This is a genomic window from Pseudoxanthomonas sp. CF125, from assembly GCF_900104085.1.
Lineage (GTDB): Bacteria > Pseudomonadota > Gammaproteobacteria > Xanthomonadales > Xanthomonadaceae > Pseudoxanthomonas_A.
On record NZ_FNLD01000002.1, the window covers coordinates 1 to 56,599 of the forward strand.

Genomic DNA, 56,599 nt, shown 5'->3' on the forward strand with positions numbered 1-56,599 from the left:
CGGGGGATTTGCTCTTGATCTTGCTTTGGCGCCAAGAGCAAATCCCCCTCGATCCCCCTTTTTCAAAGGGGGAGGCAACGCAGGCGTTGCGTGCAGATCAGACTGGACGGATCGCAGCGAGCGTGGGATTAGAGATCAAGGCGAATACGCGCGCGGCAATGCTCCGGACGCGCGCAGGTAACGGTCGCGTAATTCGGTCTGGCGCGAACGCATGGGAATGGCGCGCCCGCCCAGCCACAACTGGCTGGCGACATTGGCCACGTCCAACGGATCGCCGGTCCACAGCACCAGATCGGCCAGCTTGCCCGGGGCGATCGTGCCCAGCTTGTCGTCCACGCCCAGCACCTGCGCCGGCACCCGGGTCAGGCCTGCCAGTCCCGCTTCCCATGGCAAACCGTTGGCCACCGCATTGCCCGCGTACTGGCGGATCTTGCGTGCGTTGTGCGAAGCGTCGCCGAACTGAGCGAAGCTCACTTGCACTCCGGCCGCCTGCAGACGCGCAGCGTTCTGCAGGGTCGCTCCGATCTGGTCGAAATCGCCCGGCAGGTCGGCGAGCGCATCGACGAATACCGGTACGCCCGTACGTGCGATTTCCGGTGCCAGCTTCCAGGCTTCGATGCCGCTGGCGATGGCGATGCGCACTTTCTCGCGTTGCGCCCAACGCAGCAATTGACGGATATCGGCGGCGCGATTGACGTTGACCACGATGCGCCCATTGCCGGCCAGGTAGCGCGCAAGCACCGCACGCCCGGTCGGCGTCAACAAGGCATGCGGCGAATCGGCGGGAATACGTCCACGCGCTTCTCCGACCATCTGGTCCAGCAGCATCCACTGCGCCGCGCGCGAGCTGCCGCTCTTGCCCAGCACGTCGCTGCCCAGTTTCACGAACAGCACGCGCGGCCCGATCGGATCGGCGCCGCCGTCCAGGCGCATCACCCCGCCTTGTCCGGCAATGAACGAGCCGCCCGTGTTGGCGCCCAACAAAGTGAAGCCCAGACCTTCAACGCGCGCGATGGGAATCAGCACCGACTCGGGGTTGTAGGCCAGGGTCACGTCGAACTCGGGCCGCATCGGCTGATCGGTGGCCAGGGTCACCGCGCTGTCCACGGTTTCTGCTTCGCCCGACACTTCTTCGATGCCGATTTCAGTGATGCCGCCGAAGAAAGCGGGCGTCAACGGCTTGCCATCGGCCTCGACCACGCTGACCGAAGCCGGCGCCTGCAGGTTGGGTCCGACTGCGCGAATCACGCCGCCCTGCACCAGCACGTCTGCGTTCTGCAGCGTGCCTTGCGCGCTGGCGGTGTGCACGGTGGCGTGGCGGATGAGGACATCCTGGGCGAAGGAATTACTTGCGCAAAACAGGGTAAGGAATGAAGCCGATAACAATCGAATCGTCATCCCAGCGAACGCTGGAAGACGCTTTTCAACAGCCGAATGGCTGGTCATCCATCTTGGTCTTGCCGTTGCTGTCGTCATTGCCACTGCGTTCGACTCTGCGCACAAAGTCAAAATGGATCCCAGCGTTCGCTGGGATGACGATGTGGAGGATTTATCCGCCAAAGCGATCATTTCGCATCTCCCATCGCCGCATCCCCGGATCGAGTCCAGGGCAGGCTCTGCCCAAGCATGAAATCCGATTTCGGCTGCCGCGCCGGATCGTTGCGGTCGTAGATGCGCGCGCCGTCTATGTAGACCTGCTCCGCATGCGCATACACGCTGAAGGGGTTCTGGTTCCACACCACCACGTCGGCCATCTTGCCGGGCTCCAAAGTGCCGGTCTTGTCCAGGATGCCCATGGACTTGGCCGGGTTCCGGGTGATCCAGCGGATCGCGCGCTCGGGTGGAATGTCGATGCCCACACGATGCGCGTTGGCCATCACCTTGGCCGCTTCCTGATTCAATCGCTGGATGCCTTCGTCCGAATCCGAATGCACGATGGCGCAACCGTTGGCCGGCCGGTCGACCAGGGCGATGTTCTCCTGGATGCCGTCGAAGGCCTCCATCTTGAAGCCCCACCAATCGGCCCACAGCGCGCCGCAGACGCCTTCGGCGGCCAGACGGTCGGCGATCTTGTAGGCCTCCACGCCGTGATGGAACGCGGCGACCTTGAAACCGAATTCCTTGGCCAGGTCCAGCATGGTGGCCATCTCGTCGGCGCGATAGCAGTGGATATGCACGCGGATATCGCCCTCGATGGCGCCGGCCAGCGTATCGAGTTTCAGGTCGCGCTTGCCGCCGCTGTCGCCGGCGCTGTCGGTGTCGCCCTTGTTGCCGCTGGCGCGCTGCCACCAGCGCTTCTTCTTGGGCGTCTCGTTCTTTTTCTGGTTTTTCTTCAGGTATTCGCTGGCGTCGATGAAGGCGGCGCGGTAACCGGCGATATTGCCCATGCGCGTAGACGGCCCGCCCTTCTGCCCATAGACGCGTTTGGGATTCTCGCCGCACGCCATTTTCAGGCCCCAGGGCGCGCCGGGGAATTTCATCGCCTGGTAGGTCGTGGCGGGCACGTTCTTCAAGGTCACGCCGCGCCCGCCGACCAGATTGGCCGAGCCGGGCAGGATCTGTAGCGAAGTGATGCCGCCGGCCAGCGCGGTCTGGAAACCGGGGTCTTGCGGCCAGATGGAGTGCTCGGCCCAGACGTTGGCGGTGACCGGCGCGGTGGCTTCGTTGCCGTCGCTGTGCGCGCTCATGCCTGGGCTGGGGTAAACGCCCAGGTGGGAATGCACATCGATGATGCCCGGGGTGACCCAGCGGCCGTTGCCGTCCACCCGCGTCGCATCCGCGGGCGCGGTCAGTCCGCGTCCCACCGACACCACTTTGCCGTCGGCCAGCAGCACGTCGGCATCGTCCAGGCGTTCGCCGGTGCCGGTCAGCACGGTGGCGTGCTGGATCAGCACCGGACCGGAGGCGATGCTGCGGTAGGTGCTGGGGTAGGGATCCTGGGTGAAGCGGGATTTGGCGGCGACGGTGGCGGCAGCGGCATTTCCGCACGCGGAAACAAGGCCGATCACGGCCAGTAGGGCGAAGCGCATGGTGGGTTCCCGGGGATTCTGATTGAAGGCCGGCGAATGCAAAGCCGGCAACCGGAACCTAACCGGCCAAGCCCATGCTTGCCAAGTGCTATGGCGCAGGCCCATGCCACAATTGGCGCGACCGAAGAGAAGAGAGCATGCGATGAAAGACAAGAACGAGATCGTCGACAACTGGCTGCCGCGCTATACCGGCGTGCCCCTGGACCAGTTCGGCGAACATATCCTGCTGACCAATTTCGGCGGCTATCTGCACGCGTTCTCGCAGCTGACCGGTGCTCCCGTGGTCGGCTTGGACCGGCCCATGGCCAGCGCCACTTTCGACGGCATCACCATGATCAACTTCGGCATGGGCAGCCCCAACGCGGCGACCATGATGGACCTGCTGTCGGCGATCATGCCCAAGGCGGTGCTGTTCCTGGGCAAGTGCGGTGGGTTGAAGCGCAAGAATCAGCTCGGCGATCTGGTGCTTCCGATCGCGGCGATCCGCGGCGAAGGCACCAGCAACGACTACCTGCTGCCGGAAGTTCCCGCGCTACCCGCCTTCGCCCTGCAGCGCGCGGTCTCCACCATGATCCGCGACCTGGGCCACGACTACTGGACCGGCACCGTCTACACCACCAACCGCCGGGTCTGGGAGCACGACGTGGAGTTCAAGGAATACCTGCGCAAGGTGCGCTGCATGGCCATCGACATGGAAACGGCCACCATCTTCGCCGCCGGATTCGCCAACCGCATTCCGTGCGGTGCGTTGCTGCTGGTGTCGGACCAGCCGATGATTCCCGAAGGCGTGAAGACCGAGGCCTCGGACGCGCGGGTCAGCGCGGATTTCGTCGATCGCCACATCAACATCGGCATCGAAGCGTTGAAGCTGATCCGCAGGCATGGCAAGTCGGTGCGGCATCTGCGCTTCGACGAATGAATCCTGTACAAGGAGCGTCGGCATGACTGAGGCAAGCGAGATCGTCGCGTTCTGGCGTGACGCAGGTTATGAGAAATGGTTCCAGCGCGACGACGCGTTCGACGCGGAGTTCAAGCGGCGCTTCCACGACGCGCATTTGGCTGCGGCGCGTGGCGAGCATGAGTCATGGCTTGAATCCGCCGAAGGCGCGCTGGCGTTGTTGATCCTGCTGGACCAGTTTCCGCGCAACTGCTTCCGTGGTTGCGCGCATTCCTATGCGACCGATGGACTGGCGCGAAGTTACGCGTGGCGCGCTATCGAGGCTGGCTTCGATTTGCAGGTGGATGCAGCGCTGCGGATGTTCTTCTACCTGCCGTTCGAGCATTCCGAAACGATGGCCGACCAGGATTACGCGATGGAGCTATTCGGCAAGCTTGGCGACGATGAGTTGATGAAATACGCGGTGCTGCACCGTGACCTGATCGCGCGTTTTGGGCGGTTTCCGCACCGGAACAAGGCGCTGGGGCGTGAGTCGACGGCGGAAGAAATCGAGTATCTGGCCAGCGGTGGGTTCAGCGGCTAGCTGCTTGTCCTTCTCCCCTCGGGAGAAGAGCCTGCCCCGTACTTGATACGGGGTGCCCGTAGGGCGGATGAGGGTACGGCGCGAGTGCAGAGATTTGGATACTACGTACCCTCACCCCAACCCCTCTCAGCCTTGCACACCCTTCGGGCGCCGATGGGAGAGGGGCTCAAGATTCAATCAGTATTTCGCCAGCCCCGAATCCATCTCGTCGGCCCAAGCGTTGGTGCCGCCGACCACGTTGTAGACGTTGGAGAAACCCAGCGCGCGGAATTCTTCCGCGGCCTGCTGGCTGCGGCCGCCGCTGCGGCACAGGAAGGCGATGGCGGTGTCTTTCGGCAGCGCTTCGAGTTCGGCGCGGCCATTGCCATCGAAGGTCTTGAACGGCAGCTTCACCGCGGCGATCGCGCGCTCTTCGGCGGGACGCACGTCGACCAGCAACACCTCGCTGGCAGCCACGCGCACATCGGCTTCGGCCGGCGAGAGGGTCTGCACCGGCTTGGGCGCGTTCGGATTATCGATGGCCAGGCCTTTGCCGCGGATATCGTCCACCCAGTCGATGGTGATGCCCTCGGCGCGGCGCGCGCTGGCCAGGTCGAACTGGATGCGCACGCCGTTGGATTCGGCGGCGATGGCGTTGGCGTCGAACTGCGCCAGCTGGAAGTTGGGCTGGAACTGCGCATTGATCGAAAGCGCCAGCGCGCCGCCGGGGCCGGCATCGGCCGCTGCGTTGGACAGCATTTCGGCTGCCGCCGGGGTGATGGTGATCGTCGGCGGCGTGCGGTCCGGCGCGGCCACGCCGAGCAGCGAGGCCAGCTCGCCCGAGTTGCTCATCTGTTCGATGATGTCGCTGCCGCCCACCAGCTCGCCGTCGATGTACAGCTGCGGGATGGTCGGCCAGTCGCCGTAGGCCTTGATGCCTTCGCGGATGTCCTGGTCGGCCAGCACGTTGACGTGCGCGTAGTCGACGCCCAGCGTGGACAGCGCGCCCACCGCCTTGGCGGAGAACCCGCACTGCGGCATGTTCGGCTGGCCCTTCATGAACAGCACGACGCGGTTGGATTGCAGCAGGGATTCGATACGTGAACGCAGGGCGGGGTCGAGGGACATCGGGGACATACCGGCTTTCGGGGACGCTGATTTTACGCTGCATGGCATGATTGCGGCATGACCGCGTCCGAAACACTGAATAGCGCATTGCACCGCGTCCCGCGCCAACCGCATGCCTGGATATGGCTGGCGCTCGCCTTGCACCTGGGCGTGGTCCTGGTCTGGTGGCGGTGGGGATGGGCGCTTGGCCTGGCCTGCCTGTTCGCGACCCACATGCTGTTCCTGTGGGGAACCATGCGTCCGCAATCGCGGCTTTTCGGTCCCGTGCTCAGCCGCCTGCCGACGGAGAAAAACGTGGTCTGGCTGACGGTGGACGACGGACCGTCGCACGAGACGCCAGCCTTGCTGGACCTGTTGGATGGCCATGGCGCCAAGGCCACCTTCTTCCTGGTGGCCGACCGCGCCGCGGCGCGGCCCGAACTGGTGCGCGAGATCCTGCGGCGCGGCCACGGCGTCGGCAACCACAGCCGCTCCCATCCGCAGGCCTGGTTCTGGGCGCTGGGGCCGCGCCGCATGGCCGCGGAGATAGACCAGGCGCAAGCGACCTTGCGCGACATCACCGGGCAGGCGCCACGCTGGTTCCGTGCGGTGGTCGGCATGGCCAATCCGTTCGTGTCGGCGTCGTTGAAGAAGAACGGACTGGCACGCGTTGCCTGGAGCGCGCGCGGATTCGACGGCGTGCGGGGCGAGCCGGACAGCGTGGTGGCGCGCATCGTTGGCGCCTTGGAGCCCGGTGCGATCGTACTGCTGCATGAAGGCGCATCGCATGGCAACAACCTGGCGATCATCGAAGGCGTGTTGAAGGCCATGGACGAGCAGGGTTACAGAGCGGTGTTGCCCGAGAATTTTTCGTAGGTCGGGGCTACGCCCCCGACGCACGTGGCGCCGACCTACGAGGGATTGCTGGCGTCGGGGACGTAGCCCCGACCTACGGCCACGATCAGCCAGTTATTGAAGGGCGTGTTGCCGTACAACGGAGAGAAGGTGGTCACCAATCCCGCCGCATCCAGCTGCGCGCGCAGCTTATCGGCATCCGGATAGCACTTCGGCCGGAACTGCATCCAGCCGATCAGGTTGGCCAGACGGTCGGTCAAGCGGCTGGTGCGGCCGCGGTGGCTGTCGTCGCCCAGTGCGGTGCGGATCACCAGGCGTGCGCCAGGGGTGAGCATGGCGATGGCGTCGGCGATCAGCGTGGTTTGTTCGTCGGCGCTGAGGTACTGCAGCACGTCCAGAATCGCGACGCTGCCAGAGTGCGCAGGCGGCCCCAGCGCAAGATCGACCACGTCGAAGGCCACCTCCTGCAATCCATTCCTCTGCGCGACCCTGGCCGCACGGGCGATCTTGGCCGCATCGTTGTCCACACCACGGTAGGCCATGGTCTGTTCGTCCAGGCGCAGCGCATGAGCCAATAGCCCCAGGCCGCAGCCTAGATCCAGCACCGGCGCATCGCTACCCCGCAACGCCTGCAGCACACCCGGGTACAGCGGGTCGCTGCTGAGCTTGGCGCGCGTGTAGTAGTAGTCCCAGCGATTTCCCAGCGGATGCCGTGGCAGGAAGGCGCGCGCGATTCGCGTGGCGGCGGCGCGATCGAAGGGCCGCGTGGAAGCGTTCAAGACGTGGCCAGCAATTGGCGGGCGGCGGGCAGGGCCAGGCGCGTCCATTGCGCGTACATCGCCGATGAGGGGTGAAGGCCGTCATCGGCCAGCATCGCCACTTCGGCGCCACGCTCGCGGCTTGCGCCGGTGATATCGACGAAGGCGATGCCGCGCTCCCCGCACACCTGGCGCGCCGCAAGGTTGAAAGCGTCTATCTCCGTGCCGATGCGTTCCGCGCCCCGCGCATCGCTGACTGCGAATGGAGTGATTCCCCAGTCCGGGATGGACAGCACCATGACCCGCTCGCGCCGCCACTGCGCAAAACCCGTGGCGCGCTCCAGCAGGTGGGAAAATTGCGTGCGGTACTCGGCCACTTCGCGGCCCCGGTACTGGTTGTTGACCCCGATCAGCAGGCTGACCAGATCGTATTCGGCCAATGGATGCACCGCATTGATCGCCGCATCCAGCTCATCGGTGGTCCAGCCGGTCTGCGCGATGATGCGCGGGTCGGCCATCGGCAGACCGTCGGCGCGCAGCGCGTCCGCCAGTTGCACGGGCCAGCGGCCGGATTCCGGCACGCCTTCGCCGATGGTGTAGGAATCGCCGAGCGCGAGGTAGCGCAGCTCGGTGGCGGTAGTGCCGGGCGCGGTACGGAACAGCTCAGTCATTCTTGTCGTCATCCCAGCGCAAGCTGGGATCCATTTTGACTTTGTTTTTGATCTTCGCCCGAACAGCCAAAGGCAAGATCAAGGTGGATGACCAGCCATTCGGCTGTTGAAAAGCGTCTTCCGGCTTGCGCTGGGATGACGACGGAAGAATCACGCCGCCGCAGGCCGCGACTTCGCCTTGCTTGCCGTAATCGGCACCACCTTGTTGACCGCCTCCGCACGCCGCGTCAGTACCCGGTCGATGCGCGCGAACACTTCGCGCATCGTTTCGGCTTCCGGCAACAGGGTCACGCGGAAATGGTTGCGGTAGGGCACGTTGAAGCTGGAGCCCGGCACCACCAGCACGCCTTCGGTTTCCATCAGCTCCAGGGCGAAATCATGGTCGTCGAAACCCTTGGCCGCGGCGCCGACCACCGCCGGAAACGCGTACAGCGCGCCGGCGGGCGCGACCAGTTCCAGATGCTCGCTGGCCGCGCAGGCTTCGATCACCGCGCGGCGCGTTTCGTACAGGCGTCCGCCCGGCGCGCACAGTGCGGAAATCGTATCGGGACCGCTGACCGCCGCTTCCACCGCGTATTGCCCCGGCACATTGGCGCACAGGCGCAGCGCGCCCAGCAGGTCCATGGCGTGATGGAAGTTGCCGACCGCTTCGCCGTCGCCCGACAGCACCGCCCAGCCCACGCGCCAGCCGCAGGCGCGGTGCACCTTGCTCAGACCGCTGAAGGTCAGGCAGGGCACGTCGCCGGCCAGCGGCGCGACCGCTTGGAACTTCGCCTCGTCGTACAGCACCTGGTCGTAGATCTCATCGACCAGCAGCAGCAGCTTGTGCTTGGCGGCGACGGCGACGATGCGCTCCAGCAGCTCGCGCGGATAAGTCGCGCCGGTGGGATTGTTGGGGTTGATCAGCACGATGGCGCGGGTGCGCGAAGACACCAGCGTCTCGATCTCCACCGGGTCGGGCAGAAAGTCGTTCTCCGGGTCGCAGCGGTAATACACCGGGCGGCCGTCGTTGAGAATGGTGGCGGCCGACCACAACGGATAGTCGGGCGAAGGCACCAGCACTTCATCGCCCGGGTTGAGCAGCGCGCGCAACGACAGGTCGATCAGTTCGCTGACGCCGTTGCCCATGAACACGCGGTCCGGATGCGCATTGGGCGTGCCACGGCGCAGATAGGCGGCGGCGACGGCTTCGCGCGCGGCCGGTAGGCCCTGCTGGTGGGTGTAGGGGTCGGTGTGGTCGATGTCGCCGGTGATCGCGTGCTGCAAATGCTCGGGCGCACGGAAACCGAAGGCGCCGGGATTGCCGATGTTCAACTTGATCAGCTTGCGGCCCTGGGCCTCCAGGTCGCGGGCTCGCCGGGCCAGTTCGCCGCGGATCTCGTAGCGGACTTCGGACAGTCGCTCGCGGGTGGCGAGAGGTTTGATCGGCGGAGTGGACATCGGGACGGTCTGGCGGCGGAAAGTACCAAATCTTAGCGGAATTGCCGCAAATCGCGGTGAACCAGGCCAAATGTGGGAGCGCCGTCCCGGCGCGAGCTCTTTCCTGAGGCCTGCAACGACCTTGGAGCGAAGAGCTCGCGCCGGGACGGCGCTCCCACGCGGTGCAGGCCTACAATGGCGCCCATGCCTGAAAACTCCCCGGATTTCGCCGCCCTGCGCCTGATCGGCTGGCCCTATGCCGGTCCGCCCGAGGATCCGGTCTGGGCCCGGGCCTTCGCGGCCCATCCGCGGGCCAAACCGGCGCGGGTCAGCGAGCAGCACCGGTCGGGGTATGTGGTGGCGGACGGGCCGGAAGCGGCGCTCAGGGCCGAATCGCTGCCCGAATGGCAGAAGCCACGGTTCCCTTCCCATGAGCGCGCCGCGGTCGGCGACTGGGTGCTGATGGAGGGCAAGAAGATCGTGGCCCTGCTGCCCCGGCATACCTCGATCAAGCGCGGCGCTGCCGGCGAGCATTACCACCAGCAGGTGATCGCGGCCAATGTGGACACCGTTTTCATCGTCTGCGGACTGGACGACGACTTCAATCCGCGCCGCATCGAGCGCTACCTGATGCTGGTCGGCGGAGGCGGGGCCGAGCCGGTGGTGGTGCTGACCAAGGCCGACCAGACCGACTATGCGCCGGACGCGGTCGAGACCCTGGCCGAATTGGCGGCGCAGGAAATCACCGTGTGCGCGGTCAACGCCAAGGACCCGGTCAGCGTGGCCTCGCTGCATGGGTGGCTGGGCGCGGGCAAGACGGCGGTGCTGGTGGGTTCGTCGGGTGCGGGCAAGTCGACGTTGACCAACACGTTGCTGGGCATCGACAGAATGAAAACGGCGGCGGTGCGCGAAAACGATTCGCGCGGCCGCCACACCACCACCCACCGCGCGCTGATTCCGTTGCCGTCCGGCGCCTGTCTGATCGACACGCCGGGCATGCGCGAGCTCAAGCCCACCGGCGAGGAAGAGCTGTCGGAAAGCGGTTTCGCCGATATCGAGGCGCTGGCCGAGCAGTGCAAGTTCCGCGATTGTTCGCACCAGACCGAGCCGGGATGCGCGGTGCGGGCGGCGATCGAGCGGGGCGATATCGATGAGGAACGTTTCATCAATTATCTGAAGCTGCGTGATGAGGTCGCTGCCGCGGCCGACAAGCTGGCGGCGCGGTTGGCGCAGAAGGCGGAGGCCAAGGTGCAGGGCAAGGCATTGCATAAGCGGTTGGTTGACAAGTACGGGAATCGCTAGAAGCATCGATAAGGCGCATCCTTCAGAGGTGCATATCTTTCAGAAAAGAGCCCTTCCCCCGTTCACGGGGGAAGGTGCCGAAGGCGGATGGGGGCGCTCTTGGCGGAGTACTTCAGAGCAGAAGCGTTTCGCGCTTTGCGCGAGTCACTTTTCTTTGAACGGCAAAGAAAAGTAACCAAAAGAAAGCCGCCCTAACGTTGCGCCCAGCGATGAAGCCGCTGGGTCCGCAAGCGGGGCAGGAATTTTTGGAAGCAGCATCCTGCTGCTCCAAAAACGGCGCACATCCGTGTGCGCCGCCCCTGCGGGGTTTGCCTGCCCCGCTTGCCGCGCCTCACGGGACCTTTTTTCTGGCAACAGCACTAGCAACAGCACTAGCAACAGCAAAATCAGAAGCAAGGCAGCTGACATGACCAACCTGACCTCCGACATCACCCACCACGCCGCGCTCGATGCGCGTATGGTCAAGGCGGTGCGTGGGATCAGGCTGTTGAGTCTGGCGAGTTGGCCGGCGGCGGCGCAGGCGCCGTTCCTGGAAGGCTATGCGCGCGGGCGGCCGGTGCTGCCGGAGATCGACTATCCGAAGCTGGATTTCGCCGAAGCGCGGCGCGAACTCGATCAGATCGCCCTTGCCGCCGATGCTTCGCATCCGCTGGGCGCCTATCTGCGCGAATCGGTGCGGAGCTGGGACATCGCTGCGCAGCTGCTGGAATCGCTGGGCGCGTCTGCGGTCACCGCGCATTCCATCGCGCTGTTCGGACAGCCCAACGAGACTTTGCCCGGCAACGGGCCCACCGCGCGCGAGGCGGCGCGGCATTTCATCGATATCGCCAACGACCTGGATCACGAATTGCTGGCGCCGGAAGAGCAGATTCCGGTATCCGCCACCGCATTGCAGTTGCAATTGCAGGGCGATCTGGACGATTTCTTCGGCAGTCGCGTGATCGCCGTGGAGCTGGATCCGGAGCTGATCGCCAAGGCCGCTGCCGGCGCCACCCGCATCCGTTTGCGCCAGGGCGCCGCGTTCAGCGACTACGATCGCCGCCAGTTGCTGCAGCACGAAGCCTTGGTGCATTCGCTGACGGCGTTGAACGGGCGCGAACAGGTTCATCTGCCCAGCCTGGCCCTGTCCTCGCCGCGCGTCACCGCCACCCAGGAAGGCCTGGCCACCTTCGCCGAACAGATCACCGGCAGCATCGATATCGAACGCATGAAGCGCATCAGCCTGCGCATCGAAGCGGTGGCGATGGCGCTGGACGGTGCCGATTTCATCGAGGTGTTCGGCTATTTCATCGATGCGGGCCAGAACCCCACCGAAAGCTTTTCCTCTGCGCAGCGCGTGTTCCGCGGCGTGCCCACCGGCGGCGGCGCGGCATTCACCAAGGACACGGTGTACCTGCGCGGCCTGGTAGGCGTGCACACTTTTTTCCGCCGTTCCTTGCAGCAGGACCGGCTGCGTTTGTGTCGCCGCCTGTTCGCCGGAAAAATGACCCTGGACGATGTGAAGTCCTTCGAACCGCTGTTTGAAAGCGGCGTGCTGGCCGCGCCGCGCTGGCTGCCGCACTGGGTCAGCCGCGCCAACGGCCTGGCGGGCGTACTGGCGTTTTCGCTGTTCGCCAACCGCATCCGCCTGGATCAGATATCGGAAACGGAGTAAGGGACTGAGAGACTGTTCACGAGCCCCTGAAATAGCCCCTAGGACAAAAAAAGCGCGCCTGGGTTGCAGGCCGTAGGAGGCGTAGGAGCGACGTAAGTCGCGAAGGGCTGCGATAAATGTTCGCGACTTACGTCGCTCCTACGCCTCCTATCTTCGATCAGAAATCGATTTGTACGCGGCCCACCAGGGCGCGGGTGCGGTCGAGAGTGAGGTCCCGCAGGCGGTCGCGGTTGCGGCTGTCTATCCAGTTCAGCATCAGCCGCAGATGCGGCCGCGGGTACCAGTTCACGCCGGCGGTCAGCGAACTCACCCGCACATCGCGCAGCAGCGGTTCGCCATCGGGCCGTTGGCGGCCGGAGATAGTGTCGTAGCGCAACGCCAGTTCCCAGGCGCCGGCGCGGCCCTGCGGATTGATGCGGCCGAAGCGGCCAGCCTTGGCGTCGTAGGGGCGTACTTCGCCGGTCAGCATCCAGGCCACCTGCGCGTAACCGGTGGAAAGCCGCGCCTCCTGTTCGCCATCGTCGAAACGTGCGCCGCCGGCTTCGCCCTGGAACGTCCAGGGGCCCTTAACCGCGGCCAGTTCCAGCGAATATTTGTCCACCCGCGTATCGCGGCCCTGGCTGAAATCGGCCAGCGTCACCCGGCTGTTGTCGGAAAAAATCCCGGCCGGCCGCGGACGGATGCGCAGCGCGGAGGCGCCGTCGGCGCCGGGATGGTCGTAGTCCTCATGCGCCAGCGACAGACCCAGGTGCAGCACTTTTCCTTCCTCCCGCCAAGGCGCGTAAGTGCCGCGTGCGGCGACGGCCAAGCCTTCGGTCTGCCAGACATCGATGCTTTCCAGGCTGTAGATGCTGCCGCCCACGGTGTAGCCGTCGCGCGCGGTCAGCCAGGCGGCGCCCAGCCGGTAGGTGGGGGCCAGGTTCTGGACCAGATAGCTGCGCTCGATGAAGGTCATGTGGTTGGAACTGATACGGTCGTCCAGGCTGAAGTACTGCTTGAACTGTCCGACGGTCAGGGTGCCGGGCGCGAATTTCTTGCTGACATATGCGTCCTTGGCCAGCACTTCGTCGCCGGAGAAGTCCGCTTCCAGTTTGTAGTTGAATCCGTAGAACTTGCCGGACAGATCCAGCCACAGCGCACGCAGATCCGAATCGTTGGCGTTGGGCGCGCCGCGCGTATCGTTGTCGAAGTCGGCGATGTCCCAGTGCAGGCGGCCGCCGAGCTTGCCGGTGACGTTGTCTTCGGTCTCCGCGTCGGCGGCGTGCGCGTTGGTGGCGCAGGCGAGCAGCAGCAAGGAGACCGGGAGCAGGTGAGTGCGTGGCGATGTCATCGGGAACGATCCGGGGGTGTTGGATGGTCCGCACGATGGCAGCGGCAGCGCCCTGCACCAATAACGCATTGGTATTAGCAGGCGGATTTTCCTTCTCCCGCCGGGAGAAGGTGCCCGAAGGGCGGATGAGGGAATGGATTGTCAGTTTGTAGTGAAAGCCGGATGGCGAGTCATTGCCATGCCCTCATCCGTCGCTGCGCGCCACCTTCTCCCGGTGGGAGAAGGGAAGAGCTCTGCTGCGCAGCGACATCGCAAGTCCGTTGTTCATGCGAGACTTGAAACATGACCGCCAACAAGATCCTGGTAGCCGACGACCACCCGCTGTTCCGCGCGGCGGTGCTGCACGCGCTGCAGGGATCAGTGGAAAATCTTTCGACGGTGGAAGCTTCCAGCGCCTCCACGCTGACCGCGCTGCTGGCCGAGCATCCCGACCTGCAGCTGGTGCTGCTGGACCTGACCATGCCCGGCGCGCGCGGATTCTCCTCGCTGGTCTATCTGCGCGGCGAGCGGCCGGAGCTTCCGGTAATCGTGATTTCATCCAACGACCATCCCCCGGTGATCCGCCGCGCGCAGCAGTTCGGCGCCGCCGGTTTCATTCCCAAATCCTCGCCGGTGGAAACCATCCGCACCGCGGTGCGCACGGTGCTCGAAGGCGGCACCTGGTTTCCGCCGATCACCGCGGAAAGATCGGAGTCCGATGCGCGCCTGGCGGCCAGACTGGCGCAGCTGACGCCGCAACAGTTCCGCGTGCTGCTGTGCATCGCCGATGGTTTGTTGAACAAGCAGATCGCCTACGATCTGGGTCTGGCGGAAAACACGGTGAAAGTGCACGTGACCGCGATCCTCAAGAAGCTGGAATGCAACAGCCGCACGCAGGCGGCGGTGCTGGTGAAGGCGCTGGAACAGGAAGGCGGGATCGATCCGTGATCTTCGCGTAGGTCGGTCCCCGTATCGAGTACGGGGCAGGCTCTACGTGGCCGACGCACGGGATATCTGGCAGACCGCGCCGTCGGGGGCGTAGCCCCGACCTACGTGGCCGACGCGTGGGAATCGTGCATGGCGTGGTGTCGGGGGCGTAGCCCCGACCTACTGGCGCAATAGCATCTGGGTGATCAGCGCACGCAGCGCCGCCGGGCGGACCGGTTTGGGCAGATAGCCCCAGTCGTGCTGTCGTGCGATGGCGCGCACCGTGTCGTCCTGTTCGGCGGTCACCAGGATCACGATGGGTTCGCTACCCCAGCGTTCCACCAATTGGGGATACAGCTCCGGGCCGGTGGTGTCGCCCAGGCGCATGTCCAGCAGCAACAGGCGCGGCGCGGCGCCGGGTCGCGCGGCAGCCAACGCCTCGCCTGCGCCTGCGGCGAGTTCCACCCGGCAGGACCAGCGCTGCAGCAAAGCGCGGCTCGCTTCGCAGACGCGCGGATCGTCGTCGACGCACCAGACCATGCAGTCGCGCAGCTCCTGATCGTCGTCGGCCGCAGCGGCCTCGATGACAGGCGCGGCGACGGCGCCACTATCTCCCAGCGGCACCAGAACGCTGAAACAGCTGCCGCGACCCACGCTGGAGCGCAGGTCCACGCGGTGTCCCAGCAGGCGTGCGATGCGCTCCACGATGGCCAAGCCCAGGCCGGCGCCGCGATCGTCGCCTGCGCCGTCGTCCAGGCGCCGGAATTCCTCGAAGATTTCCTGTTGGCGCGCTTCGGGAATGCCCGGGCCGGTATCGTGCACTTCGATGCGCAAACCGCCCTCCACACGCCGGCAACCCAGCAGAATGCGGCCCTTCGGCGTGTAGCGCAGCGCGTTGGACAGGAAGTTCTGCAGGATGCGCCGCAACAGCGCTTCGTCGCTGCGCACCACGGCCTGCGTGCGTACCCAATCCAGGCGTAATCCGCGAGCGTGGGCCAGCATGCCGAACTCGCGCGCCAGCGTTTCCAGCAGCGGCGCCAGCGGGAAATCCCGCACGCGGGTTTCCAGCGCGCCCGATTCCAACCGGGAAATATCCAGCAGGCTGTTGAGGATGGCGTCCTGCGCGGCCAGCGCGTCCTCCACGTTGTCGGCCAACTGTCGCGCCTGCGGTTCCTGCAGCTTGTCGCGCATCGCCGACACGAACATGCGCGCAGCGTTCAGCGGTTGCAGCAGGTCGTGTACGGCGGCGGCGACGAAGCGGGTCTTGGAACGGTTGGCGTTCTCCGCTTCGCTTTTGGCCACGGCCAGATCGCGGGTGCGTTCGCCGATGCGGTGCTCCAGCGCGTCGGCCAGCGAACGCAGATCGCGCGCGGCCTGCTTGTAGGCGGTGATGTCGGCATAGCTGGTGACGAAGCCGCCGTCGGGCAAAGGGTTGCCGCGGATCTCGATCACCGTGCCATCGCTGCGTTCGCGTTCGTGCATGTGCGGCTTGCCGGAACGCAGGTGATCCAGCCGTCGCGCGATGGCTTCTTCGATCGGTCCCGGTCCCAGCAGGCCGCGGCGCGCGTTGTAGCGGAATACTTCCTCGATCGGCAGCCCGACATGGATGAAGCCGGCGGGGAATTTGAACAGTTCGATATAGCGGCGGTTCCAGGCCACCAGCCGCAGGTCGGCGTCGATCACGCAAACGCCTTGCGGCAGATGCTGCAGGCTGGGGCTTTCGCCGTAGTCGGCGCCGCCGGCGGCCTGCACCAGGCCGTCCTGCGCGGTGCGCAATTCGATGGCGTGCTGTTCGACCAGTTGCTGCAATTCCACCCGGCTGCGCTCGCGCAGGCGCGCCAGGCGCCGGCGCTGATGGACGGACAGCCACAGGAAGGCGGCCGCCAGCAGGCCGCCCGCCACCGCGATGGCGACCGTGCGCGCGGCGGCCGCCGAGGATCGGGTGCTGTGCAGCAGGTGCAGGGTCCAACCTTGTTCCGGCAACGCCTGCGAGAGCCAGATGTGTTCGCCCTGGCCGGGCAGGCGCACGCGGCGCACGCCGGGCGCGAACGCCTGCAGCTCGCGGTACTGCAGCAGGCGCTGCGGTACTTCGCCGTACTGGCGGGTGCGCGCCAGTTCGCTGCGTTCGCTCTCGCGCAAGGGGCGCAAGTCCAGGTAACGCCAGCGGTCGCGTCCGGACAGGAAGATCACCCCGTGCGCGTCGCTGACGAAGACCGGATCGGGCAGAGTGCGCCAGGCCGCTTCCAGTTCGTTGAACACCAGCTTCACCACCAGCACGCCCAGGGCTCGGCCCTGCGCATCGCGCACGGCTTGCGAAAGGAAGTAGCCCGGTACGCCCGTGGTGTAGCCCAGCGCGTAGAAATCGCCGGTGCCGTCGGCCATGGCCTGCTGGAAATACGGACGAAAGCCGTAATCGGTACCGACATTGCTGTTGGGCGTGCGCCAGTTGCTGGCGGCTATCGCCTTGCCGTTGCGGTCCAGCAAGGTCAGGGTGGAAGTGGTGGCGACGCCGTTGACCTGTTCCAGCTTTCGATTGAGCCGTTCGACGACGGCAGCGTCGCGGGTGTCGCCGGCCAGCGCATCGCGCACTTCCGGGTCCAGTGCCAGCACCGCCGGCAGCATGCGGTAGCGTTCGACGATGGCGTCCAGGGTGTCGCGGTGCAGGCGCAGCTGTTCGCGGGCCTGTTCGGCGCTGGCGCGCAGGCTGCGCTGTTCGGCCTGCCATGCCGCCAGCGCGCTCAGCAGGCCGATCGCCAGGGCGATGGCAAGCCCGGCCAACAGCAGGCGCAAACGGGGGCGGACGGAGGGAACCATGCGGGCATCTTCACATGCGGGGCGTGGCTTTTCTCCAGCGCGGGACAGCCATTCTGCCGGCTTGCGTTTGCGGGTAGGTCGGGGCTACGCCCCCGACGCACGGGAACCCTGCCTCCTCGCGCGTCGGGGACGTAGCCCCGACCTACTTTCCGGCGGCTAGTACCAATGCGTTATTGGTGCGGCGCCCGGACGCTGCCATTGTCGGCACCGTCATCGCCACCGGAGCGTTCCGCCATGCCTGCCAAATCCTCGCGGCTGTATCTGTGGGTCCTCTGCGCCATCGTGATAGGCGGCTTGATCGGCCACTTCGCGCCGGAAACCGGCGTTGCGCTCAAACCGCTTGGCGACGGCTTCATCTCGCTGATCAAGATGCTGATCGGGCCGATCATCTTCCTGACCGTGGTCATCGGTATCGCCGGCGTGGCCGACGTGAAGAAGGTGGGCCGCGTAGGCGCCAAGGCGATCCTCTATTTCGAAGTGGTCTCCACCTTCGCCCTGGCCATCGGTTTGCTGGTGGTCAATCTGTGGAAGCCGGGTGCCGGCTTCAACGTCGATCCGGCCACCCTGGACGCCGAGGCGGTGTCCAAGTACGCCGAAAAGGCGCACGAGCAGAGCACCGTCGACTTCCTGCTGCACATCATCCCCAAGACTTTCACCGAAGCCTTCACCGGCAACGGCGATCTGCTGCAGGTGCTGCTGCTGGCCTGCCTGTTCGGCTTCGCGCTGATGGCGGTGGGCGAAAAGGCCAAGCCGGTGCTGGGCATGTTCGATTCCCTTTCGCAGGTATTCTTCCGCATGATGGGCGTGATCATGCGGCTGGCGCCGATCGGCGCCGGCGCCGCCATGGCCTTCACCATCGGCAAGTACGGCGTGGACGCGCTGGGTCCGCTGATGAAGCTGATGGGCGGCTTCTACGCCACCTGCGCCATCTTCGTACTGCTGGTGCTGGGCACGGTGGCGCGCATCACCGGTTTCTCCATCCTCAAGTTCCTGCGCTACATCCGCGGCGAGCTGCTGCTGGTGCTGGGCACGTCCTCGTCCGAATCGGCGCTGGTGCCGCTGATGCAGAAGCTCGAAAAGCTGGGCTGCCCGAAATCGGTGGTCGGCCTGGTGGTGCCTAGCGGGTATTCGTTCAATCTGGACGGCACCAATATCTATCTGACCATGGCCGCGCTGTTCATCGCCCAGGCCATGAATATCGACCTGAGCCTGCCGCAACAGTTGACCCTGCTGCTGGTCGCCATGCTGACTTCCAAGGGTGCTTCGGGCGTGACCGGCGCCGGTTTCATCACCCTGGCGGCCACTCTGGCGGTGGTGCCATCGGTCCCGGTGGCGGGGCTTGCGCTGATCCTTGGCATCGACCGTTTCATGAGCGAGGCGCGCGCCATCACCAACATCATCGGCAATGGCGTGGCCACGCTGGTGGTATCCCGGTGGGAAGGCGAGCTGGACGTGGCGCGCTTGCGTGCCGAGCTGGACGCCGGCCCGGGCGGACTGATCGAAGCGCCCGAAGCGCTGGCGCACGGACCCTTTGCCGGTCCCGGCCAGGCCGTGCTGGGCGACGCGGACTGAACCCTACGGCAATGCGGCCACGGCCGCATTGCGTGCGATCCCGTAGAATCCTGGTCCAGCCCACGGATGATGTGTCGATGTCGAACGAAGAACTGAAACAGGCCGCCCTCGAGTACCACCGCGTATCGCCGCCGGGCAAGATCAAGATCTCGCCGACCAAGCCGATGGTGACCCAGCGCGACCTGGCGCTGGCGTATTCGCCGGGCGTGGCCTACGCCTGCGAGGCGATCGTCGAAGACCCCAACATGGCCAGCGAGATGACCGCGCGCGGCAACCTGGTCGCCGTGGTCACCAACGGCACCGCGGTGCTGGGCCTGGGCAACATCGGCCCGCTTGCTGGTAAACCAGTGATGGAAGGCAAGGGTGTGCTGTTCCAGAAGTTCGCCGGCATCGACGTGTTCGACATCGAGATCGACGAAAACGATCCGGACAAGCTGGTCGACATCATCGCCTCGCTGGAACCGACCTTCGGCGGCATCAATCTGGAAGACATCAAGGCGCCGGAATGCTTCATCGTCGAGCGCAAGCTGCGCGAGCGGATGAAGATTCCGGTCTTCCACGACGACCAGCACGGCACCGCGATCATCGTAGGCGCGGCGATCTACAACGCGCTGGAAGTGGTGGGCAAGGACATCGGCCAGGTGAAACTGGCCACCAGCGGCGCCGGCGCGGCCGGCATCGCCTGCCTGGACATGCTGGTGGCGCTGGGCCTGAAGCCGGAGAACATCCTGGCCGTGGACCGCGACGGCGTGCTCTACACCGGCCGCCCGCACCTGGACCCGGACAAGTCCCGCTACGCGCGCGACACCGACAAGCGCACTTTGGCCGACATCGTCGAAGGCGCCGACATCTTCCTGGGCCTGTCCGCCGCCGGCGTGCTGAAGCCGGAGATGGTGGCGACCATGGCCGACCGGCCGATCATCCTGGCCCTGGCCAATCCCAACCCGGAGATCCTGCCGGAACACGCCAAGGCCGTGCGCCCGGACTGCATCATCGCCACCGGCCGCTCGGACTATCCGAACCAGGTCAACAACGCGCTGTGCTTCCCCTACATCTTCCGCGGCGCGCTGGACGTCGGCGCCACCGTCATCAACGAGGCGATGAAGACCGCCTGCGTCAAGGCCATCGCCGCGCTCGCAAGGCGCGAGGCTTCGGACCTGGGCGCCGCTTACGGCGACGAGATTCCCTGCTTCGGTCCCGAATACCTGATCCCGCGTCCGTTCGACCCGCGCCTGCTGGTGGAACTGGCCGGCGCAGTGGCGCAGGCGGCGATGGATTCGGGCGTGGCCCTGCGTCCGATCGCCGACATGGCCGCCTACCGCGAGAAGCTGGGCCAGTTCGTCTACCGCACCAGCCTGATGATGAAGCCGGTCTACGACCGCGCCCGCGCCGACGTCAAGCGCGTGGTGTATGCCGAAGGCGAAGAGGAAGTGGTGTTGCGCGCGGTGCAGACGGTGATCGACGAAGGCCTGGCCTTCCCGATCCTGATCGGCCGCCCGGACGTGATCCAGACCCGCATCGACCGCCTGGGCCTGCGCATGCGCGAGGGCGTGGATTTCGAACTCACCAACCAGGACGACGATCCGCGCTTCAACGACTATTGGCAGTACTACCACGCGTTGACCGAACGCCGCGGCGTCACTCCGGCCGCGGCCAAGAACCTGATGCGCTCGCGCCCGACCCTGATCGCGGCGGTGATGGTGGCCCGCGGCGAAGCCGACGCGCTGGTCAGCGGCATGGTGGGGCGCTTCCACAAGAAGCTGGGCTACGTGCGCAGCGTGATTCCGCTGGATCCGGGCGTGCAGTCGACCTCGGCCATGACCGGGGTGATCAACAACCAGGGCGCGTATTTCTTCCTGGACACCCACGTGCAGGACGACCCGACCGCCGAGCAGATCGCCGAGGCCACGCTGCAGGCGACCTATCGTTTGAAGCTGTTCGGCATCGAACCGAAGGTGGCGCTGCTGTCGCACTCCAACTTCGGCAGCCACGACACGCCGGGCGCGCAGAAGATGCGCAAGGTGCGGGCGCTGCTGCGCGAGCGCATGCCCAAGCTGGAGATGGACGGCGAGATGCAGGGCGACACCGCCTGGGACGAAGTGCTGCGCAAGCGCATGATGCCCAACACCACGCTGACCGGACGCGCCAATCTGTTCGTGCTGCCGAATATCGATGCGGCCAACATCACCTACAACATGGTGCGGGTGATGACCGACGGCGTGGCCATCGGCCCGATCCTGATGGGCATCTCCAAGCCAGTGCATATCCTCACCAGCAGCGCCACGCCGCGGCGGGTGGTGAACATGACGGCGATTGCGGCGGTGGATGCGCAGATACGGGCGCAGCAGAAATAAGCTCTCCCTTCTCCCTGCGGGAGAAGAGCCTGCCCCGTACTCGATACGGGGTGGCGCGCAGCGGCGGATGAGGGTACGGCGCGAGCGCAGAGATTTGGATGCTCCGTACCCTCACCCCAACCCCTCTCCCAATGGGAGAGGGGCTAAAGCTCAAGCCTCATCCTCCCCATGCAGCATCTCCCGCTGCAGCTTGTCGATATAAGCATCGGCCTCGGCGGTGCTGGGGAAGATATCGCCCAGCGGCACCGCCTGCACCATGTCCAGCACCTTGCGGATCTGCGCCTGCGGATTGACCGCCAGCACCTTGCCGCCGGGCGCCAGGGTCTTGCGCGCCTGCAGGATGGAGCGGATGCCGGCGCTGCTGATGTAGTCCAGGTGCGACAGGTCCATCACCAGCACCATCGTGGGCTTGGCGGCAGCCAGCAACGGCTCCAGCGCATCGTCCAGCTGTTCGTAGGTATTGGTGTCCAGACGCCCGCTCAGCACCAGGTACTGATTACCGTTGACCGGCGGATAGATCGCGATATCCAGGCTCACTGCAGACATCCCCTGCAAGCATGATCGTGGGAGCGGCGTCCCGCCGCGAGCTTTTGGCTTTCCCGGTCGATTGAAGAGCTCGCGGCGGGACGCCGCTCCCACAGGCGCCGCTCCCACAGACGCCGCTCCCACAGAGGCTGCTTCCAGGGTGGAGTCGGGGCGGGCATCAGTCTTCCTCATCGCCTTGCAGCACTTTGCGCTGCATCGCATCCAGATAGGCGTCGGCTTCGGCGGTGGAAGAGAAAATCTCGTTCAACGGCACCGCCTTGACCACATCGAATACTTTCTGGATCTGCGCCTGCGGATTGACCACCAGCACCTTGCCGCCATGCCCACCCAATGCCTTGCGCGCCTTGAAGATGGAACGGATGCCGGCACTGCTGATGTATTCCAGCCCGGCCAGGTCCAGCACCAGCGATTGCAGGTCGCCGGTCAGCAACGGCGCCAGCTTCTCGTCCAGGCTTTCATAGGTATTGGTGTCCAGGCGTCCGGCCAGGACCACACGCTGGCTCCCCCTGGTGGCGGGAAGGATCTGGATGTCCAGGCTCATGACGATGTCTCCGTGGCGGGAATGCGCAGGCTGACGCGCAGCAGGTTGGCGCCGTCGATGCGGCGGTAGTGGGTTTCCTGGGCGATCTGCCGGATCAGGTACAGGCCCAGCCCGCCAATGGGGCGGTCCATGATGTCGGCCTCCAGGTCGGGCAGTGCGGCCGACAGCGGGTCGAACGGCGCGCCCTCGTCGCGGAACTCCAGAGTCAGCAGGCCGCCGGCGATGGCGATATTGACCGACAGCTCGTACTGGCCGACGCCCTTGCCCTCGATGCTGCTGCCGTCGGCGCCGCCGTAGGCGATCGCGTTGCTGGCCAGCTCTTCCACGATCAGGCGCACGTCGCCGCGCACGCCCGCATCGATGCCGTGCCGTTTCAGCACTGCTTCCAGCGAGGTGTTGAGGTCCTCCACGCGGGCGTGCTCACCCGGGACGATCAGACGTATCAGCATTCGCACTCTCCTCGGTGGTGGCGGACGGCGTGGTTTCGGGCATCGTTTCCGACGCTTCCGTCCGCTGGCTCAATCGTATCGCCAGCACGGTGATGTCGTCCGATTGCGGCGCGGCGCCGGCGAAGCGGTGCACTTCGGCGATCAGCCGCCGGCAATTGTCCTGCGCACTGTAGCCGGGACGCAGCGCGGCCAGCAGGCGTTCGCTGCCATAGGCCTGGTTGTCCGCATCGAAGGCCTCGGTGACGCCGTCGGTGTAGGCGATCAGGCTGGCGTCGGCTTGCAGTCTTCCATGCCACAGCGGAAAGCGGCTGCTGACTTCGAAACCCAGCGGCGGTCCGGTTTCGAAGGCGATGGTTTCCACCCGCCCGTCGGCGTGCAGCAGCAGCGGCGATTCGTGGCCCGCGCTGGCCAGCGTGAACTGGCCGTCGCGCAGGTCGATGCGGCCGCACAGCACGGTGGCGAACATGCAGGTGTCGTTGCCCTCCACCAGGCGCCGCGAAGCTTCGGCCAGCACCTGGTCGGGCGAAGAGCACGAACGCGCCGCCACTTCCAGCACGGTCATGGTACGGGCCATGAACAGCGCCGCCGGCACGCCCTTGTCGGAGACATCGCCGATCGCGAACCACAGCTCGCCGTTGGCGCGCTCGATGAAGGTGTAGAAATCCCCGCCCACCGCCTTGGCCGCTTCCAGCATCGCGTAGGCCTCCAGGCGTGCGTGGCCGCGTTCTATCACGCGTGCGGGCGGAAGCATCGCCAACTGGATATCGCGGGCGATGGACAGTTCGCTCTCCAGTTTCTGCCGCGCCGCGCCCATTTCGCCTATTTCCACCAGTTGTCGCTGGATGGAAGTGCGCGCGTGCTCCAGGGTGCGCGCCATGCGTCCGACCTCGTCGCTGCGCCCGGTATGCGGCACCGGCCAGTCGTAGTCGCCCTGGGCCAGACGGGTGGTGGATTCGGCCAGGTGCTCCACCGGCCGGCTGATCCGCTTGGCCAGGCGCCGCACCACCAGCATCGAAATCAGCGCCAGCAGCAAGCCGACGGCGGCCAGCTGCCACAGCGCCTGGTTCAACCGGGCCACGATCAGCTGGTAGGACTGCGCCACCAGCAGCGACCAGCCGCTATCGCCGATCGGTTCGACCACGGTGTAACGCCGTTCGCCGCTGCGCGTGTCCTGATGGCTGAACTGACCTGCCTGGCGCAATCGCACTGCGTTCGCTGCGCCGGCCAGGTCGGTGCGGCCGCTGCGCCGGATGTACTCGTCCAGCGTCGTCGTCAATGCCACTCCGGGCTCGGGATTGGCGGCCAGGGTGCCGCCCGGCGCCACCAGCGACACCCGCCAGCCGGGCAGGTTGGCCAGCGATTCGAAGTGGTCGGTCAGCGTGGTCAGCGGCAGGTCCAGGCTGACCATGCCGCGCGCGCTGCCGCCGCGGGCGGTCGGGCGCAGGGGCAGGTTGTAGGTGACCATCCACACCCCGCCGGCGGTTTCGTTGCGGTAAGGCTCCGACCACCAGCCGCCGCCCGCAGCCAGGGTGCGTTGGTACCACTTCTGGCTGCGGTAGTCGTAGCCATCGGCCAGCAGGTCGCGGTCGCTGCCGTCGGCGGCGATGTAGCGCGCGTAACCCAGTTCCGCTTGCCCATGCACCGGCTCCAGCACCAGCAGCGCGCCGTTGGCGCCGGGAGTGGCCCGGACCATGGCCCGCAGCGTGGCGGTGAGTTCGTCCGGATCCAGGGTGGAGGCGGCCACCAGGTCGGTCAGGCCGGTGGTGGTGATGGTCACCGAATGCATCTGCACGGCCAGGCGCTGCGCCGCTTCCTGGGCGCTGGCGCTGGTGTTGCGCTTGGCGTCGTCCAGGATCATGTCGCGGGCCAGCCAGGCGATGGCCGCGGTCACCAGCAACAGCAGCACCACGTTGAGCGCACCGGACCAAAGGGCGATTTTCGTGCGCAGGCTGCCGCGCCAACGCACAGCGTCGGCAGGCGCTGTACTGTTGCGCTGCTGTGAACCAGCTCCGGACATGCCGGTATCCCGTGAATCCCCCAGCCCGATCATATGCTGCCGGCCGCAACTAATGTGAGACGGGCGCGGGCGTTTCCGCGACGGTCCGTGGAACAGGGCGTGCCGTTTCCATACGCAGGCGTAGCGAGGCCGTTTTACAGTGCCTGCGTTACACTCGCGAGCTCACAAAAAAACGACTACGCCATGCCCGGCATGGCCCCCACGGGAGTGGTAATGAACTGGTTGAACGACATGTTGCAGAGCGATCCGGACCCGCAGGAAACCCGCGAGTGGGTCGATTCCATCAAGGCAGTGATAGACGCCGAAGGCCCGCTGCGGGCGCACCAGCTGCTGGAAGGCATGGTGGAACTGACCCGCCGTTCCGGCGCGTTCCTGCCGTTCTCGCCCACCACCGAATACGTCAACACCATTGCCCCGGCGCTTGAAGCCAAGTCCCCGGGCGATGCGGCCATCGAATGGCGCCTGCGCTCGATCATCCGCTGGAACGCCATGGCCACCGTGGTCCGGGCCAACCGCAAGCCGGGCGATCTGGGCGGCCACATCGCCAGCTTCGCCTCCAGCGCCACGCTCTACGACGTGGGCTTCAACCATTTCTGGCGCGCCCCGTCGGAAAACCACCCCGGCGACCTGCTGTTCGTGCAGGGCCACTCCTCGCCCGGCATCTACGCGCGCTCGTTCCTGGAAGGCCGCATCAGCGAGGCCCAGCTGGACAACTTCCGCATGGAAGTCGACGGCCACGGCATTTCTTCCTATCCGCACCCCTGGCTGATGCCCGATTACTGGCAGACCCCCACCGTGTCGATGGGCCTGGGCCCGCTGGCGGCGATCTACCAGGCGCAGTTCATGAAGTACCTGGAGCACCGCGGCCTGATCGAGAAGTCCGACCGCAAGGTCTGGTGCTTCATGGGCGACGGCGAGTCGGACGAACCCGAAAGCCTGGGCGCCATCGCGCTGGCCGGCCGCGAAGGCCTGGATAACCTCGTCTTCGTGGTCAATTGCAACCTGCAGCGCCTGGACGGCCCGGTGCGCGGCAACGGCAAGATCATCCAGGAGCTGGAAGGCGTGTTCCGCGGTGGCGGCTGGAATGTGATCAAGCTGCTGTGGGGCAGCTACTGGGATCCGCTCCTGGCCCGCGACACCGACGGCGTGCTGAAGAAGCTGATGATGGAAACCGTCGACGGCGAGTACCAGAACTGCAAGGCCTTCGGCGGCAAGTACACGCGCGAGAATTTCTTCAACAAGTATCCGGAAACGGCGGCCATGGTGGCCAATCTTTCCGACGACGACATCTGGCGCCTGAACCGCGGCGGCCACGATCCGCACAAGGTCTACGCGGCCTACCACCAGGCGGTCAACACCAAGGGCATGCCCACGGTGATCTTGGCCAAGACGGTGAAGGGTTACGGCATGGGCGCGGCGGGCGAATCGCTCAACCCCACCCACCAGACCAAGAAGCTGGACGACGAAACGGTCAAGATCTTCCGCGACCGTTTCAACATTCCGGTCACCGATGCACAGCTGGCCGACGGCAAGATTCCGTTCTACCACCCGGGTGAGGACTCGGTGGAAGTGCAGTACCTCAAGGAACGCCGCGCGGCATTGGGCGGTTACCTGCCGCAGCGCCGCCGCAAGGCCAGCGAGTCGTTCGAGACGCCCAAGCTGGAAGTGTTCGACCGTTTGTTGAAGTCCAGCGGCGAGCGCGAAATCTCCACCACCATGGCGTTCGTGCAGACGCTCAACATCGCCCTGCGCGACAAGCAGCTGGGGCCGCGCATCGTGCCCATCGTGGCCGATGAGGCACGCACCTTCGGTATGGAAGGCATGTTCCGGCAGATCGGCATCTATGCGCCGTTCGGGCAGAAGTACAAGCCGGTCGATGCCGACCAGCTGATGTACTACCGCGAAGACCAGAGCGGCCAGGTGCTGCAGCAGGGCATCAGCGAGCCGGGCGCTATCTCTTCGTGGATGGCCGCCGGCACCAGTTATTCGGTCAGCAACGTGCCCATGCTGCCGTTCTACATCTACTACTCCATGTTCGGCTTCCAGCGCGTGGGCGACATCGCCTGGCAGGCGGCGGACATGCGCACGCGCGGCTTCCTGCTGGGCGGTACGGCCGGGCGCACCACGCTCAATGGCGAGGGCCTGCAGCACGAGGACGGCTTCAGCCATCTGATCGCCGGTTCCATTCCCAACTGCCGCAGTTACGACCCGACCTTCGGTTTCGAGGTCACGGTCATCCTGCAGCACGGCATGCAGAAGATGATGCAGGAGCAGGTGGACGAGTATTACTACCTGACCCTGATGAACGAAAACTACACCCATCCGGACATGCCGGAAGGTGCGGCCGAGGGCATCATCAAGGGCATGTATCTGTTGAAGGATGCGGGCAAGCCAAAGAAGGGCGAGCTGCGCGTGCAGTTGCTGGGCAGCGGCACCATCCTGCGCGAGGCGATTGCGGCGGCGGAGCTGCTGGACAAGGATTTCGGCGTCAGCGCCGACATCTGGTCCTGCCCCAGCTTCAACGAGCTGCGCCGCGATGGTTTCGATGTGGAGCGTTGGAACCGGTTGAACCCGGAAGCCAAGGCCCCGCGCAAGGCCTATGTCACCGAACTGCTGGAAGGCCGCCAGGGTCCGGTCGTCGCCGCCACCGACTACGTGCGTGCCTATGCCGACCAGATCCGTGCGTTCGTGCCGCAGAAGTACACGGTGCTGGGCACGGATGGCTTCGGCCGTTCGGATACGCGTGCCAACCTGCGGCGGTTCTTCGAGGTCGACCGCTACTACATCGCGCATGCGGCTATTGCGGCGCTGGCGGCGGACGGCAAGATGACTGGCAAGGATGTGGCCAGGGCTATCAAGCAGTACAAGATTGATGTGGAGAAGGTTAATCCGGTTGGGGTTTGAGTTTCAGGGTCACGTAGGACACGAAAGGGACCGATTGGTCCCTTTCGTATTTGGGAAACCCAGCGCTTCGCTTAGTCAGTGCGCGTATTTGAGCATTGTCGCTGACCACAAAAAACCGAAGGCAAGTGTGGTGGGCGGGGAGGGACCGCGGATTTTGCCTGCTCGCTTACCAAACTCGTAGGCGAACGGTTTAATGGTGCTTGACAAATCCTATAAATCTCTCTAAAACGACTTTACAAATCCTATTTTGAGCTCATTCAAATGACTGTATTTGTTAAGCCGTCCGATGTCGCTGCGGAATTTGCCGAGGGCCGACTAGAGAGCTTGGCTTCGGTCATGCTTGACAGGCTCGATTGTGCGCTGGCCGTCACGAATACCGAAGATGACTGTTCCTACTCTCGCGGCGCATTGTCCTGGGCAAGGATCCGTAATGCTTTGAAGCGGATGGCCAACAGCGGCGATCACGATTGGCTGTCCATTCTCCATGGTGGCAACGACCTGGTGCTGGGCATTGGCGGCAGGCCAGTACGGTTCTTTCTGGACGATCATTTGGCCCCCAAACGCGATCGGGTGCTTAACCCGACAGAGGGCGAAACCTGCCAGTTGCATTTCAACTTCGGCCTAGAAGCTGACCTGGTTCCCCATCTATGGCGGTTCATTGTCGAAAAAGCGGTCACCGATCAAGAGGCAAGCCGCGTTTTCTTTGTAGGCTACAACAGCTCGGGCGCGGTAGTGGCCCAGTGGGAATACGGAGCCATCGCTATCGCTGAGGTGGAGGATGTGGAAGGCGATTTCGCCGCCGTTGAGTTGCCGCAAATCGCGTTGGCTCCGATCTATGGCGAGGAAGCGCTGGAAGATCAAGAGGCAGAAGAAGAGAGCGCCGCAGAGCGAATGGACGTTGTAGGCAACAACCTTGAGGAGCCGAATGATGACAATGACTCAGATTTTGAGGAAAAAGCTGGATAGTCCGTTTATCGGTGAACAGCTTAGGCTCGCTCGTCACTACTGGGGAAGAACGCTCAACGAAGTCGCTGAGCAGATCGGCACTTCGAGGCAGTATGTGTCACAGCTGGAGTCCGGAAAAGCCAATCCGCAGCGCGGCGATGCCGTCGTTGATATGTTGGCGCAGTATCTGTGCGTGAATGAAGCTTTCTTTTTTGACCGGGCCTACCGCCCAGTGGCTGAAGAGCAAGCGCATTTCAGAAAGCTCGCAAGCACCAAGGCTTCAAGCAAGCATAAGGTGCTGGCGCGGGCAGCTGTGTTGGATCGGGTGATCGCGTTTGTAGAAACGAGAGTGCGCCTGCCTACCATCGATTTTCCGGACCTGTCTTCAATCCACCATGCCGAAGGTCCCGAGGCTGCGGCCCAAATGCTGCGCGAGCGTTGGGGCTTAGGCAATGGGCCGATAGCCAACATGGTGCGTGTGGTTGAACGCGCCGGAGCCGTGGTCGCCTTTTTCCGCGATGCCTCAGCAGAAGTCGACGCGTTGTCGTTCGTGGGGAAGCGTCCGGTGGTAATTCGCAACGAGGCCAAAATTAGCCCGTTTAGGATGCGGTTCGACATCGCTCATGAGCTGGGCCACCTGATTCTACATGAGGGACATGTCACCGGCGACCATAAATCTGAGAAAGAGGCGAATCAGTTTGCTTCTGCGTTCCTGATGCCTGCTGTGGCATTCAAGTCAATGTTCAAGCTTCGTGGTGATCGGATAGATTGGTCAGTGATTCGCGAGATAAAATTGAAGTTTCTGGTTAGTAAGGCGGCCGTACTTTATCGCGCCAAGTCGCTAGGTTTGCTGGATGAGTTGCGCTACAAGAGTGCTGTGATTGCGTTACGAAACAAGGGTGAAAAGTTAGAGGAGGCCGAGGATCGTTGGCAAGAGATGGAGAAAGCTGAGGTTCTCGGCCAGGCATTGAAGGTTATTCGCGATAGTCATTCGATGCCGGTTGATGCGTTGATTTCGAGGCTTAATGTTTCCCTGGATTTTCTGGCGGAAGTATTTCCGATGCCTGCGTGGGAGCCTGTACCACCGGTAGGTGGTCCGATTAGGCTCATCAGCTCACACGGCGTAGTTGTTGATGACCGGTAAGACCATAAGGATTGGAAGGATCTATCAGTGACGCTCGACATCAATAATGTTCAGGCATATCACATCACCGATATTGAGAATCTTCCTGGCATATTTGCGTCCGGCGGGCTTCTATCTGATTTGGCCCTTGGCCCCACAGCCCATTCGGTTATAGGTTATTCCCACATCAAGCAGAGAAGAATGACGGTCCTTCGGGTTCCTTGTTGTACTGGTCAACCTTTTGTGGGAGCGTTCGTTCCATTTTATTACTGCCCACGTTCCCCGATGCTCTTCACAGTAAACAAAGGATCAACCGGTAAACCTGCGGGATGTCAGGGTAGTATTGTTCACCTAGTCACCAATGTTTCCGTACTAACGAGTCTTGGCTCAGAATGGGCGATAAGCGATGGCAATGCAGGGGCTGCTCATGCGCTATTCGCAAATTCACTAACTGCTTTGAAGAAGCTCGATTGGGCCGCGATCAGAACAAGCTCCTGGGCTCAGGTGATGCACCAAAAGGCAGCGGAGTTTTTGGTGCGTGACTTTGTTCCCTGGAATGCAGTTCAGTCGATTGGGTGCTTTGATGCGGGCGCGGTCGCCAAAGTAACCGCCTTACTTACAAATACGCCACACCGTCCCTTAGTTTCCGTCCAAAGAGCGTGGTACTACTAATGGAAATCGCACACGGAAATTTATTGCACGCGGACGTGCAAGCACTGGTCAACACGGTGAACACCGAGGGTGTTATGGGCAAAGGCATTGCATTGCAGTTTAAGCGCGCCTACCCAGAAGCCTATGACGTGTATAGAGAAGCCTGCAAAGCCGGAGCAGTGACTCTCGGAAAGATGCATATCGTCGATTTGGGCGGGCTGGCGGGTGGGCCACGTTACATAATTAATTTCCCCACCAAGGCGCATTGGAAGTCGAAAAGTAAGTTGACCGACATCCAGAAAGGTCTGGAAGACCTCGTGATACAGGTACAGACACATTCAATTAAGTCCCTAGCCATTCCTCCTTTGGGGTGTGGTCATGGCGGGCTCGAGTGGAGCCAGGTGCGGCCATTGATTTTCGCCGCCTTTGAGCAGATCCCTGCGGTCAAGGCGGTGGTCTACCCGCCTGATGGCGCACCTGCTGCGGCAGAGATGCCTAACAAAACCGAGCGCCCCAAGATGTCGATTGGACGGGCAGCGTTAATCGCGTTGATGAGCAAATATAAGGGCGCTCAGCTTGCTCCGATCATACGGCTGCTCGAAGTGCACAAATTGATGTACTTCTTGCAGGAGTCGGGTGAGCCACTGCGACTAGACTATTCCGCGCAGCAGTACGGGCCCTATGCGTCAAACCTTCGCCATGTGCTGAGCAAGGTAGAGGGCCACTGGCTCACGGGTTACGGTGACGGTCAAGACTCGCCCCAGAAGGAGTTGGATCTGCTGGAAGGCGCGGATGTGGAGGCTTTCGATTTTCTTTCGGAGCGATTCGACACTCTCGATAGAATGGAAAGAGTCGCCCATCTAATAGAAGGATATGAAGATCCCTATGGACTGGAGCTATTAGCGACGGTGCACTGGGTTCTTTGCCACGATGAGTCAGCTAACGATTCAGCGGATATGGCGGTAAAGGCAGTGCATGCTTGGAATACTAGGAAGGCCTCGACGATGAAGCCGGAGCATATTGCCAGCGCTTGGAATCGCTTGAGAGAGCATCGTTGGGATACTGAGTCGCGGAGCGCATTGAAGCGATCGCGAGCATCGTCTTTATAAAAGGCGTGGCTTAATCCGCGGTTATGCAAGCATAGCTGCGGCCGTAAGTTGCTCTCCAAATCGCTTAACCCAAAAAAGGAAAGGGTCAAATTAACCCAAGCGTTCCTTTTTTTGTATCAAAATGGTTAGCGGGCTGAAAAAGGGGTCAGAGTACATATTTGTTTTAAACAGATATGTACTCTGACCCCTTTCCTTCTTTGACCTGCGGTCCTCAACAGACAAGGCCTGTATGCGGGGCCTTGTCATGAAGGTCCTGTACTTTGTTGCTACCTGCTACCTGCTACCTGCTACCTGCTACCTGCTACTCATGCTTTATTTTCTCGGACATGTGCCAGCAATAGTTGCAGAGGCCGCCGTTATCCGTAGCAGCATACATCTCAGACCACGGCACAGGTGATTCGCATCGAGTGCACCCATCTATGGTGTAAACATCGAGCACATCACGTTTGAAAACATACCGCTGCTTTTCGGACAGGGAGTTTACACCCTTGTCGATAACTAGCTTGGTGATTCCTTCCGTGGCTTTCTCAAGAGATTCTCCATTGAGAACTTCTTGTAGAAAGTCATTAAAGCCGTCGTCTTCCATATGATCATTGTGTCCCATAGCTCCTCCCATTAGTTCTGTTCCAGCCCCAAGCATGATGAGGCTAAAACCGTAGGCTGGGTTGGTTCTCCCAACTCCCTCTAGATAGGGTCATCTGCCTTCTATCGGACAGCACAAACGCCACCCTGGCTGACACCGGCATCGTCCGCTTCCCCCGCGACCGCCTAGACGCCCTGTCCGGCAATGCCCAGGAAGAGAGCGAAGCCTGCCTGGACCGCGCCTTCCTGCTCCTGCGGCTCATGGAGCACACCTTGCACAACGGCTGCCCGCCCGACCCCAGCGAACTGATGACCATGGCCCAGCACATCACCCACCTACTGCAAGACCACCAACGCTGGCACACCCTCGCCGACAACGCCGCCTACTACCGCGACCACCCCCAAGTCGCCGCCCGCATTGCCGCGCTGCAAACCTCGTAAGAGGGGTCTAGCGCAGCGGCTTATGTCGTGAAGGCCAAGCTTGATTGACGGACCTCCCAGGCCACACCCACAATCCGCGCTACACCCCACTTTGGGGTCTAATCGTAGTTGGCCCTCAATGGATCATCGCGCAGCAATCCTTGCCAAACTTGCCAGTTTTGATGAGCCAACCGCGCCTCTAATCGACGAGCTTCGGTCCATGGGCTGGGATTGGACTGGTGAGCCACTGCTCGTGCTTACAGCGGAGCATTTTCTGACCGTCATGGACCGGTTCTTGTCCGGTCGACTTACCGCCGATCAGGTCGAGGAATGGGCCGAGAACCTAGAGCAACGAGAAGACGTAGGATTTGCCTCAGGCAAGGAGGAGTTGCTTGATGAAATGCTCTTTTTCTTGGCCAACCCGTCGATCAACTATGGGATCACCCAAGAGAGCGTTAGTCGGCTCAGGCAGCGTCTGCTTGAGGGCTAACAGTTCATTCAAGCCGAAGCCGCTTCGCGACTCGGTTTAATTCAGGTGTTAGGCCTCGGAGGAAAGTCCCCATCATGCGAATGTTCGTTCTCGCAATCATCATGGCTCTATTGATCCCATCCCAATCGGCATGGGCTCAACCGCTATCCCAAAAGGCCGCCGTAGCCCTGGCGGAAAAATTCATCGCGGAGAACGGCTACACAAAGGCCGCGCCAGACCGGATAAAGCAGCAACTTGTCTTTGAGTCGATTGAGCTAGCCCCAACCCGGGACGAAATGCTAAGGCGCCGGTACAACACACTTCAGCCCAAGGCCATCGGAGCAAAGGAGGGGCGGAAAAGCTCCAAGGCTGGTTGGAGTATCGCCTTCGATTACGTCTCTGTTTCCCGCGGCGACCAAGATATGTGTCGCGTCGTGACCATGAATGCCGATGGTTCAGATATCCGCATCGAGCATGTTGATGGTTTCCGCAAGGCCTTCGCTGGCTTCAACTAGCCGAGGCCTAACAGTTCATTCAAGCCGAACCCGCTTCGCGGGCCGGCTTGATTCAGGCGTTAGGTGCCACACCACACATCTCGGAGGTCACATGCTAAAAGCACAACTAGCCACCACCATTGCTTTCGTGATGTGTTGCAGTAGCGTTCAAGCCGAAACGACGGCCAAGGCGACTTGCGAGCCCACAGCGGAAGGTAGTCGTAACCTCGTGGTCTCCTTCTACACACAAGCGCTGATTGACAAGCAGGTTCGGGCAGCGTTCGATACGTATGTCTCTCCCGACTTCGTAGAACACAAACCGGACGTACCCAACGGCAGCAGATCCGCTGTAGTGGACTTCCTCGAGGGGCTGGTTACGGAACTTCCAGGCGCTCGATGGGAAATTCTTCGCACAGTGGCGGAGAAAGATCTTGTATTCCTCCATGCTCGGTTTTCCCCGGCGCCTGGCGCACCTCCCTATGCAATCGCAGACGTGTTTCGTGTTGATAACTGCGCCATCGTCGAGCACTGGGACGTTGTTGGCCCACCTCGTGACGGCATGCCGAACAAGAATTCCCGTTTCTGAGGCATCGCAACGTGGCGCCTGACAATTTGCTCAAGCCGAAGCCGCTTCGCGGCTCGGCCTGATTCTGGCGTTAGGCATTTGAATCATGGGGATGGCGGCTTGGGTTTGTTTTGATTGTCGCGCCGCGGTGAGGCGAAACACCCAATACCTTGGCGAGGTTCCATGCCCTATCTGCGGCAAGCTCTGCAGCTACCTCGGCTACAAGATTCCGGTCCCACCAAAGAGCAAGCGCCGGGAGTGGTCTGCGCTTCACCAGCAATTGGCCCGTGAGCGCTCGGAGCGAGAGCTGGCCGCGAACGAGGCCGTCGTCCGTAGCAGACACGACCTGGAGCAAGAGATCGCCAGGCTTGAGGCAATGCCGCCTAACGAGGGGCGCGCCAAGGCGATCCGGTTGCTCAGACACCGCCTTTCCGGGTCAAATTCCTAACAGTTCATTCCGTAAGCTACGCCGCCGCGCTCGCCCAGTTCCTCACCGCCTCCATATCCTTCCCGGGCGGCAAACCGAACATCCGGCCATATTCACGCGTGAACTGCGGGACGCTCTCGTAACCCACCGCAAACGCCGCACTGCTTGCTGTCCGGCCTTCGGACATCATCAACCGGCGCGCCTCAATCAGACGCAACTGCTTCTGGAACTGCATCGGCGACAACGAAGTCACCGCACGGAAATGATGGTGGAACGAAGACGGACTCATGCCGGCCGTCGCCGCCAGCCGATCGACAAGCAACGGACGGGCGAACTCCGCGCGCAGCAAGGCGACCGCGCGCCCCACACGCCGCGCATGGCCATCCGGCCACCCCAGCCGACGAATCGCCGCGCCATGCTTTCCTTCCAGCAGCCAGTAGTGCAGCTCGCGCACCAGCTGCGCATGCAGCACCGGGATCGACGCCGGGCGATCCAGCAGACGCATCAACCGCAGGGCCGCGTCAGCGACCTCCGCATCGGTGGGCTCCACGCGCACCGGCGTGCCGTCGGCAATGGTCGCTTCCTCCTTCATCTGCATCGCCAGGTCGGCGATCACCGCCGGATCCAGCTCCAGCACCAGCGACAGATAGGGCGTATCGGCACTGGCGCTTGTGATCTGGCTGACGGTCGGCACGTCCGCAGTAATCAACAGCGAATCGCCGGCGCCGAAGGAGAAGGACTGCGTGCCCATCGCCACCTGCTTGCTTCCCTGCAGCACCAGGCACACCAGCGGCTGTGAGATGGCGTGCAGCAGACCGCTGGGTGTGACCGAGCGGATGGTGGTCAGGCCCGGAATGGGCGTCTGGGCAACGCCGGCGGGATCGGCATACGTCTCGACGTACCGGCGAACCGCCTGGAGCAGCGTGTGGGTCATGCCGTGATCGTAGCGATACTGGAGCGGTACGCAAACCTTGCTTGGAGGAAAAGGTAAGGATAGGGGAGGTTCCGGTAACGACCGCCGCGCCCTTGGCAGGGATCATGGCGCTCCCTCTTACAGGAGCTGCCAAATGAACAAGATCGCCATCGTGACCGGTGCCAGCCGCGGGCTTGGCCGCAATACCGCCCTCAACATCGCCCGCAAGGGCGGCGACGTCGTCGTTACCTACCAGAGCAGGGCCGAGGACGCCCAGGAGGTGGTCGCGGAGATTCAGGCAATGGGTCGCAAGGCCATCGCCCTGCAACTGGATACCGGCGATATCGCCAGCTTCGCACCGTTCGCCGAACGCCTGCACGCGGCACTGCGCGAAACCTGCCAGCGCGAAACTTTCGACTACCTAGTGAACAATGCCGGACACGGCGACTACGCCCTGATCGGGCAGACCACCGAAGCGCAGTTCGACGCACTGGTGAATGTCCACTTCAAGGGCGTGTACTTCCTTACCCAGACACTGCTGCCGTTGATCGCCGACGGTGGCCGCATCGTCAACCTGTCGTCGGGCCTCACCCGCGTGTCCTACCCCGGCTACGCCGCCTATGCGGCAGTGAAGGGTGCGGTCGAAGTGCTTAGCGTCTACATGGCCAAGGAACTGGGTGCGCGCGGCATCGCGGTCAACACGGTGGCGCCGGGCGCAATCGAGACCGACTTCGGCGGTGGCGCCGTCCGCGACAACCCGGAGATCAACAAGATCTTCGCCGGCATGACCGCACTTGGCCGCGTCGGCCTGCCGGACGACATCGGACCGATGATCGCCAACCTACTGTCCGAGGACAACCGCTGGATCAACGCGCAGCGGATCGAAGTATCCGGCGGGCAGGGTATCTGATCGGGTCGCAGGGTGGGTCGAATGTAGACACCGGAAAGGACCCCGTGGAGGGCCGTAGGCTGGGTTAGCTGCCGTAGGCTGGGTTGGCTCCATCAACCCAGCGCCTTTACCCAAAGCCCGCGAATTGCTGGGTTGATGGAGCCAATCCAGCCTACGCGCTATCGCCCCCTGTACGGCTCGCACCCAATTCCATCATTGTCCCGATCAAGATGCGGCCCATACCCAGGCTCGCCTCGCCTGACCGGCGCGGCGCCTGCGGCTCGTGCTTCGGAACAGTTTGCGTAAGCGCGGCCTCCGGATGATCGTGCAGGTGTCGCGTAGTTCGCGGGCGCTGACTGATTCGCGGGCTGATATCTCCGTTCAACTGGCGCCGAGCTACTGCCGCGGTGGCAGTGATAGCCGCCGTTCTTGCGATCGTTGTGGCAGCCGTCTTTGTTCAGCCCACCGCCGTGCGCCCAGGCATTACCCGCCACGGCAAATAATACAAGCAGCATCAAGCCAATTAGTTTCATCGCACCTCTCCCACCATTACCAACGCAAGACATAGGCCAGTTGGCGATATGACCGCTGCGCGGCGATCGGGCAGGCGGGTGTGAATTATTTACGTGTCGCAAAGCGTCACATTGCGCGATTCCGATGCAAGGCGGCCCACTGGCTAGCCAGTGGATTTGTGATCGCCCTCTCGGCAACTAAGCGTCTCTCAGCCCAGTTCTGGAACGGACGAACACAGTAAATTGACTTGTCGATGGGGTTCATACCGTGTCGATCGCCATGCAGGGTTGCATTGGCCGTACTTCAACCAAACGAGGGATGACGATGAAGATCAGATGGATTCTTGGAAGCCGATGGTCCGGCACGGTTGCGCTCGCATGTCTGGGGCTGTGTATGACGGGCACAGTACTGGCGCGTGAGAAAGCGCAAACCGAGCGATTAGCGCATCAGGAGAGCTACGACCAGTTTATTGTCAGGTACAAGGAAGGCACAGCTACCGCCAGTAGCGACAATCTTCTTCGATCCTCGATAGACAGGGCGGCAGCAAGGCTGTCCAACGCACTCGGAAAATCGGTTAGTGCGTCCAAGGTGAGAAGAATGTCAGGTTCTTCCGATGTCATCAGGACCAGCAGGCTACTGGACCGAGTCGAGGCTGCCATGCTGATGCGGCAGTTTGCAGAGGACCCGGACGTAGTACATGTGGAGCCGGATCTGACCATCAGTGCGTTGGCCGATACCAACGATCCCTACTTCACCGCGCAATGGCACTTGCAAGGAGGCGTTGCAGCCAATGGCACCAACGCGAAGTTCGCCTGGGATACCGCTATCGGAACGGGTATCGTCATTGCGATCATCGATTCGGGATTCACAGCGCATCCCGATCTGGACCCCGCACGCATTGTTCCGGGTTATGACTTCATAACAAACACCGTAATCGCCAAAGACGGCAACGGACGCGATTCCGATGCATCAGATCCAGGTTCCTACTCTCAAGGAATCATCCTGGAATGCCCGAGTGAACTGTTCTGCAACACTCTGGGGGACTCGACTTGGCATGGGACCAGAGTCGCAGGCGTCGCTGCAGCGACGGGCAACAACGGGTACGGCGGTGCCGGCGTAGCCTACGGTGCCAAGCTCATGTCCGTCAGAGTGTTGGGCAAGGGAGGCAGGGGAAAACTATCGGATCTGGTCGACGCCATAAAATGGGCCGGTGGCGTCGCTGCTGCAGGACTTCCGCCTTTACCGGCCGTCGCGAATCGGCCCAAGGTGATCAATCTGAGTCTTGGATTCTCCACCGCCACTGCATGCTCGGTTGAACTGCAGAACGCCATCAATTTGGCTTATGCGCAGGGCGTTACGGTGGTGGCAGCGGCAGGAAACAGCTCCAGCCTGTCCGACTCCGAGCCAGCAAAATGCGAGAACGTAATCTCGGTCGCAGCAACGAACAATCTCGGGGATCGCTCGGATTTCTCAAGCTATGCCGATTGGATCACCATCGCGGCACCCGGTGGGCAAGGCTATGATGGCGATGCGGACGACATCCTGACTACTTCCAATAGCGGTTGGGATGGGCCCATAGCCCCCAATTTTTACGAGGCGGCCGGAACGTCGATGTCGGCGCCTCAGGTATCGGGGGCGGTCGCCATTCTCCTGTCACACGCGGCAGCCCGTGGCAACTGTGGCCTCTCGCCACTCCAGATCAGAAGCCTGCTTATGAATGGTGCACGACCATTCCCCGTAGCCCAGCCGGCCGATAAGAAAATTGGCGCCGGAATCCTGGATATCAGCCACTCGCTATTCGAGATAAGCAGGGTGTGTGACGTGATGATTCCTCCAAACCCCTGATCCTGTTTGCAGGTGCGGTACGCCTGCGGGCATACCGCACCTTCTTGGATTCCTCGTAGGAGGGATTGAGGGTAAGGCCGTAGGGTGGGTTAGTTCCATCAACCCAGCCTACGCACATCGCGGAACGCCTCATGCGGCATGCGCATGACTTTCGATGACCCTGGCGAGACAAGAACGGTCATCGCGGGACACCCGCGCGACACGATCGTAGAACCACGCGGACTTCGATGCAGGACAGCATCTTTCGTAGCGTGACGACTACAGCATTTCCGGAAATGCACAGCTTGACGCAAGGGCGATCGCGCACCACAGTCGGCGGCGCCGATAGCGTTGCACATGCATGCAGCGCACTCCACGGATCAGCAACAGACCGCAACGCTCTTGTCGTTCTTGCCTGAGGGAACAACCGCGCCGCCGCAGCTTTGCGGTGCGTCGCGTGAACGGCCCGCGCCTACGCGCCCGCCCCTGTCCCTATCCACCAGGCACCTGGAGAACGCACTCATGAGCATCAGATTGACGAACGGTTTGCTGTGCGGCTTGTTGCTGGCAGCATGCATATCGCCCGCGCAGGCGCAGAGCGTCAGCTGCACGGGCATCGCCGAATGGAACGCGTCCACCATCTACAACCCGGGCGACAAGCTCGTCTATCAGGGTCGGCTGTACCAGGCGGCCACGACCATCTGGAATGCACCGCCCACGCACTGTCCCAGCTGCGGCTGGTACCAGGACCTGGGCGTCTGTGGCACCGGCACCAACACGCCGCCGACGGCGACCCTCACCGCACCGGCCAACGGCGCGACCTTCAACGCAGGCGCCAACATCACGGTGTCGGCGAACGCCGCCGATGCCAACGGCACCGTCACCCAGGTGCAGTTCTTCCGCGGCACCACTTCATTGGGAATCGATACCACGTCCCCCTACAGCGTGACCTGGGCCAATGCGTCCGCGGGCAACTACGCCATAAAGGCGGTCGCCACCGACAACGCCGGCGCCACCGGCACTTCCGCGACGGCCAATATCACCGTCAACACCGTAGGCACGCCCGACACCACCGCACCCAGCGTACCGACCGGACTGGCGGCGACGTCGGTGACTTCCTCCAGCATCAACCTCAGCTGGAACGCCTCCACCGACAACGCAGGCGGCAGCGGCATCGCCGGCTACGACGTCTACCGCAACGGCACGCTGGTCGGCTCGCCTGCCGGCACTTCCTTCAGCAGCACCGGCCTTGCCGCCTCCACGGCCTACAACTTCCGCGTGCGCGCCCGCGACAACGCCGGCAACGCCTCGGCGCAAGGCGCGCAGATCACCGCGACCACCAGCGCCGGCGGCGGTTCCAACGACCTGCCGCGCCATGCGTTGGTGGGGTACTGGCACAACTTCACCAATCCGTCCGGTCCCACGATTCCGATCAGCCAGATCTCCAATGACTTCGACGTCATCGTGGTCGCCTTCGGCGACGATGCAGGCAACGGCAACGTCAGCTTCACGGTCGATCCGGGCGCCGGCAGCGAGGCTCAGTTCATCGCCGACGTGGCCGCGGCGCGTTCTCGCGGCAAGAAGGTAGTGCTGTCGCTGGGTGGCCAGAACGGCACGGTGACCCTGAACAATTCGACGCAAGTCGCCAACTTCGTCAACAGCATGGAGGACCTGATCCGGTACTACGGTTTCGACGGCGTGGACATCGATCTGGAAAGCGGCGCGGGCGTCTCCCACGGCGCGCCCGTGCAGACCAATCTGGTCACCGCCATCAAGCAGCTCAATACGCGCATCGGCCCGTCGTTCTACCTGTCGATGGCGCCCGAGCACCCTTATGTCCAGGGCGGCTTCGCCGCGTACAGCGGCATCTGGGGCGCTTACCTGCCGATCATCGATGGACTGCGCCAGGAGCTGGACCTGATCCACGTGCAGTACTACAACAACGGCGCACTGTATTCGCCGTATAGCCAGAACGGCCTGGCCGAGGGTTCGATCGACATGCTGGTCGGCGCCAGCCTGATGCTGATCGAGGGTTTCAGGACCAACAACAACACCGGCGTCGTGTTCAATGGCCTGCGGCCGGACCAGGTGGCCTTCGGACTGCCTTCGGGACCCTCGTCCGCCAACAGCGGACAGGCGTCGTCGGCCACGATCGCCAATGCCTTGAACTGCCTGACGCGGCTGCAGAGTTGCGGAACCATCCGGCCCCAGCAAGCCTATCCCACCTTCCGCGGCGTCATGACCTGGTCGATCAACTGGGACCGTCGCGACGGGTTCAACTTCTCGCGGCCGGTGCGGGCGACGTTGAATACCTTGCCCTGACGGATCGCGAAAAAGTTCGGGACAGGCAACGCTCCGCTTGTCCCGGAACCCCACTGTTCCCGGCGCCCCTTGTGGGCGCCGATTTATTCGGAGAGGCCTCTCCGATCCGAAGCTCAATCACCATCACGCGTGACATGGGTGGGTTGAAGAGGCGTAGGCAGGGCTGGCTTCACCAATCGAAAAAGGGGAAAAAGGGGGTCAGAGTACATATCTGTTTCAAGCAGATATGTACTCTGACCCCCTTTGTTTTTCCCCTTTGTTTCCTTTGCTTCTTTGTTCCGTCGCGAGTACTAGAAGCCGCTCGCCCGACGTATTGGTAACATCATGCTTTTACTTAAGCTGCGTCGATAACCATTTGTGAAATTCGGGCAGGTCGTGTGACCAAAAGACATGTATTCCAGCATCTGACAGGCGTTGCACATCGCGTGGATGGATTACGCCCTGGAGTAGTGCTGCACTCTTGACAAAGCTGCCCCAGTGACTAGCCCAGGCGCCCGCCTTTTTTATGACGTCGTTTATCCGCTTTACAGAGTTCGTTTCGTCATTGGTTACTTTGCATTCCATTGCAAGAACGTAGGTATCGGATAAGCCGCATGCTATATCCACTTCCTGAGACGTAGCAGTGTTAGTTGCGAATCGTGTCTTGTGCATGAAATGGCGAGGCGGAACGGCGGCTCTTGTATCAATTAATCTGCTGGGATCCCTCGTCCAACCGTCTGCTAAAAGAAGGTCAGCCACAGCGTGTTCCTGCTCGGCGGCAAGTCGGCTGCGTCGAGCAGTCGAGATTTTTTGTTGTGCCATGAGGGTGGATATAACCCGCAAGACTGTGATCACGTCGCGACGCGAGGGCGGCCTAGCTCCCGCAAGCCATTTAACCAAACCTTGATCCAGCCGCTTGGTTATAACTGTCTCCATAGAGCTTGCGATGGGCTCGCTAACTCCCTTCGGCTTAGTCTCGGAGGATTTTTTCCATGTTGGACAAACTAGTGCGAACTGATCCTGGCTCAATGGAGGCGCGAGAAGTTGTCTATAGACAAGATTATGGGCGCCGCTTAGGCGTAGGCCACCCTTTATATCAGTAAGGTATTTGGACGCTCTAAGGGCGTCTGCAACCAGCTTACGTGCTTGTTGCACGGCATAGTGCCAGTCAGCCATTGCTTCGATTGGATTCAGATTGTCCAAATAAAGCTGGCGTGCTCGCTCTGCATTCTCAATGTGTTTTTGATCAACGCTCACGCTCCACCATTCGCTGATCTGCTATTTGCCGTCCTTGAAGTCCGTCGCTGTGGCGCTTCCCGCCGCGACTGGCCATTTGATGCCTCTTCCCGTTTTGTGTAACTCACATGGTAGGCAAGCCTAGGGGGAAGGGGCAGTGGCTCCTTAAATGACGTGACATGGCCTTCACGATCATTGGTGTTGCGGATGTGCGGCAGTATTGCTTGACCTATGGCTTGTGCAAGTCGAGGCGGAACGGCATTTCCAATAAGCCGGTACTGCACCTGCATGGAACCTTTGAATTCCCAAGACGGCGGAAAGCTCTGAATTGCAGCACACTCGCGGGGACATAGGCGTCGCAATCCGTGGACTTTGTCTCGGATCCAATCCTGCTGAGCGCTTGCAGTAACCGTGCGAGCACTCTGCGTTGGGTCAGTCACAAATGCGCCCTGCTTATAGCCCCAGTGTCCTCCAGGCCTTGTCCGCTCTGCTTTCCCCTGGCTCTTAACGCCACTACCAGGCGCAATACTCTCGAGGTCGATAGCCATCTTTCCTGATGGGCGAATAATTTCGATAGGGGCAAGCTTGCCCACGGAAGTCAATGCGCTACTGAGCGGCAGCCAACTCAGCAGGCCTGACGACCCATTAACTTTGGAATGAGTGGGTTGTGGAAACGGTGGCGGGTCTCCGCTCCGATATCCGATCACTAACAGCCTGACACGACGCTGGGGTACACCGAAGTCAGCTGCATTGAGTAACGACACGGTTGTTTGAAATCCGGCGTTCAATAAGTCTCGTCTGACATGGTCAAGTGCCGAGCCAGGAATTCCATCCGGACCCCTTGCAGTTAGGAGCCCCCGTACGTTCTCCATCAGCAGCCAGCGTGTATCTAGCTCATTGGCTAGTCGGACGAACTCTTCAAGAAGGCGTCCCCTAGGGTCGTCAAACCCAAGTTGGCGTCCTGCGCTGCTCCATGACTGACAAGGAGGGCCACCCGCAAGAAGGGGGGCATCACCTCTGGACAAGCCTGCTTTGGATAGAATCGATTTTGCTGTTAAGGAGCGGACGTCCGCGCATTCTATAAAAGAATCTTCAAACGCCCGCTTTCCCTTTCCGATGCTGTGCCCGGTGTTTGCCTTAAGAGTCTCTACGGCGAATGGGTCGTTATCGGACGCGTAAGCATTTTTCCAGCCAGCCATCTCCAGGCCGAGATCTAGGCCGCCGCCGCCTGAAAATAGCGAGATATATCTCAAGTCGTGCCGCTCCATACTATCTACCATTTCTATGATTATTGAATGCGCTGCGGGATCTTCACGATGCGCAAGCTCTACGCTTTCGATCGACCACACCCATCACTCGTCAAGTCTTCAGCGCAAGGTGGCTCCGGCTAGTGCGGCTATTCCTATCTAGGCGCGGGGTGGGCTTGCTCCAAGAATGCCCTTATCCGTCGATTGGGGCAATGAGTACATTATCTAGAGCAAATCCCAAGGTTTGAGACCGAAAATCGAGCAATTGTCTAGCGCAGGGGCCGGCGCAAGCCGGAGGCGGCCTCAATCGGCGGAAAGATCCGTAGGGTGGGTTGAGCACGGCGGTTTCGACAGCTAAGCTGAAAACGGGGTCAGAGTGCCTTTTCCAAGTCCAATCCAGCCGAGGTCTTGCCATCCGGCTTTTTTGGCCATGGCACCAACAGAAAACGAGGTCAGAGTCACTTCCAATGCCTGAGAAGAGTCCCAGACCGTTTTCTTTCAGGGGTAGCTACCGCCGTCCTGGTTGAGATGCGCAACAGAGATGCAGCGGTGGTCAGCGCTACACCTGACTGGACCGTTCGTCCCTTCCATCAATCCTTCTGGTGCCCACCCGGTCGTACGCGGAAAACCGCGCTGATCCGCGACCCTTGCAGCTTCTTCGTCTTAGGAATGCCGTGCTCATGGCTGAGCTGGGAGGCATGGCTCATGCAAAGCAGGCTGCCTGGTTCCAGATCAATGGCAATCGCGCTGCGGTCGCCTGCCTTGGCCCGGATCAGCATTCGGCGCGGATCTCCCAGCGACACCAGCGCGATGGGATACGGCTTGGTCAGCATATGCAGCTTGTCGCTATGCATGGCCACACTGTCGTTGCCGTCGCGGTAGAGGTTCATCCCTACGCCGTTATAGGGTGCCGGCGCGATGGCCTGCACACGAATCAGCATGTCCATCAATGGCAGATCCGGCGGAAACGCCTCTCTGCGATACGAGGCCAGCAGCCTAGGCACATCCACCACACGGTCGTACATGGGCCGTTGCAGATGCGTCCAGGCAGCTTTCGCATGCAAAGTGGCGAACCACTCCTGCGCCCGCGCGGCATCCACGAATCCAGGCCAATAGCGGATTCCGCCTTCCGCATCGTCCACCAGCTGCATCATCGCGCCAGCGAACAAGTCCAGCGAGAACGCCCCGGCCAGCATCAGTGGAAATCCCGCGAAGTAGTGCGCAGGCTGCCCAGCATTTCGCTGAGGTCCTGCATGTCCTGGGCGATCAGATGGGCCACGCCGTCGACCTGCTCCCAGCGCCCGCGCACCGCCAGCAGCGTGGCGCCCAGCAGCGCCTTGCGTCCGCGCTGCGCCACGTGTTCCCACACCACCACGTTGACCATGCCGTGCTCGTCTTCCAGAGTCACGAAGATGGTGCCGCTGGCCGTCTGCGGACGCTGCCGGTTGGTCACCAATCCCACCGCGTGCACGCGGCTGCCGTGGCGCTTGTCGATCAGATCGCGCGACCCCAGCAACCGGCGCGCGCGCAATGTATCGCGCAACAGCGATAGCGGATGCGCCTGCAGCGTCAGGCCAAGCGCGCGGTAATCGGACAGCACCTCTTCGCCCATGGCCGGTGCCGGCAATGCGATCGGCCGCTCTTCAGGACTGCCGGGCAGCAGCGGACGCTGGCGTTCGATGCCGGCGACGATCCAGCGCGCCTGGTTGCGGTTGCCCGCCAGGGATTGCAGCGCGCCGGCTTCGGCCAAGGCATTGCGCGCCTTGTCGTCCAGGCTCGCGCGCAGGCACAGGTCGGCGATATCGTGGAACGGCTGCCGCTGGCGCGCGCTCATGATGGCCAGGGCCGCTTGTTCGGACAGGCCGCTGATCTGGCGCAATCCCAGGCGTATCGCCGGTTGCTCGCCCTTGTCTCCTTCGATGCACAACGATCCGCGCCCCAGTCTGCCTCCCGTCAGGATGTTGTCGTAATCGCTGCAGGTCACGTCCACCGGCAGGAACTCCACCGCCGGCCGTGACTTTCGCCCGCGCCGCGCATCCTGCACGATCTGGCTGGCCGGATAGAAGCCCATCGGCTGCGCATTGAGCAGCGCGCAGGCGAACGCCGCAGGTTCATGGCGTTTCAGCCAGCAGCTGACGTAGACGAGTTTGGCGAAGGACGCGGCGTGGCTCTGCGGGAAGCCGTAGGAACCGAAACCCTTGATCTGTTCGAAAATCTGATCGATGAAATCCGAGGTGTAGCCCTTGGCTTCCATCAGTTCGCGAATGCGGGCCCGGTGCGGCTCCATGTCGCCGCCTTGCTTCCAGGCGGCCATCGAACGGCGCAGGTTGTCCGCTTCGCTGGGGCTATAGCCGGCGTGTATCACCAGCTCCATCACTTGTTCCTGGAACAGGGGAATGCCCAGAGTGGGTTCGAGAATCTCCCGGACGCCTTCGGACGGATAGTCGGGCTCCTCTTTGCCCATGCGCCGGCGCAGGTAGGGATGCACCATGCCGCCCTGGATCGGTCCGGGGCGCACGATCGCCACTTCCACCACCAGGTCGTAGAAGGAGTTGGGCTTGAGCCGCGGCAGCATGCTCATCTGCGCGCGCGATTCGATCTGGAACACGCCTACCGTGTCGGCAAGTTGGATCATGTCGTAGGTGGGCTGGTCGCCTGGCGGCACGCTGGCCAGCGTCAACTCGTAACCGCGGTGCTCCTTCACCAGTTCGAACGCCTTGCGCAGGCAGGTCAGCATGCCCAGGGCCAGACAGTCGACCTTGAGCAGTTTCATCTCCTCCAGGTCTTCCTTGTCCCACTGGATGATGGTGCGGTCGGCCATGGCGGCGTTCTCCACCGGCACCAGATTCCAAAGCGGCGTATCGGAGATCACGAAGCCGCCCACGTGCTGCGACAGATGGCGCGGGTGTCCGTGCAAGGCTTCGGTCAAAGCCAGCACGCGCAGGATCAGCGGATTCTCCGGATCGAACCCCGCCTCGCGCAGGCGCTGGTCCATGGGTGTTTCGCCATTGCCCCAGCCATAACAGCCCGATAGCAGCGTGATCTGGTCCGGCGGCAGACCGAAGGCCTTGGCGACATCGCGCAGCGCGCTGCGTCCGCGGTAGCGGATCACGGTGGCGGCGAGCGCGGTGCGTTCGCGCCCGTATTTGTTGTAGACGTACTGCAGCACTTCCTCGCGGCGTTCGTGCTCGAAATCCACGTCGATGTCCGGCGGTTCGTTGCGTTCCTCCGACAGGAAGCGCGCCATCAGCAGGCGGCTCTCTTCCGGATTGACCGAGGTGATGCCAAGCGCGTAGCAGACGGCGGAGTTGGCGGACGAACCGCGCCCCTGGCAGAGGATTCCCAGGCTGCGCGCATGGCGGACGATGTCCTCGACCGTGAGGAAGAAGGCTTCGTACTTGAGCTTGGCGATCAGGGCCAGCTCGCCTTCGATGGTTTCGACCACCTTTGCGGGCACGCCTCCGGGCCAGCGTTCGCGCAAGCCCGCCAGGGTCAACGCACGCAGATGGCTGGCCGGTGTTTCGCCAGGGGGCACCAGTTCGGCGGGATAGACGTAGTCCAGCTTGCGCAGATCGAAAGTGCATTGCCGGGCGATGCCCACCGCGTTTTCCAGCAAGGTGTGCGGATGGATATTGCCCAGCGCGCGACGGCTGCGCAGATGGCGTTCGCCGTTGCGGAACAGATGCGCGCCTGCATCGGCCAAGGTCATGCCGTGGCGGATCGCGGTCATCGTGTCTTGCAGTACGCGCATGCGCCGCGTATCCATGTGCACATCGCCGGCCGCGACCGCGGGCAAGGACAGGCGTGCCGATAACGCGAGCAATTCCTGCAGGCGTTGCGCGTCGTCGCGGTCGCGGTGCAGTTCCACCGCCAGATAGGCGCGCGCCCTGAAGGTGTCGCGCACCCAGGCGCCCTGTTCCGCCGAAGGGCTGCGACCGGGCAGCCACAAGGCGAAGATTCCCGGTACGCCCTCCGTGTCGGTATGGGCTTCGAAATCGGCGCGGGTGATCAGATACTCGCCCTTGCCGGCGGCACGGCGCGCTTGCGTGATCAGTTGGCAGAGATGGGTGTAACCCTGTTGCGTCTGTACCAGCAATACCAGCCGCAAGCCGTCTTCCAGTTGGAATTCGCTGCCGACGATCAGCTTGATACCTGTTTCTTCCGAGGCCACCAACGCGCGGACAATGCCGGCCAGTGAGCATTCGTCGGTGATGGCCAGCGCATCGTAGCCGCACTGCGCGGCACGGGCGAACAGCGCTTCTGCACTGGCGGCGCCGCGCAGGAACGAGAAATCCGACAGGCAATGCAGTTCGGCATAGGCAGGCAACGGATCGCCTGGATCGTTGGCCGCTTCCAGTGGCACGCGGACGAACTTCATGCGAACCATCCATGCAGCATCCAGCCATCTTGTCCGCCCGGCGGCGCGAACGCCCAGGCGCGCTGACCCTGTGCGGTTTCCAGCACGTAATAGTCGCGGCGTGCGTCCTCGCCATCCCACCAGCCGCTTTCCAGCCGTTCCGGGCCGGAAACGATGCGCAGGCCATGTCCACGCAACGGCACGGGATGCGGCAGCAGCCAGGCAGGACGTGGCGGCAATACCGGTTCGATGGCCGCTCTGCCGTCGTCGCGACGCCAGGCACGCTCCGGGCGTGGATCGCCGGCCGGCGCGACGCGGTACACGGCTTCATCGCCCAGCCGCGCGCGCAGGCGTTCGCGCAGTTGCGGCCATGGCAGGGTCTGTTGCGCGCGCGTGTCGAACAGGTCGCGCGAAGCCGGCACGAACGGCGGCAGTTCGCGCGCCAGCAGGCGCATCGCCACCACGGGTTTGGGAATGGAGACGCGTTCCAGCCGGTTGCGGGTGAGTTCGAACAGCATCGCCGGTTCGCGTTCTGCGGCCAGCAGTCCTACCTCGACATCGGTATGCGCGCTTTCTTCATGCTCCAGCCGCAGTACGAAGCGCTGCACGCCGCCATCGCGGATGGACAGATAAGTGCAAAGGTCGTTGACCAGACGGCGCAGCGGAAACAACAACGGTGGGTGGTGTTCGACTTCGTAACCCAATTCCACACGGCTGTCGAAGTGGTCCGGCGGCGCGTAGTAATCCAGCGGGTCGTCGGCCTCGCCATACAGGCGGTCCACATGCGCAAGCATGTCCAGGCCAAAACGCCGGCGCAGGCTGTCGCGGGGCAGCGCACGCAGCGCACGCAGGTCGCGCACGCCCATGCGGTGCAGGCGCTCGCCACTGTCGTCCGGCAAGGCGGCACGGCGCACCGGCACCTTCGCCAGGATTTCCTGCATGGCGGGCGCAGAAGTCACCGCCATACCGTCGCGCAGTCCCGCCAGCACGCGGGCTGCGCGCGGCGTGGGCGCCAGCGCGATGCGATGGGCGAATCCCAGCGCAGTCAGTTCCTCGCGTAGCCGCGCCTCGAAACGCGGCCATGGCCCCAGCAGCTGGAAACTGGCGCGCGCTTCCAGCACCACGCAGCCCGGCCACTGCGCGCTGACCAGCGAACTGTGGCGGTAGGCCCACGCGGCGAGGAAACGATGCCAGCGGGCTTCGGCCTGTGCGTCGTGTTCCACCGTGGCCACGTCGGCCAGCAACGCATGCGCGGCGGACAGACGCATGCCCGGGGACAGACCCGCCTCGGCCGCCGATGCGTTGACTGCGTACAGGCTGCGCAGATGCGCCGGGCCGGTGACCAGCGCCAGCGGTTTTTCAGGGTCAGGCAAACGCCGGAGGACAGAGTCCAGCGCCAGCTGCGGCAGCAGTATGCAAGCCCACAACATGCGCGCGGCTCAATGCGTCGCCAGCGCGAAATTGCGCGAAGGCAGTTGTCCGCCACGGCACTTGCGCACATGCCAGGCGCCGTCCGCCTGCTCCAGACGCAAGGCGGCGGGCGAAGGATTGGCGAGGTGTTTGCGATCGCGGAAAGCGAAGCCCAGGCAATCGCCGCTGTCGGCGGCTACCTGCAGGCGGCGCAACGATTGCGCCTCTGCTTTCTGCGGCCAGCCGAGCACGGCAGCGCAGGTGCCGCTGCGCAGGCATTGTTCGAACGCCCACAAGGCGTCGCGCGGTTGCGCTTCCACGATTTCCAGATGCGCCAGCTCCACACCGGCCGCCTGCCATGCCGGCGCATAAGGAATGTACGGCGGCGCCACCACCACCACGGTACCGCCGGCCTGGGTCATGCGCGCGAGGGTGGGGAACAGCAGTTCCAGTTCGCCCACGCCATCGGCGGGCAGCAGCAGTTCGGTCAGCGCGCGGCGCGGCCAGCCGCCTTGCGGTAGCAGGGCGTCGAGTGGCGCATGGCCGGTGCTTTCGCCTTCCACAGCGAGGGCGGCGGTGCGGCCGGCACGCCACAAGGTCTGTGCGGCGAGCAGGGTTTCCAGGGCGACGACCGCGCCCATCAGCCTTTCCTGACCAGTCCGCAGTAGACGCCTTCGATGGCGAAGTCCTGGTGCGGTTCCACCACGATGGCGGCGTGCGCGGGATTGCGCGGCAGCAGGCGGATGTTCTTGCGGCCGTGTTCGAAACGCTTGATGGTGATCTCGCCATCCACGCGCGCCACCACCACCTGGCCGTTGCGCGCTTCGGAGGTGCGGTGCACGCCGACCAGATCGCCGTCCAGGATGCCATCGTCGATCATGGAGTCGCCCTGCACTTTCAGCAGGTAGTCCGGCTTGAGCGAAAACAGGGTGCGGTCCAGCCACACTTGCTGGTCCAGGCCGATGTCCGCGCCGATCGGAGAGCCGGCCGCCACCCGGCCCAGCACCGGCAGCGACACCAGTTGGCCCGGCCCGCGCCCGCCGACCAGGCGGATGCCGCGCTTCTGGCCCGGGGCCAGTTCGATCAGGCCATCGGCGACCAGGGCCTGGACGTGTTTCTGGGCGGCATTGCGCGAAGCGAAACCGAATTCTTCGGCGATCTCCGCCAGGCTGGGCGCGCGTCCGTGGCCTTCCACCTGGTCACGGAGGAAGGCCAGTACGGCGGCGCGTTTGGGGGGTAGGGTATCCATGGGTGTACATTTGTACACCTTTCGGTCGCATTAGGCGAGATCGGGCTGTCCAGGCCTGCTAGCCGGGCCGGGTGGCGCCGGCGGTTGACGGCGCGCCAGATCCGGCGCTCATCGGCACCGGCAACGAGGTTATCGACGCACCGCAGAGCAGTTCGCGGTCACGCTCCACTGAGGAACGATCCTGACTATCGCATCCGCATTGGCCCAGAGCGCCAATAGAACGATAAGGGCATGGGCTTCATACATCCGCGGGCAGCATTCGGGCCATGCCGTACCGCCGTGCCGGATGGGGTCGGCCAGCGCTTGTGTATGCTTTGGCCAGGCATGGCCTGAGGTGTATATGCATCGCGCAGTCCAACAGGGCGCTTCACCCATCCACGTTCGCCTTCGTCGCCTTGGCTGGGCAGTCGCATGGCTCGCACTGGGGCTGATCAGCCTCAATTTTCTGCTGACCGTCTACGGAAAATATCACCATCCGGATCCCGATTCATACACCATGTTCTGGTCGCGGCGAGGGTGGCTGTGGACCCATCTGGCCGGTGGAGCAATGACCATTGTCCTCGGCCCGCTCCAATTCTTGACCCGATGGCCGCGAGCCTATGCGCGCCTGCACCGCTGGATCGGCCGGACTTACATGGTCGCCATGCTCATCGCCTGCGCAGGAGCCACGGGGCTCATCGCCACGTCATTTGCTCCGTTCGAAATCCGCTCGGCGTTTGCCGCAACGGCGTTGGCGTGGTTGACGACTGCCTTGTTCGGAATGGTTGCGATACGCGGCGGAACTGTATGGAAACACCGGCGTTGGATGATTCGGAACTATTTGGTGACGCTCTCCCCGATCACTTTCCGACTCCTTCTTCAAGCTCAGCTAGCGATGGGCTTGGCTCCATCGCCGGAGGCGATCGCAATCCTGCTCTGGCTGAGCTGGCTGCTTCCGCTGCTCCTCTACGAAGGCGGGTATCGCATCGCTGGCCTCGTTCGTGCTGGATCAAGCCGGCCCACTGCAAGGGCCGGCGTTAATCCCGGCCTTTCCGACGATGCGTTACCGTCGCCCGTATTCGACAGCCGTAGGATGGATTGAGCGTAGCGGTTTTCAACAGCGAAGCTGGTCTACCCAGCTGAACTACCCGCACATCATGCGGAAAACGGTCGTGAGTCCTGCGCAATGCACAGGTACGGATGTTCCTGCAACGTGACGACTGGGGACGACGGATTGCACGCCGTGTTGATGCCCGATGGTCGAAGATGAGCGTCACATTGGAGGAGCATCGAAAAAATGAACGTGAACACCGAGACCCAGCACAGCTTGAACGACCTGATCGAGATCGCACGCGACGGTGGCGATTTCTACACCGAAGCGGCTGGCAAGGTGGAGGACAGCGAACTGTCCACATTGTTCGGCCAGATGGCGTCGCACAAACGCGACATCGTCGCCGGCCTGAGCGCCGACGTCACCGCGACCGGCGGTGAGCCCGCCGAACACGGCACCATGGTCGGAACCATGGCGCAGGCCTATACCGATGTCCGTGCGGCCCTGGGCGACACCAACTATGAATACGTGTCCCAGCTTGAAGAAGCGGAAGATCGTCTGATGGCCGCCTTCAAGGACACGATCGACGACGACGACACGCCGGCAGCGGCAAAAGCGTCGGCGGAAAAGTACATGCCGCGCATAGTGGAGTGCCATAACATCATGCGCAGCCGCAAGGAGGCGATGAAAGCCGCAAGCTGAAATTACCGCCAGAGCACGACCCGCTTCTGCATTGAGAAGGCCCCGCATTGCGGGGCCTTTCTTGATTCAACTGATCGACTATTGCCGCCTGGTTCAATCATCGCCAGTCCGCATCGCCAGCGGTCACCAGCTTCGGGAAAAGCAGTCCTTCAGAATGAACCCTTCCCCCGCTTGCGGGGGAAGGTGCCCGGAGGGCGGATGGGGGCAGCTCTTGATCGTATTCCAACGCAATAGGCTTAACTTCAACTCAGTCTTGATGCGAAAAGCGCCCTCATCCGCCTTTGGCACCCCGTATCAAGTACGGGGCAGGCTCTTCCCCCGTAAACGGGGGAAGGGCTTCTTCGGTCAGTTGGTCAGCTCGTAGTTACTGCGCGGGCGTCGGTTTCCAATCGCCGAACAGGAAAGTCAGCGCACCAGGCAATCGCTTTTCCCAGGCGGCTTCGGTGTGCTCCGCATCCGGATCAATGACCACCCGGAAATTCGTTTCGTCATAACCGGCGGCGTGGAAGTTCGATTCGACCTGGCGCACGAACCCGATCATCTTCTGGCTGATGTACGGATCCGACGCCTCCTTGCCGCCGAACGCAACGAATACCTTCCTGGGCATGGCCGCCAACGGACTGGTATCGCGCACCAACTGACCCATGCCGACCCACAGCACCGGGCTTTCGATCAGGCCATAGCCGAACGCGTTCGGCTTGGCCAGCAAGGCGTAAAGGCTGGCGACGCCGCCGTAGGACGAACCGCCAATGCCGGTGTTGGGCGCGCCTGTCAGCGTGCGGTACTGGCCGTCGACCAGCGGCATGACTTCCTTGGTCATGAAATCGGGAAACTGCTTGCCGGCCGGTTCGTCCATGTCGGGGTTGCCGACGAAATCCTTGTACGGCAGGTATTCGCGCGCACGGTCCTTGCCGGCGTGATCCACGCCCACCACGATCAGCGGCGGGATCTTCTTGTCCGCGACCAATTGCCGCACCGTTTCGTCGGCGCTCCACTCGTGGTGGCTGACCTCGCTCAGGCACGCGTCGAAGACGTTTTGTCCATCGAGCAGGTACAGCACCGGATAGCGGCGATCCTTGTTCGTGGCATCGCCATACCCTGCCGGCAACAGCACACGGATCTTCCGCTCATTGCCGAAGATCTCGCTTTTCAATGCATGCACATGCAGATCGCCAGCAGCCGTTGACTTGCACGCCTCGGCCGCCGCTGCCGTCTGCGCCCGGGCCGCGCAGGTGGCCAACAAGCTGGCGCACAGGGCGAAGCAGATCAGTATCGTACGCATCAGTGTTCCTCCAGTTTCATTCCGTATCGTCGGGCCCACATTCTTGAAGTCCAAGTCCCGGACCAAGGTGGGCAGAGGTCACTTTAAGGTGTCAGGGACAGCTTATGACGCGGAAAATCGTTCCTGATACTCTTTTCAACCGAATCAACGACCTTGGGTGCAAGGATTCGCGAACATGACGACCTTCGTGTTGATCCATGGCGGCGGTGATGTCGGCTGGTACTGGCATCTGCTGGAGGCGGAGTTGCGTTCGCAGGGGCACGATGTGGTCGCTCCCGACCTACCGTGCGACGACCCCTCCGCGGGACTGGATGAGTACGCGGACGCGGTGGTCGAGGCTGTCGGCAGCCGGAGGGATCTGGTGGTCGTGGGCCAATCGTATGGCGGCTTCACCGCACCGCTGGTAGCCGCCCGACTGCCGACCGACCTGCTGGTTCTGCTGGCTGCGATGATTCCGGCTCCAGGGGAGACCCCGGAGGACTGGTGGGCCAACACCGGCTACAGCGAGGCCTCGCGGGAACAGGCCAAGCGCGATGACGGAAAGACCGGCAACGACGATCCGCTCGTCAGCTATTACAACGGCGTGCCACGCGCCCTGGCCGAAGAGGCGTTGCGCAGGGCGCGCGATGAGTCGCCGACTGCCTGGCGTACGCCGTGGCCGCTGGACGCGTGGCCGGAGGTGCCGACGAAATTTGTGCTGTGCAAAGACGACCAGTTTTTCCCGGCCGACTTCCTCCGCCGGATTGCGATAGAGCGCCTGGGCATCGCCCCCGACGAGATTCCCGGTTGCCACTGCGTTGCGCTCAGTCATCCGAAAGAGCTGGCCGACCTCTTGATGAGTTACATCGCCGGCTAGAGCCGTAGGCTGGGTTAACTCCATCAACCCAGCGCTTTTAGCCTGCGACCGCGAGATGCCGGGTTGATGAAACCAACCCAGCCTACTGTGCTGCGTCCGCGCAACACTTGGCGTTGAGCTCGTTGACGCGAATGCGTTGCTCCCAAGAAAAGGGCCAGAGGGAATATCGGTTTTAAACCAATATTCCCTCTGGCCTTTTGTTGGCGCCTTTGTTTCGACCCCGTTGCCGCATTTCCACCACGCCGATATCAGGCGTGGTTGTGCGTGCCCGACTGCGAATACCGACTCGGCGCCATCCCCACATATCGCCGAAACGCCACACTGAAAGCGCTGCCCGATCCATAACCCACGCGCTCCGCGATCTCCGACGCGCGCAGTTCGCCTTGGTGTAGCAACTCTTTGGCGATCTGCATGCGCCAGGCAAGCAGGTATTCCATCGGCGCCACGCCAACGGTGCGGGTAAAGCGCTCGAAGAACGTCGAACGCGACAGCGCGGCGGCGCTCGCCAGTTGCGCGACCGTCCAGGGGCGTTCGATGCGCGCATGCATCAGCGTCAGCGCCATGGCCAGACGTTCGTCGCCGAGACCCCTGAGCAATCCAGGCGGGGCGCTGCCGGCGGTGGTCGAGCGCATGGCTTCGATCAGCAGCAGTTCCACCAACCGCGACAGCGCCGACTCGCGGCCGGGCCGGATCGTGGTGGTCTCCTCGGCCACCATCGCCACCAGTTGCGCCAGACGCGTGGAGCCACGCACATGGACCACGGCAGGCAACAGCGAGACCAGCAGGGCCGGGTTGCCGTTGTCGAACAGGAACGCACCGCCGAGCGAACGCAGGTCCGGTGTGCCATCCACTTCGCCGTAGCGCACCTCGCTGCCGTCGCTGGGCAAGGCGTCCGGATCCCGCAACACGGGCGGGGGCGGATCGTCGCTGGCCAGAGTGAAGGCTGGGGTGGTGGGTAGCAGGATGAAATCGCCGGCGCCGATTGCGAATGGCGCGTGGCCGTCGATAGCCAGTTGGCAGCCGCCTTCCAGGACGACGCAGAAGCTGGGCTTGCCGTATTCGGCATAGCGCACGGCCCAGCGACCCTTGCCGCTGATGACGTTGGCGAATGCGGCCCGCGGATGCAGAAGGCCAATGACCTGGGATAGCGGATCGCTCATAGCCGGACTATCGCTAAAACAATGCGGACGTTTGACTATCGATCATCCAGAGCGCGCGGGTCAAGCTTGCCTCCTCGACCCGCTAACCATCCAAGGAGCCACCCCATGAATACCGCACTGATCACCGGCTGCTCGTCCGGCTACGGCCTGGCCACCGTCCGCCACTTCCATGCGCAGGGCTGGCAAGTCATTGCCACCATGCGCCAACCCCGCACCGCCTTGTTCCCCGCGTCGGCCGGCATCCGTGTGCTGCCCTTGGACGTGACCGATGCCGACAGCATCGCCCGGGCACTGGACGCAGCGGGCCCCATCGACGTGCTGGTCAACAACGCTGGCCTTGGCCTGTTCGGCGCATTCGAGGCCACGCCGATGGCGACCGTGCGCGACATCTTCGAAACCAACACCTTCGGCACCATGGCGATGTGTCAGGCGGCCATCCCGCGCTTCCGCGAACGCCGCACAGGCACCATCGTCAACGTCACTTCCAGCGCCACGCTTGCGCCGTTCCCGCTGGTCGCGGCGTATACGGCCAGCAAGACCGCGATCGAAGGCTTCACCGAATCGTTGGCGCTGGAACTCGCCGAGTTCGGCGTGCGCGCGAAGCTGATCGAACCCGGTTATTGCCCCGACACGCGCTTCGCCGACAACGGCGCCGCACGCATGCAGGGTCTGATTACCGAACCCTATGCGCCATTCGCGGGCAAAGTCTTCGCAGGCTTCTCGCAACTCGACGCTACGACCCGCCCGGACGAAGTGGCTGAAGCGGTGTGGCAGGCGGCGAACGACACCTCCGGCCGCCTGCGTTTTGCAGCAGGCGCCGATGCGGTTGCGTTGGCCAAACACCCTTGTTAACTAAAACGAAAAAAGGCGAAAAAGCAAAACATAAGGAGTCAAACAAATATGTACTCTGACTCTTTTTGTTTGTCGTAGGCTGGGTTAGCTCCATCAACCCAGCGCTTTTAGCCTGCGACCGCGAGATGCTGGGTTGATGAAACCAACCCAGCCTACCGTGCTATCCAACCCATCCTACGGCACATGCCCGGCAGGCGCCGGCCGTCCTAGACTGGCAAACAATCCATGGCGAGGTCGGCCGCTCCCGTTCGCCGCGTTGGCAGGCAAGGCAGGTATCGGTTCGCTTGCTGATGCAAAGTTGCCCG

Annotated in this window: 48 protein-coding genes; 24 read left to right on the forward strand and 24 right to left on the reverse strand. The window is 63.0% G+C overall.

Features of this window, described 5'->3' with window-relative positions:
* Window positions 1-135 precede the first annotated feature (135 nt).
* Window positions 136-1,398 carry an amidohydrolase family protein gene (locus BLR66_RS09420; RefSeq protein WP_093284734.1) on the reverse strand — a complete coding sequence of 421 codons (1,263 nt, stop codon included), beginning with the start codon at window positions 1,396-1,398 and terminating at the stop codon, window positions 136-138.
* A gap of 167 nt (window positions 1,399-1,565) precedes the next feature.
* Window positions 1,566-3,029, reverse strand: coding sequence for an amidohydrolase (locus tag BLR66_RS09425; RefSeq protein ID WP_093284739.1), 1,464 nt, complete (start codon window positions 3,027-3,029; stop codon window positions 1,566-1,568).
* Window positions 3,030-3,171: 142 nt separating this feature from the next.
* Between BLR66_RS09425 and BLR66_RS09430 the strand changes: the two genes are divergently transcribed.
* Both BLR66_RS09430 and BLR66_RS09435 read left to right on the forward strand, forming a co-directional pair.
* Complete coding sequence (locus BLR66_RS09430; protein ID WP_093284742.1) at window positions 3,172-3,948, forward strand: AMP nucleosidase; 777 nt, start codon at window positions 3,172-3,174, stop codon at window positions 3,946-3,948.
* 22 nt (window positions 3,949-3,970) lie between these two features.
* Window positions 3,971-4,510 carry a DUF924 family protein gene (locus BLR66_RS09435; RefSeq protein ID WP_093284746.1) on the forward strand — a complete coding sequence of 180 codons (540 nt, stop codon included), beginning with the start codon at window positions 3,971-3,973 and terminating at the stop codon, window positions 4,508-4,510.
* A gap of 177 nt (window positions 4,511-4,687) precedes the next feature.
* On the opposite strand, the gene grxD is transcribed toward BLR66_RS09435, so the two are convergent.
* Window positions 4,688-5,617, reverse strand: coding sequence for a Grx4 family monothiol glutaredoxin (gene grxD / locus BLR66_RS09440; protein WP_093287690.1), 930 nt, complete (start codon window positions 5,615-5,617; stop codon window positions 4,688-4,690).
* 57 nt (window positions 5,618-5,674) lie between these two features.
* Here grxD and BLR66_RS09445 point away from each other — a divergent pair, with 57 nt between their 5' ends.
* The gene (locus tag BLR66_RS09445; RefSeq protein ID WP_093284751.1) at window positions 5,675-6,472 is read left to right on the forward strand and encodes a polysaccharide deacetylase family protein; all 798 of its coding nucleotides are present in this window, start codon (window positions 5,675-5,677) and stop codon (window positions 6,470-6,472) included.
* A 35-nt stretch (window positions 6,473-6,507) separates the two neighbouring features.
* Here BLR66_RS09445 and BLR66_RS09450 read toward each other — a convergent pair whose 3' ends face one another.
* The 3 genes from BLR66_RS09450 to BLR66_RS09460 all read right to left on the reverse strand — a co-directional run bounded on the left by BLR66_RS09450 (window position 6,508) and on the right by BLR66_RS09460 (window position 9,320).
* Window positions 6,508-7,278: a methyltransferase domain-containing protein gene (locus tag BLR66_RS09450; protein WP_093284754.1), complete on the reverse strand. Its 771-nt coding sequence runs from the start codon at window positions 7,276-7,278 to the stop codon at window positions 6,508-6,510.
* Window positions 7,227-7,880, reverse strand: coding sequence for an SGNH/GDSL hydrolase family protein (locus tag BLR66_RS09455; RefSeq protein ID WP_093284758.1), 654 nt, complete (start codon window positions 7,878-7,880; stop codon window positions 7,227-7,229). The genes BLR66_RS09450 and BLR66_RS09455 overlap by 52 nt, the downstream gene beginning before the upstream one ends.
* A 150-nt stretch (window positions 7,881-8,030) precedes the next feature.
* Window positions 8,031-9,320, reverse strand: a complete 1,290-nt coding sequence (locus tag BLR66_RS09460) for a pyridoxal phosphate-dependent aminotransferase (protein WP_093284762.1) — start codon at window positions 9,318-9,320, stop codon at window positions 8,031-8,033.
* A 183-nt stretch (window positions 9,321-9,503) separates the two neighbouring features.
* On the opposite strand from BLR66_RS09460, the gene rsgA reads away from it, so the two are divergent.
* Entirely contained in the window at window positions 9,504-10,601 is a 1,098-nt protein-coding gene (gene rsgA / locus BLR66_RS09465; protein ID WP_093287693.1) for a ribosome small subunit-dependent GTPase A, read from the forward strand.
* A gap of 144 nt (window positions 10,602-10,745) precedes the next feature.
* On the opposite strand, the gene BLR66_RS18895 is transcribed toward rsgA, so the two are convergent.
* Window positions 10,746-11,009 carry a hypothetical protein gene (locus tag BLR66_RS18895; RefSeq protein ID WP_143014603.1) on the reverse strand — a complete coding sequence of 88 codons (264 nt, stop codon included), beginning with the start codon at window positions 11,007-11,009 and terminating at the stop codon, window positions 10,746-10,748.
* Between BLR66_RS18895 and BLR66_RS09470 the strand changes: the two genes are divergently transcribed.
* A complete protein-coding gene (locus BLR66_RS09470) occupies window positions 11,008-12,255 on the forward strand; it encodes a flavohemoglobin expression-modulating QEGLA motif protein (protein ID WP_093284767.1) in 1,248 nt (415 codons plus the stop codon). The genes BLR66_RS18895 and BLR66_RS09470 overlap by 2 nt on opposite strands.
* A 157-nt stretch (window positions 12,256-12,412) precedes the next feature.
* Here the strand turns inward: BLR66_RS09470 and BLR66_RS09475 are convergent, their stop codons facing one another.
* Window positions 12,413-13,585 carry an OprO/OprP family phosphate-selective porin gene (locus tag BLR66_RS09475; RefSeq protein ID WP_093284771.1) on the reverse strand — a complete coding sequence of 391 codons (1,173 nt, stop codon included), beginning with the start codon at window positions 13,583-13,585 and terminating at the stop codon, window positions 12,413-12,415.
* A 282-nt stretch (window positions 13,586-13,867) separates the two neighbouring features.
* Between BLR66_RS09475 and BLR66_RS09480 the strand changes: the two genes are divergently transcribed.
* The gene (locus BLR66_RS09480; protein WP_093284775.1) at window positions 13,868-14,512 is read left to right on the forward strand and encodes a response regulator; all 645 of its coding nucleotides are present in this window, start codon (window positions 13,868-13,870) and stop codon (window positions 14,510-14,512) included.
* A gap of 159 nt (window positions 14,513-14,671) precedes the next feature.
* On the opposite strand, the gene BLR66_RS09485 is transcribed toward BLR66_RS09480, so the two are convergent.
* Window positions 14,672-17,305 carry a NahK/ErcS family hybrid sensor histidine kinase/response regulator gene (locus BLR66_RS09485; RefSeq protein ID WP_093284779.1) on the reverse strand — a complete coding sequence of 878 codons (2,634 nt, stop codon included), beginning with the start codon at window positions 17,303-17,305 and terminating at the stop codon, window positions 14,672-14,674.
* A gap of 234 nt (window positions 17,306-17,539) precedes the next feature.
* Between BLR66_RS09485 and BLR66_RS09490 the strand changes: the two genes are divergently transcribed.
* The gene (locus tag BLR66_RS09490; RefSeq protein WP_093284782.1) at window positions 17,540-18,877 is read left to right on the forward strand and encodes a dicarboxylate/amino acid:cation symporter; all 1,338 of its coding nucleotides are present in this window, start codon (window positions 17,540-17,542) and stop codon (window positions 18,875-18,877) included.
* Between the two features lie 77 nt (window positions 18,878-18,954).
* Complete coding sequence (locus tag BLR66_RS09495) at window positions 18,955-21,231, forward strand: NADP-dependent malic enzyme (RefSeq protein ID WP_093284787.1); 2,277 nt, start codon at window positions 18,955-18,957, stop codon at window positions 21,229-21,231.
* 150 nt (window positions 21,232-21,381) lie between these two features.
* Here the strand turns inward: BLR66_RS09495 and BLR66_RS09500 are convergent, their stop codons facing one another.
* From BLR66_RS09500 to BLR66_RS09515, 4 genes are all read right to left on the reverse strand, one after another.
* Window positions 21,382-21,777: an STAS domain-containing protein gene (locus tag BLR66_RS09500; RefSeq protein WP_093284791.1), complete on the reverse strand. Its 396-nt coding sequence runs from the start codon at window positions 21,775-21,777 to the stop codon at window positions 21,382-21,384.
* A gap of 157 nt (window positions 21,778-21,934) precedes the next feature.
* Window positions 21,935-22,318, reverse strand: a complete 384-nt coding sequence (locus BLR66_RS09505; RefSeq protein WP_093284795.1) for an STAS domain-containing protein — start codon at window positions 22,316-22,318, stop codon at window positions 21,935-21,937.
* Window positions 22,315-22,767: an ATP-binding protein gene (locus tag BLR66_RS09510; protein ID WP_093284799.1), complete on the reverse strand. Its 453-nt coding sequence runs from the start codon at window positions 22,765-22,767 to the stop codon at window positions 22,315-22,317. The genes BLR66_RS09505 and BLR66_RS09510 overlap by 4 nt, the downstream gene beginning before the upstream one ends.
* A complete protein-coding gene (locus tag BLR66_RS09515; RefSeq protein ID WP_176943818.1) occupies window positions 22,739-24,784 on the reverse strand; it encodes a SpoIIE family protein phosphatase in 2,046 nt (681 codons plus the stop codon). Before BLR66_RS09515 ends, BLR66_RS09510 begins: the two co-directional genes overlap by 29 nt.
* 213 nt (window positions 24,785-24,997) lie before the next feature.
* Here BLR66_RS09515 and aceE point away from each other — a divergent pair, with 213 nt between their 5' ends.
* The 5 genes from aceE to BLR66_RS09540 all read left to right on the forward strand — a co-directional run bounded on the left by aceE (window position 24,998) and on the right by BLR66_RS09540 (window position 31,516).
* Complete coding sequence (gene aceE / locus BLR66_RS09520; protein WP_093284807.1) at window positions 24,998-27,688, forward strand: pyruvate dehydrogenase (acetyl-transferring), homodimeric type; 2,691 nt, start codon at window positions 24,998-25,000, stop codon at window positions 27,686-27,688.
* A gap of 261 nt (window positions 27,689-27,949) precedes the next feature.
* Entirely contained in the window at window positions 27,950-28,654 is a 705-nt protein-coding gene (locus BLR66_RS09525; protein ID WP_093284811.1) for a hypothetical protein, read from the forward strand.
* Window positions 28,617-29,777, forward strand: coding sequence for a helix-turn-helix domain-containing protein (locus tag BLR66_RS09530; RefSeq protein WP_176943819.1), 1,161 nt, complete (start codon window positions 28,617-28,619; stop codon window positions 29,775-29,777). Before BLR66_RS09525 ends, BLR66_RS09530 begins: the two co-directional genes overlap by 38 nt.
* 27 nt (window positions 29,778-29,804) lie before the next feature.
* Window positions 29,805-30,428 carry a type II toxin-antitoxin system toxin DNA ADP-ribosyl transferase DarT gene (locus BLR66_RS09535; protein WP_093284820.1) on the forward strand — a complete coding sequence of 208 codons (624 nt, stop codon included), beginning with the start codon at window positions 29,805-29,807 and terminating at the stop codon, window positions 30,426-30,428.
* The gene (locus tag BLR66_RS09540; protein ID WP_093284823.1) at window positions 30,428-31,516 is read left to right on the forward strand and encodes a type II toxin-antitoxin system antitoxin DNA ADP-ribosyl glycohydrolase DarG; all 1,089 of its coding nucleotides are present in this window, start codon (window positions 30,428-30,430) and stop codon (window positions 31,514-31,516) included. The genes BLR66_RS09535 and BLR66_RS09540 overlap by 1 nt, the downstream gene beginning before the upstream one ends.
* 301 nt (window positions 31,517-31,817) lie before the next feature.
* Here BLR66_RS09540 and BLR66_RS09545 read toward each other — a convergent pair whose 3' ends face one another.
* A complete protein-coding gene (locus BLR66_RS09545; RefSeq protein WP_093284827.1) occupies window positions 31,818-32,132 on the reverse strand; it encodes a hypothetical protein in 315 nt (104 codons plus the stop codon).
* 239 nt (window positions 32,133-32,371) lie between these two features.
* Here BLR66_RS09545 and BLR66_RS19200 point away from each other — a divergent pair, with 239 nt between their 5' ends.
* From BLR66_RS19200 to BLR66_RS09560, 4 genes are all read left to right on the forward strand, one after another.
* Window positions 32,372-32,539: a hypothetical protein gene (locus tag BLR66_RS19200; protein ID WP_176943820.1), complete on the forward strand. Its 168-nt coding sequence runs from the start codon at window positions 32,372-32,374 to the stop codon at window positions 32,537-32,539.
* A 118-nt stretch (window positions 32,540-32,657) separates the two neighbouring features.
* The gene (locus tag BLR66_RS09555) at window positions 32,658-33,008 is read left to right on the forward strand and encodes a hypothetical protein (protein WP_143014605.1); all 351 of its coding nucleotides are present in this window, start codon (window positions 32,658-32,660) and stop codon (window positions 33,006-33,008) included.
* Between the two features lie 74 nt (window positions 33,009-33,082).
* Entirely contained in the window at window positions 33,083-33,502 is a 420-nt protein-coding gene (locus BLR66_RS18900) for a hypothetical protein (protein ID WP_143014606.1), read from the forward strand.
* A 91-nt stretch (window positions 33,503-33,593) separates the two neighbouring features.
* The gene (locus BLR66_RS09560; protein ID WP_176943821.1) at window positions 33,594-34,067 is read left to right on the forward strand and encodes a nuclear transport factor 2 family protein; all 474 of its coding nucleotides are present in this window, start codon (window positions 33,594-33,596) and stop codon (window positions 34,065-34,067) included.
* A 443-nt stretch (window positions 34,068-34,510) separates the two neighbouring features.
* Here BLR66_RS09560 and BLR66_RS09570 read toward each other — a convergent pair whose 3' ends face one another.
* On the reverse strand, window positions 34,511-35,407 hold the full coding sequence (locus BLR66_RS09570) for an AraC family transcriptional regulator (RefSeq protein WP_093284850.1): 897 nt from the start codon (window positions 35,405-35,407) through the stop codon (window positions 34,511-34,513).
* A 133-nt stretch (window positions 35,408-35,540) separates the two neighbouring features.
* Between BLR66_RS09570 and BLR66_RS09575 the strand changes: the two genes are divergently transcribed.
* Entirely contained in the window at window positions 35,541-36,296 is a 756-nt protein-coding gene (locus tag BLR66_RS09575; protein WP_093284854.1) for an SDR family oxidoreductase, read from the forward strand.
* 158 nt (window positions 36,297-36,454) lie between these two features.
* Here the strand turns inward: BLR66_RS09575 and BLR66_RS19505 are convergent, their stop codons facing one another.
* The gene (locus BLR66_RS19505) at window positions 36,455-36,841 is read right to left on the reverse strand and encodes an excalibur calcium-binding domain-containing protein (protein WP_343123921.1); all 387 of its coding nucleotides are present in this window, start codon (window positions 36,839-36,841) and stop codon (window positions 36,455-36,457) included.
* Window positions 36,842-37,106: 265 nt separating this feature from the next.
* On the opposite strand from BLR66_RS19505, the gene BLR66_RS09585 reads away from it, so the two are divergent.
* Together BLR66_RS09585 and BLR66_RS09590 are read left to right on the forward strand one after the other, a co-directional pair.
* Window positions 37,107-38,633: a S8 family serine peptidase gene (locus BLR66_RS09585; RefSeq protein ID WP_176943822.1), complete on the forward strand. Its 1,527-nt coding sequence runs from the start codon at window positions 37,107-37,109 to the stop codon at window positions 38,631-38,633.
* Between the two features lie 501 nt (window positions 38,634-39,134).
* On the forward strand, window positions 39,135-40,934 hold the full coding sequence (locus tag BLR66_RS09590) for an Ig-like domain-containing protein (protein ID WP_176943823.1): 1,800 nt from the start codon (window positions 39,135-39,137) through the stop codon (window positions 40,932-40,934).
* 330 nt (window positions 40,935-41,264) lie between these two features.
* Here BLR66_RS09590 and BLR66_RS09595 read toward each other — a convergent pair whose 3' ends face one another.
* The 6 genes from BLR66_RS09595 to lexA all read right to left on the reverse strand — a co-directional run bounded on the left by BLR66_RS09595 (window position 41,265) and on the right by lexA (window position 50,412).
* Window positions 41,265-42,170 carry a XamI family restriction endonuclease gene (locus BLR66_RS09595; RefSeq protein WP_143014607.1) on the reverse strand — a complete coding sequence of 302 codons (906 nt, stop codon included), beginning with the start codon at window positions 42,168-42,170 and terminating at the stop codon, window positions 41,265-41,267.
* A 1,816-nt stretch (window positions 42,171-43,986) separates the two neighbouring features.
* A complete protein-coding gene (locus BLR66_RS09605; RefSeq protein ID WP_176943872.1) occupies window positions 43,987-44,571 on the reverse strand; it encodes an alpha-ketoglutarate-dependent dioxygenase AlkB family protein in 585 nt (194 codons plus the stop codon).
* A 20-nt stretch (window positions 44,572-44,591) separates the two neighbouring features.
* Window positions 44,592-47,774 carry an error-prone DNA polymerase gene (locus BLR66_RS09610; protein WP_255402398.1) on the reverse strand — a complete coding sequence of 1,061 codons (3,183 nt, stop codon included), beginning with the start codon at window positions 47,772-47,774 and terminating at the stop codon, window positions 44,592-44,594.
* Window positions 47,771-49,183, reverse strand: coding sequence for a Y-family DNA polymerase (locus BLR66_RS09615; protein WP_093284884.1), 1,413 nt, complete (start codon window positions 49,181-49,183; stop codon window positions 47,771-47,773). Before BLR66_RS09615 ends, BLR66_RS09610 begins: the two co-directional genes overlap by 4 nt.
* A 9-nt stretch (window positions 49,184-49,192) precedes the next feature.
* Window positions 49,193-49,804 (reverse strand): translesion DNA synthesis-associated protein ImuA, encoded by a 612-nt coding sequence (gene imuA / locus BLR66_RS09620; RefSeq protein ID WP_093284888.1) that lies wholly within the window; start codon window positions 49,802-49,804, stop codon window positions 49,193-49,195.
* A complete protein-coding gene (gene lexA, locus BLR66_RS09625; RefSeq protein WP_093284893.1) occupies window positions 49,804-50,412 on the reverse strand; it encodes a transcriptional repressor LexA in 609 nt (202 codons plus the stop codon). Before lexA ends, imuA begins: the two co-directional genes overlap by 1 nt.
* 340 nt (window positions 50,413-50,752) lie before the next feature.
* Between lexA and BLR66_RS09630 the strand changes: the two genes are divergently transcribed.
* On the forward strand, window positions 50,753-51,493 hold the full coding sequence (locus BLR66_RS09630) for a DUF2306 domain-containing protein (protein ID WP_176943824.1): 741 nt from the start codon (window positions 50,753-50,755) through the stop codon (window positions 51,491-51,493).
* 195 nt (window positions 51,494-51,688) lie between these two features.
* Window positions 51,689-52,144: a PA2169 family four-helix-bundle protein gene (locus BLR66_RS09635; protein WP_093284902.1), complete on the forward strand. Its 456-nt coding sequence runs from the start codon at window positions 51,689-51,691 to the stop codon at window positions 52,142-52,144.
* A 364-nt stretch (window positions 52,145-52,508) separates the two neighbouring features.
* Here BLR66_RS09635 and BLR66_RS09640 read toward each other — a convergent pair whose 3' ends face one another.
* On the reverse strand, window positions 52,509-53,426 hold the full coding sequence (locus BLR66_RS09640; protein ID WP_093284906.1) for an alpha/beta hydrolase: 918 nt from the start codon (window positions 53,424-53,426) through the stop codon (window positions 52,509-52,511).
* A gap of 175 nt (window positions 53,427-53,601) precedes the next feature.
* On the opposite strand from BLR66_RS09640, the gene BLR66_RS09645 reads away from it, so the two are divergent.
* Window positions 53,602-54,282 carry an alpha/beta fold hydrolase gene (locus tag BLR66_RS09645; protein WP_093284910.1) on the forward strand — a complete coding sequence of 227 codons (681 nt, stop codon included), beginning with the start codon at window positions 53,602-53,604 and terminating at the stop codon, window positions 54,280-54,282.
* 248 nt (window positions 54,283-54,530) lie between these two features.
* Here BLR66_RS09645 and BLR66_RS09650 read toward each other — a convergent pair whose 3' ends face one another.
* Window positions 54,531-55,442: an AraC family transcriptional regulator gene (locus BLR66_RS09650; RefSeq protein WP_093284913.1), complete on the reverse strand. Its 912-nt coding sequence runs from the start codon at window positions 55,440-55,442 to the stop codon at window positions 54,531-54,533.
* Between the two features lie 105 nt (window positions 55,443-55,547).
* On the opposite strand from BLR66_RS09650, the gene BLR66_RS09655 reads away from it, so the two are divergent.
* Window positions 55,548-56,294, forward strand: coding sequence for an SDR family oxidoreductase (locus tag BLR66_RS09655; RefSeq protein WP_093284916.1), 747 nt, complete (start codon window positions 55,548-55,550; stop codon window positions 56,292-56,294).
* Window positions 56,295-56,599 lie beyond the last annotated feature (305 nt).

What these genes read in the sequence shown, in the direction of transcription:
- BLR66_RS09610 (WP_255402398.1), bottom strand. Translation starts at nt 47,774, where the DNA reads ATGAAGTTCGTCCGCGTGCCACTGGAAGCGGCCAACGATCCAGGCGAT.
- BLR66_RS09510 (WP_093284799.1), bottom strand. Translation starts at nt 22,767, where the DNA reads ATGCTGATACGTCTGATCGTCCCGGGTGAGCACGCCCGCGTGGAGGAC.
- BLR66_RS09640 (WP_093284906.1), bottom strand. Translation starts at nt 53,426, where the DNA reads ATGCGTACGATACTGATCTGCTTCGCCCTGTGCGCCAGCTTGTTGGCC.
- BLR66_RS09590 (WP_176943823.1), top strand. Translation starts at nt 39,135, where the DNA reads ATGAGCATCAGATTGACGAACGGTTTGCTGTGCGGCTTGTTGCTGGCA.
- BLR66_RS09455 (WP_093284758.1), bottom strand. Translation starts at nt 7,880, where the DNA reads ATGACTGAGCTGTTCCGTACCGCGCCCGGCACTACCGCCACCGAGCTG.
- BLR66_RS09570 (WP_093284850.1), bottom strand. Translation starts at nt 35,407, where the DNA reads ATGACCCACACGCTGCTCCAGGCGGTTCGCCGGTACGTCGAGACGTAT.
- BLR66_RS09630 (WP_176943824.1), top strand. Translation starts at nt 50,753, where the DNA reads ATGCATCGCGCAGTCCAACAGGGCGCTTCACCCATCCACGTTCGCCTT.
- BLR66_RS09575 (WP_093284854.1), top strand. Translation starts at nt 35,541, where the DNA reads ATGAACAAGATCGCCATCGTGACCGGTGCCAGCCGCGGGCTTGGCCGC.
- BLR66_RS09505 (WP_093284795.1), bottom strand. Translation starts at nt 22,318, where the DNA reads ATGAGCCTGGACATCCAGATCCTTCCCGCCACCAGGGGGAGCCAGCGT.
- BLR66_RS09485 (WP_093284779.1), bottom strand. Translation starts at nt 17,305, where the DNA reads ATGGTTCCCTCCGTCCGCCCCCGTTTGCGCCTGCTGTTGGCCGGGCTT.
- BLR66_RS09475 (WP_093284771.1), bottom strand. Translation starts at nt 13,585, where the DNA reads ATGACATCGCCACGCACTCACCTGCTCCCGGTCTCCTTGCTGCTGCTC.
- BLR66_RS09615 (WP_093284884.1), bottom strand. Translation starts at nt 49,183, where the DNA reads ATGTTGTGGGCTTGCATACTGCTGCCGCAGCTGGCGCTGGACTCTGTC.
- BLR66_RS09545 (WP_093284827.1), bottom strand. Translation starts at nt 32,132, where the DNA reads ATGGGAGGAGCTATGGGACACAATGATCATATGGAAGACGACGGCTTT.
- BLR66_RS09495 (WP_093284787.1), top strand. Translation starts at nt 18,955, where the DNA reads ATGTCGAACGAAGAACTGAAACAGGCCGCCCTCGAGTACCACCGCGTA.
- lexA (WP_093284893.1), bottom strand. Translation starts at nt 50,412, where the DNA reads ATGGATACCCTACCCCCCAAACGCGCCGCCGTACTGGCCTTCCTCCGT.
- rsgA (WP_093287693.1), top strand. Translation starts at nt 9,504, where the DNA reads ATGCCTGAAAACTCCCCGGATTTCGCCGCCCTGCGCCTGATCGGCTGG.
- aceE (WP_093284807.1), top strand. Translation starts at nt 24,998, where the DNA reads ATGAACTGGTTGAACGACATGTTGCAGAGCGATCCGGACCCGCAGGAA.
- BLR66_RS09530 (WP_176943819.1), top strand. Translation starts at nt 28,617, where the DNA reads ATGACAATGACTCAGATTTTGAGGAAAAAGCTGGATAGTCCGTTTATC.
- BLR66_RS09540 (WP_093284823.1), top strand. Translation starts at nt 30,428, where the DNA reads ATGGAAATCGCACACGGAAATTTATTGCACGCGGACGTGCAAGCACTG.
- BLR66_RS18895 (WP_143014603.1), bottom strand. Translation starts at nt 11,009, where the DNA reads ATGTCAGCTGCCTTGCTTCTGATTTTGCTGTTGCTAGTGCTGTTGCTA.
- BLR66_RS09655 (WP_093284916.1), top strand. Translation starts at nt 55,548, where the DNA reads ATGAATACCGCACTGATCACCGGCTGCTCGTCCGGCTACGGCCTGGCC.
- BLR66_RS09425 (WP_093284739.1), bottom strand. Translation starts at nt 3,029, where the DNA reads ATGCGCTTCGCCCTACTGGCCGTGATCGGCCTTGTTTCCGCGTGCGGA.
- BLR66_RS09555 (WP_143014605.1), top strand. Translation starts at nt 32,658, where the DNA reads ATGGATCATCGCGCAGCAATCCTTGCCAAACTTGCCAGTTTTGATGAG.
- BLR66_RS09420 (WP_093284734.1), bottom strand. Translation starts at nt 1,398, where the DNA reads ATGACGATTCGATTGTTATCGGCTTCATTCCTTACCCTGTTTTGCGCA.
- BLR66_RS09650 (WP_093284913.1), bottom strand. Translation starts at nt 55,442, where the DNA reads ATGAGCGATCCGCTATCCCAGGTCATTGGCCTTCTGCATCCGCGGGCC.
- BLR66_RS09560 (WP_176943821.1), top strand. Translation starts at nt 33,594, where the DNA reads ATGCTAAAAGCACAACTAGCCACCACCATTGCTTTCGTGATGTGTTGC.
- BLR66_RS09460 (WP_093284762.1), bottom strand. Translation starts at nt 9,320, where the DNA reads ATGTCCACTCCGCCGATCAAACCTCTCGCCACCCGCGAGCGACTGTCC.
- BLR66_RS09645 (WP_093284910.1), top strand. Translation starts at nt 53,602, where the DNA reads ATGACGACCTTCGTGTTGATCCATGGCGGCGGTGATGTCGGCTGGTAC.
- BLR66_RS09490 (WP_093284782.1), top strand. Translation starts at nt 17,540, where the DNA reads ATGCCTGCCAAATCCTCGCGGCTGTATCTGTGGGTCCTCTGCGCCATC.
- BLR66_RS09480 (WP_093284775.1), top strand. Translation starts at nt 13,868, where the DNA reads ATGACCGCCAACAAGATCCTGGTAGCCGACGACCACCCGCTGTTCCGC.
- BLR66_RS09470 (WP_093284767.1), top strand. Translation starts at nt 11,008, where the DNA reads ATGACCAACCTGACCTCCGACATCACCCACCACGCCGCGCTCGATGCG.
- BLR66_RS09500 (WP_093284791.1), bottom strand. Translation starts at nt 21,777, where the DNA reads ATGTCTGCAGTGAGCCTGGATATCGCGATCTATCCGCCGGTCAACGGT.
- BLR66_RS09585 (WP_176943822.1), top strand. Translation starts at nt 37,107, where the DNA reads ATGACGATGAAGATCAGATGGATTCTTGGAAGCCGATGGTCCGGCACG.
- BLR66_RS09445 (WP_093284751.1), top strand. Translation starts at nt 5,675, where the DNA reads ATGACCGCGTCCGAAACACTGAATAGCGCATTGCACCGCGTCCCGCGC.
- BLR66_RS09525 (WP_093284811.1), top strand. Translation starts at nt 27,950, where the DNA reads ATGACTGTATTTGTTAAGCCGTCCGATGTCGCTGCGGAATTTGCCGAG.
- grxD (WP_093287690.1), bottom strand. Translation starts at nt 5,617, where the DNA reads ATGTCCCTCGACCCCGCCCTGCGTTCACGTATCGAATCCCTGCTGCAA.
- BLR66_RS09515 (WP_176943818.1), bottom strand. Translation starts at nt 24,784, where the DNA reads ATGTCCGGAGCTGGTTCACAGCAGCGCAACAGTACAGCGCCTGCCGAC.
- BLR66_RS09635 (WP_093284902.1), top strand. Translation starts at nt 51,689, where the DNA reads ATGAACGTGAACACCGAGACCCAGCACAGCTTGAACGACCTGATCGAG.
- BLR66_RS09430 (WP_093284742.1), top strand. Translation starts at nt 3,172, where the DNA reads ATGAAAGACAAGAACGAGATCGTCGACAACTGGCTGCCGCGCTATACC.
- BLR66_RS09450 (WP_093284754.1), bottom strand. Translation starts at nt 7,278, where the DNA reads ATGGACGCGCCTGGCCCTGCCCGCCGCCCGCCAATTGCTGGCCACGTC.
- BLR66_RS18900 (WP_143014606.1), top strand. Translation starts at nt 33,083, where the DNA reads ATGCGAATGTTCGTTCTCGCAATCATCATGGCTCTATTGATCCCATCC.
- imuA (WP_093284888.1), bottom strand. Translation starts at nt 49,804, where the DNA reads ATGGGCGCGGTCGTCGCCCTGGAAACCCTGCTCGCCGCACAGACCTTG.
- BLR66_RS19505 (WP_343123921.1), bottom strand. Translation starts at nt 36,841, where the DNA reads ATGTCTTGCGTTGGTAATGGTGGGAGAGGTGCGATGAAACTAATTGGC.
- BLR66_RS09435 (WP_093284746.1), top strand. Translation starts at nt 3,971, where the DNA reads ATGACTGAGGCAAGCGAGATCGTCGCGTTCTGGCGTGACGCAGGTTAT.